The following is a 43336-nucleotide window of genomic DNA, read 5'->3' as shown; positions in this document are numbered from 1 at the left end:
CACCGCCGGACATACTTTGGCTAGGGCCCTGACAAGGAATGTCAGGGCCCTAGCGCTTTAACGAAACAGGGCTTTAACGAAACAGGGATCTCTAGTCACAGAGGCGGTTCAAGTTGCCGCGGGTAGAGTATTCCCTCATGAGCAGTATCTTCAGCCACCCACAGGATCCTTTTGAAGACGCCGGCCAGCGGGCAACCGAGCCCTTGGAACCGGTGGTGAACACCGTAGTCGTGCCAGGCCCTGTGGCCCGGGCTTTCGCCGGCTTCACCGACCACACCCACCTGTGGTGGCCCCTGGAGCAGCACGGTGTTTACGGTGCCGGCTCCTACGTGGAGTTTGAAGAGAACCTCATCCTCGAAACAGCGGATGATGGCCGCACCAGTATCTGGGGAACCCTTGATGATTGGCAGCCGCCCCTGTCCTTCCACGCCACCTGGCATCCCGGGACTACGGCGCTGTGGTCCACGGAGCTCCTGGTGGTGTTCCGCGCCGTTGATGCAGGAACTGAGGTCCGGGTCTTCCACGAAGGGTGGGAAGGCGCGGAGGATCCTGTTGCCGCGCGCCAAGAGTATGTGCAGGCTTGGCCGCTGATCCTGGACAGGTATGCGCGGTTCATGGGAGCCGTGGATGCCACGGAGGATGCTGCAGAGTAGGGCTTGTCCTAGCCCCGCCGCGCAGAAGTGTCCGGCGGTACCGCGGTGCTGTTCCGGATCACAAATTCCGTTGGGTACTCCTGGTCCCGCGCTCCATCTGCCGCCGGGCCGCCGTCGGGATTTCCGCTGGGATTATCCAACAAAGCCAACGCGGTGGCAGCCGCCAGCCGTCCCTGTCCCCGCGGATCCTGGCTGACGGTGGTCAGCCCAAACGTCTCTGCAAGCTCGTGCCCGTCTATCCCCACGACGGAAAGATCCTGCGGGACCTGAAGGCCGAAGTCCCGTGCGGCGAGCATGACGCCCACGGCCATTTCATCCGAAGCCGCGAAAACTGCGGTGGGGCGCTCAGCAGAAGTTCCCAGGAGCCCGCGGCCCGCCGCGTACGCGCCCTGGATGGTGAAGTCGGCAGTGGCCTGCCACTCTTGCCGCAGCGTCAGCCCTGCTGCCGCCATCGCCGTGGTAAAACCCTTCTGCCGCAGCTGCGGAAGCTTGAAGTCGCGGTTCAGAGCCGCATCCCCGGTGACATGGGCAATCCGGGTATGGCCCAGCCCGATCAGGTGCCGGGTGGCCAGCATGGCCAGGCGCTCATCGTCGATTCTTATGGTTGAGGCGCCGCGCAGCGCTCCGCCGATGGCCACGATGGGACGGTGCACGGCGAGCAACTGGCCGATTTCTTCCTCGCTGAGGACCAGTGCTACCGCGATGACGGCGTCCAGGCGTTTCCGTAGGAGGAAGTCGTTCAAGATGCTGCTGCGGTGCTCCGGCTGCTCGCCCACGTTGTACAGCGTCAGGTCGTAGCCGGCGTCCAGGAGCGTCTCTGATACGCCTTCCAATACCGAGGAGAAGTACCAGCGCTGAACGCTGGGCACTACCAGCCCAATGTTGTGGTTTCGTCCGGACGCCAGGCTGGACGCGTGGTAGGAGGGAACGAATCCGAGCTCCCGTGCCGCCTCCTGTGCAAGGCGGCGGCTCCTGGAGGAGACGTTGGACTTGCCGCTCAGCGCCCTCGAGACGGTGGCTACGGACAGGCCGGCACGGCTGGCAACTTCTTTGATGCCCGCCATCGTCAGTCTGCTGCTGCGATGCTGATCCAGGCTGTTTCGCCCGAAGCCAGCAGTCCTTCCGTGCCGGATGGGGTACTGCGGATAAGGACGTGGCCGGCAGGCATCTCCAACGGCTCGTGGTTCAGGTTCATAAGCACCAGCGTAGTGCCGTTCACGTAGCCCAGTGAGGACCCGGTGCACCAGTCCTCGGCCCAGGACAGGGATCCCCTGCCGAGGTCCAGGTCGCGGCGGCAAGCCAGGGCGCGTCGGTAGAGGGACAGATGCGACGACGGCGATTCCGCCTGCAGGTCCCGCGCCAGCTCAGCGAAGGAGGCGGGAATGGGCAGCCAGGGATCGCTTCCCGAACCGAAGCCCAGGTGTTGGTCTCCGGACCGCCAGGGCAGCGGCACCCGGCAGCCGTCACGGCCAAGCCGCTGCCCGCCGGTCCGGGCGAACGTGGGGTCCTGGCGCAGGTGTCCGGGGATGTCGATGCCGTCCGGCAGCCCCAGCTCCTCGCCCTGGTAGAGGTAGGCGGCACCGGGCAGCCCCAGCATGAACAGCGAAGCGGCAGCTGCGCGCTGCCGGCCAAGTTCCTCATCCGGCTGGGGATCGGCAGTCCCGATGCCGTCGCCGTCCCGTGGACCAAGGCCGTTGTAGCCAAAGCGGCTGGCATGGCGGACCACATCGTGATTGGACAGCACCCAGGTACTCGGGGCCCCCACGCCGTCAAGGACGGTCAGGGAGTCCGTGATGACCGAGCGCAGCCTATACACGTCCAGGCCCGCATGGAGGTAGGGGAAGTTAAACGCCTGGTGCATCTCGTCCGGCCTGACCCAGTGCGCCAGCCGGTGGAGGTCCACGCTTGCCTCGGCGCAGAGGATGCGGTCCGGGCCGTACCCGTCCAGGATCAGCCGCCAGTTGCGGTAGATGTCGTGGACTGCGGGTTGGCCGAACATGGGTGCCTCGTGGCCCGGGTACCCGTCGCTGCTGCCGCCATCGGCGCGGCCGCCCCAGGCGGGCAGGCCGGGCGCCTTGACCAGGGCATGGGCTACGTCCACCCGGAAACCGGAAACGCCCCGGTCCAGCCAGAAACGAAGCACGCGCTCGAACTCTGCATGGACGGCGGGGTTGTCCCAGTTGAAGTCCGGCTGCGAGGAATCGAAGAGGTGAAGGTACCACTGTCCCGGCTGGCCGTCCGTGCCTGCTACCCGCGTCCAGGCGGGTCCGCCGAAGTGGGACTGCCAGTTGTTCGGCGGTTCCTGTCCATCGGGGCCGGTTCCGTCACGGAAGATGAACATGTCCCGCTCGGGGCTTCCTGCCGGTGCTGCCAGGGCTGCCTGGAACGCGGGGTGCTGGTCCGAGCAGTGGTTAGGCACCAGGTCCACGATCACCCGCAGGCCCAGGCGGTGGGACTCTGCCATCATGACGTCGAAGTCACTGAGCGTGCCAAAGATCGGGTCAACGTCGCAGTAGTCGCTGACGTCGTATCCGGCGTCACGCTGCGGGGAGCGGTAGAAGGGTGACAGCCACACCGCATCGACGCCCAGGTCCGCCAGGTGCGGCAGTTCCTCGGTGATCCCCGCAAGGTCTCCCACGCCGTCGCCGTTCAAGTCCCGGAACGACCGCGGGTACACCTGGTAGATCACGGCCGAGCGCCACCAGCCAGGAGCGGTGTCGGCAGCATGGACGAGCGTCAGGGGACCGGCAACAGCGGGGGTGGCCTGGGTCACAGTATCGACAGACATGATAGCCAGCATAGCGGCGAGCAGCGTTTAATGAAAACGCTTCCATCCATTAACAAGGCTGGTGGTTGCCTGTTATTACGGTATGGAGAAGACAAAAATGGAAGCGATTGCAGGAAGCTCGGTCCAGGAACGCGGCGGACAGTACGCCCTAGACTGGGGAGACATGTCCGACGACGGGTGGAGGCTTTGTGGGAAGCATCGTTGACGAGCTGGAGGCCATCCTGGCACCGGGGCAAGTGGACATCAGCGAGGTCTCGCTCCGGCGGTACGCCATCGACCAGGCACCCGTCATCGATTTCCAGCTTCCCCTGGCGGTGGTGTTCCCGGAATCGGTCGCCGATGTACGGGCAGTGGTGAAGTCCTGTGCCGGCAGTGGGGTGGCGGTCGTCCCGCGGGGTGCGGGCACTGGTGTATCCGGCGGTGCCCACGCCACCAGGAACTGCATCATCCTCTCGCTGGAGCGGATGAACCGGATCCTCGCCCTGAATCCGGATGACGAAACAGCCCTCGTGGAGCCGGGGGTGGTCAACGCTGTCCTCAACGAAGCCGCAGCAGCGCATGGCCTCATGTACGCCCCGGATCCGGCCAGTTTCCGAAGCTCCACCATCGGCGGCAACGTTGCCACCAATGCGGGCGGCCTGCGCTGCGCCAAGTATGGGGTCACCAGGGATTCGGTCCTGGCGCTGGATGTCGTCCTGGCCGACGGGTCACTCATCCACACGGGCCACCAAACCTTCAAAGGCGTGGCCGGCTACGACCTCACGGGCCTGTTCGTGGGATCTGAAGGAACCCTGGGCATCGTCGTCGGAATCACCGTTCGGCTGAAGTACCTGCCCCGGGAAGTCCACACCGTGGCCGCCTTCTACCCGGACTTCAGGATGGCCGCTGCCGGGGTCCTGGCGGTGGGCAGGGCGCGCGTCCAGCCCGCCATCATGGAACTGCTCGACGGCGGTACCCTCGCCCAGCTGGACGACATCCACGGCTCCGACCTCACCTCCCGCGGAAAATCACTGCTGCTGATCCAGACGGACGGGTTTGGGGCCGCCGCGGAGGCGGAGGTGGTGCGCCAGGTCCTCCGGACAGGCGGGGCAACAGTCAGCACGGAGGCAAACGCCGAGGCTGAGCGGCTGGTGGAGCTCCGCCGGCACAGCAGGGGGACGGAGGTGGACGACGAGTACCGCGTCGGTGAGGACGTGGCCGTTCCACGGTCCCGCCTGGTGGACTACGTCGCAGAGCTCGAAGCCATGGCGGCCAGGCAGCAGGTGCACCTCAAGGTGGTGGCCCACGCCGGTGACGGCAACCTGCACCCCACCTTCTGGATCGACCGGCAGGAGGCAGGTGTGGATTCCGCCGCGATGCAGCGGCTGCAGGTGGCACTGGACGAGTCCATTACGGCCGCATTGGCGATGGGCGGCACCATCACGGGTGAGCATGGCGTAGGCCAGTACAAGCTCCGGTGGCTGGGCCAGGAGCAGCCGGAGCCGGTCCGGGAACTCCAGCGCAGGATCAAGGACCTGTTCGATCCCGCGGGAATTCTCAACCCCGGTAAGGCGATCTAGGACTCAGTCGTCCGAGTCCGGATACTCGTCCACCGATTCGTCAGCACCGTAGCGGGATTCCTCGTTCTCCACCTCAAGGATCTTCAGCAGCTCGGTATCCGGGTTCAGCATGATCGCGGCCTCGTCCCGCCGGTGCCGGAGGATCGAGTCGATGTAGGACTGGACAGCCTCCGCCAGGGGGATGTGGCGCTCCTGCTTCTCGGACATGTACCACCGGTGCTCCAGGACCTCATGGACCACCTCGGCGTGCTCCAGCTTGCCGGACAGGTCCCGGGGGATGGCGCGCACGATCGGTTCGAAAATCTGGCTGACCCAAAGGTGGGCGCTGTATTCCTCATCCATATCCGGGTTGTTGTCCGCCCGGAAGGAGTCCATGTCATTCAGGAGGCGGCGGGCCTGGTTCTCCTGGGCGTCCAGGCCGGTGAGCCGCAGCAGCCGCCGCTGGTGGTGTCCCGCATCCACCACCTTGGGCTGCAGCTGGATGGTGGAACCGTTCTGCGTGGTCTTGATGGCGTATTCCTCGACGTCGAAGCCGAGTTCGTTCAGGCGCCGGATACGTGCACTCACCCGCCAGCGTTCGCCGAGTTCAAAGGATTCCTTCTCGGTCAGTTCGGCCCACAGCCGCCGGTAGCTGTCCATGATCAGCTCGCTGGTGGCCACCGGGTCCACCTTTTCCTCAATGAGCCCGCCGTCCAGGAGGTCCATCAGCTCACCCGCAATGTTCACGCGGGCAATTTCCAGGTCGTATTCGCGCTGGCCCGTGGAGAGGTCCGGATAGAGCTCACCCGTTTCGGCGTCCACCAGGTAGGCGGCGAACGCGCCGGCGTCGCGGCGGAACAGGGTGTTGGAAAGGGAGACGTCGCCCCAGTAGAAACCGATCAGGTGCAGCCGCACCATCAGCAGCGCCTGCGCGTCGATGAGCCGGGTGAGGGTGTCCTTGCGCAGCATCTGCGAAAAGAGTGCACGGTACGGCATGGAAAACTTCAGGTGCCGGGTCACGAGGACGGGGTTCAGCGGGCGTCCATCCGGGGTGGTGCGGCCCGTGATCACGGCCACTGGCTCCACGCAGGGGACGTCGAGCCGGGCAAGCTTGCGGAGCATGTGGTACTCGTGGCGGGCCACGTGCTCGGAGGTTTCCTTGATGGCAATCACCGAGCCGCCAAGGTGGGCGAAGCGCACGATGTGGCGTGAGATGCCCCGGGGGAGCGCCGCCAGGTATTGGGCCGGCCACTCCTCGAGTGCAATGTGCCAGGGCAGGTCCAGCAGCTCCGGATCCGCCGCCGCGGCCGTGATGCTGAGCGAGGAGGCTACCGAGGCTGCCTTGTTGTCATCGGCACTGGCGGCCACGAACCGCGGCAGCTTACCAACCTGGGCATAGTCTGTGGGTTCGTCATGCCACTGGGCGCTGTGTTCCTCGGTCATGGACTCAATTCTTCCGTAGATGGGCGCGGCCAGCTAATTCTTCTGCCGGCACGGTTAAACGCCGACGGCGGCCCGCACCATTGCGAAAAGGTGCGGGCCGCCGTCGGTTAGCCGGTGCTAGTCGCCCAGGCGAAGGCCGGTCTTGGTGTCGAACAGGTGCACGTGGCCGGACTGCGGACGAACGTAGATGACCTCGCCCTTCATCGGGGGACGGCGGCCGTCGACGCGTGCCACGATGTCGTGGTCCTTGCCGTCCAGGGTGGTGTGGCCGTAGACGTAGGCGTCGGCGCCGAGTTCTTCGACAACGTCCACCTCCACCTTCAGGCCTTCACCGTGCGGAGCGGTTTCCAGGTCTTCGGGACGGCTGCCCAGCGTAACCGTGGAGCCGTGCGCCTCTTCGAGGACATCGCGCGGCACCGGGTAGACGGTGCCGCCGAACTGAACGCCGCCGTCGACGACGGGAAGTTCCAGCAGGTTCATGGCCGGGGAGCCGATGAAGCCGGCAACGAACACGTTCTTGGGGCGGTCGTAGAGGTTTCGCGGGGTGTCGACCTGCTGCAGCAGGCCGTCCTTCAGCACCGCGACGCGGTCACCCATGGTCATGGCCTCAACCTGGTCGTGCGTCACGTAAACGGTGGTGACGCCCAGGCGGCGGGTCAGGGATGCGATCTGGGTGCGGGTCTGGACGCGGAGCTTGGCATCCAGGTTGGACAGCGGCTCATCCATGAGGAAGACCTGCGGGTTACGGACGATTGCGCGGCCCATGGCAACACGCTGGCGCTGGCCGCCCGAGAGCGCCTTCGGCTTGCGGTCCAGGTACTGCTCGAGGTCAAGGAGCTTCGCGGCTTCACGGACGCGCTCGGCGCGCTCTTCCTTGGAGACGCCGGCGATCTTCAGGGCGAAGCCCATGTTGTCGGCCACAGTCATGTGCGGGTACAACGCGTAGTTCTGGAAAACCATCGCGATGTCGCGGTCCTTCGGCGGAACATCGGTGACGTCACGGTCGCCGATCAGGATCCGGCCTGCGTTGACGTCCTCAAGGCCTGCGAGCATGCGCAGGGAGGTGGACTTGCCGCAACCGGAGGGTCCCACGAGGACCAGGAATTCGCCATCGGCGATGTCGATGTTGAGCTTATCGACGGCGGGCTTATCTGTGCCCGGGTACAGACGCGTAGCGTTATCAAAAGTAACTGTAGCCACAGTTATCAATCCCTTCACCGGCAGGTACGTGCCGGACGATCCGTTGTGAATGGTTCATGTTTATTCAGTTGTGTTCCCACAAAATGCTCCGCGGCTTAGCACGGAGCACCACGTGACGCCGCACGGTTGCTGTGCGCCACATCACACCCCAGAGTATGCCAGATGTTGCTTCTTTTATCGCAAATGTTACGGAAGTCACATGTGCCGACGGCCACTGCCTACCCGGAAGCTGCCTCGGGATCTTCCTCGGCCACGGCCATGCTGCGCTCCTGGAGCAGGGCCTCCAGGAGTTCTGCGATATGCACAGGCGCCTCCACCCGGTACTGGGCCTGCGTGAAATCGAGGCCAACCTTGACCCCGACATCGCCTGGTTCAAGCCGGCCGAAGGCGTCCTCGTCCGTGACGTCATCTCCGGCGAACAGCACGGCGGTGGCCCCGGTGGCCTGACGCAGGAAGGCGACCCCTTCGCCCTTGGAAGCATTGACCACGGAGGTCTCCAGGACGCGCTTGCCCTCCTTCAGGAAGACGCCCCTACGGTCCTGGAGCACCGACCGGGCCGCTGACACTGCGTCCTCGGCCACGTCATCTTCAGCCTGCCGGGTGTGCAGGACGACGCCCGCGGGCTTGTATTCCAGGGAGGTGCCGGGAGCCTCTGCAACAATGCCCGCCAACTCGGCCCGCACCTCTTCAAGGAGCGCTTTCTGGTCCTCATCGAGCGCCAGTTCCGTGGAGCCCGGCCCCAGCCAGGCTTCGGCGCCGTGGCTGCCAATCAACAGGGTGTCCACCGGCGGGGAAGCCACCTCCCGCAGGCTGGCGAGGGCACGGCCCGAGATAAGTGCCGTCGTCGTGCGGGGGAGCACAGCCAGTCCCGCGAACGCCGCGGCTGACCGTGGAAGCGGCCGCGCATCCTGGGCGCGGCCCACGATAGGTGCCATGGTCCCGTCAAAGTCCATGGCGACGAGCAGGTGCTCCGTCCGGGCGATCCGGTGCAGCGCTTCGCGGAGTTCCGGGGTGAGCGCCAGTGCTGCCTTGGTGCGGCCGTCAGGAGTCATCGCGGACCACTTTCTCGTTGAGGGCGCGCAGGAAGTCCGCGGACCAGTGGTCCACGTCGTGGTCCAGGATCTGCCGGCGCATGGACCGCATGCGCCGGGCGGCCTCCCGCGGGCTCAGCTCGACGGCGGTCATGATGGCGTTCTTCAGGCCTGCGATGTCGTGCGGGTTGATCAGCAGCGCCTGCTTGAGCTGGTCCGCCGCGCCGGCGAATTCGCTCAGGACCAGGGCGCCGTCGTTGTTGTTGCGCGCGGTGACATATTCCTTGGCCACCAGGTTCATCCCGTCCCGCAGGGCCGTGACCAGCATGACGTCAGCGGCCAGGTAGAGCGCCACCATCTCCTCCACCGGGTAGCTGTGGTGCAGATAGCGGACGGCAGTGTTTTCCAGGGTGTCGTAGGTGCCGTTGATGTGGCCCACCGTGCCCTCCACCTCCTCGCGCAGGAGCCGGTATTGTTCTACGCGCTCGCGGCTGGGTGAGGCCACCTGGATGAGGGTTGCATCGCCCACGGTGAGGCGGCCGTCCGCCAGCAGTTCTTCGAAGGCCTTCAGCCTGTGGCGGATGCCCTTGGTGTAGTCCAGCCGGTCCACGCCCAGCAGGACGGTCTTGGGGTTGCCGAGGTCCTGCCGGATCTGCCGGGCGCGTTCGATGATGTCGGGCCTGGCCGCAAGCTCGCTGATCTGTTTGACATCGATCGAGATCGGGAACGCCTGCGCGCGGGCGATGTGCGTGATCCGGCCGTCATTGCCCTTGACATGCACCTGCTGCTGCTTGACGCTGGCGCCCAGGAACCGGCGCGCGGAGCGCATGAAGTTACCCGCATCGCTGGGCCGCTGGAAGCCCACCAGGTCCGCGCCGAGCAGGCCGTCGATGATGGCCTGGCGCCAGGGGAGCTGGGCAAAGATTTCCGGCGGAGGGAACGGGATGTGGTTGAAGAACCCGATCCGGAGGTCGGGCCGTGCTTCGCGCAGCATCCGGGGAACCAGCTGCAGCTGATAGTCCTGGACCCAGACCGTGGCGCCCTGGTCCGCGTGATGCGCGACGGCGTCGGCGAACCTGCGGTTGACCTTGCGGTAGGCGTCCCACCAGGTCCGGTGGAATTCCGGCGGAGCAATGACGTCGTGGTACAGCGGCCAGAGCGTGGCGTTGGAGAAGCCCTCGTAGTACAGCTCAACATCGTCGGTGCTGAGCTGGACCGGAACAAGATCCATTCCGCCGTGGCTGAACGGCTTCACGGTCTCGTCCGGCGCCCCGTGCCAACCAACCCACGCGCCGTCCGTCTTGGTCATCATCGGGGCCAGGGCGGTCACAAGGCCGCCGGGGGACCGGCGCCAGCCGGAGCCGTCCTCACTGTTGTCGCCCGGCGCCACGCGGTCGACAGGCAGCCTGTTCGAGACCACCATGAAGTCGTACTTCGTATGGCCGGCGTGGCTGGAACCGGAACTGCCGGCCGTTGCTTTTCCGGCGGGTTTTTCCTGGACGGGTGTTTGCATTGCTGCCCCCTGGGGTTGCTTGTGCCTCTAAGCCACCCTAGCCGGACGGAATCATCGGGGCTATTCGTCCGTTGGTCAACCCGAAGGAATAGTTGAAACCGCAAGCTCTCAGCTTTCTCCTCTAAAATGTTGGAGGTGCCACGAAGTGGTCCCCCTACGTCGACCGACCCAAGGAACTCATGAGCCCCGCAAACGAAGTACGTAAGTCCAAGGCTGAGCGAACCGCGGAGGCGCGGGAAAAGGCGCGCCTGATCCGCGAAGCACAGCTAAAGAAGGACAAGCGCAACAAGCTGCTGATTGGCTGGGGCATCGTCGCGGCAGTCGTGGCCATCCTGGTAGTGGTGGCGCTGGTGGTTACGAGCAACCTCAAGCAGAACGCCCCGATTGCGGACCAAGGGCCCACGCCGGCCAACGCCAACGTGCACGGCGGCGTCACCCTGCTGGCCAACACGGACGTAGCCAAGTCGGAGCCGGCCACGGTCGACGCAGCCTCCCTGGGGGACGCTCCGAAGACGCCGCCCGCCCAGGTAGCGGCGCCCGGTGCCGAAGCCGAGGCCGGGAAGCCGGTCAAGGTAGTCCTTTACATCGACTTCATCTGCCCCATCTGCAAGAACTTCGAGACCCAGTACAACGACCAGCTCACGTCGCTGCGCAACGAAGGCAAGATCACCGTGGAATACCGGGCGCTCGGCTTCCTGGACAGCCGGTCCACCACCAACTACTCATCCCGGGCCGCCAACGCAGCAGCCTGCGTAGCCAACGGATCCCCGGAGAAGTACTCCGATTTCGTCAACGCACTGTTCGCCAAGCAGCCGGCGGAGGGCAGCGCCGGACTTTCCGACAACGACTTGAAGAAGACGGCGTCCGACATGGGCGTCAACATCGACTCCTGCGTGGATGACAAGACCTACCGCCCGTTCGTGAAGTTCACCACGAAGGAGGCGTCGGCCATCGGGGTCACCGGAACGCCAACCGTGTTCGTGGACGGCAAACAGTGGGGCAAGGGGGACAGCGCCCAGACGCCGTTCCCGGATTTCCTGCAGGCAGCCATCGCCGCCAAGGGCTAAGGATCATCAGCCAGGGCAGGGGCCCGTTCCGGAACGTTTCCGGGGCGGGCCCCTGCCGCGTCCACAGCCGGCGCCGCGGCGTTTTTACGCCCGGCGGGAGTTGGGCTAACCTTATCTAGCGCCTTCACGGTGCATGCCCCCAGGGGCGCGCCTCCTTAGCTCAGTTGGCCAGAGCACCGCTCTTGTAAAGCGGGGGTCGTCGGTTCGAATCCGACAGGGGGCTCCATACAACCTCCGGGTTTAAGCTGGATCCATCCACATAATCAGCGTGCTGACTAAAGGAGGATGGGTGCCATGCCCAAGACCGGCAAGAATGATCATGCCCGCAAGGAAGAACTTCCTTCCACCCTGCAGCGTTCTGAACAAAAGGCGCAGGACACCTTCGCCAAGACCTATGACTCCGCCCTTGAGTCCTACGACCAGGACGAGCAACGGGCGGCCCGCGCGGCCTACGCATCCCTGAAGCACAGCTACGAGAAGGTGGGCGACCACTGGGAGCCCAAGGAAAAACGCGGCCCGTCGGACAAGCGCGCAGAACAGGGAATCCGCTCCTCCGAACCCACCGCCGGCGGCGTCGATGCCAATGCCTCCAAGGACCACCTGTACAAACTGGCCAGGGAACTGGACGTTAAGGGCCGCTCAAAGATGGACAAGGATGAGCTGGTGAAGGCCATCCAGAAGGCCAACGACGCCGCCACCCGCAAAGCCCGCAGCAAATAGCCTGCGCTCTTGCCGTCCTGCCGTCCAAGGTGTCGAATCAGAGGACACGTCCGGTCGGGTCGGCGATGATGCCAGGAGGTTCCAATGTCGGTGAAGAGCACCAAGGAGTCAGCGCGGGCGGCAGGCGGCAGGAACGGGCCTGATCCAAAGCGGGCCGACCAAGCCACCGGCATTGCGGCCCAGGATCCGGCGCGGATCCGCAACGTGGCCCTGGTGGGACACTCCGGTGCCGGGAAAACAATGCTGATCGAGGCCCTGCTGGCGGCAAACGGCATGATCACCCGCAAAGGCTCCATCGCCGACGGATCCACTGTCAGCGACTCGGACCCCGCCGCGGTGCACCAGCAGCGGTCCGTCACGCTGTCCCTGGTGCCCCTGATGGTGGACGACATCAAGGTAAACCTCCTGGATACGCCCGGTTACCCCGACTTCATTGGTGAGCTCCGGGCGGGCCTCCGCGCCTCCGATGCCGCGCTCTTCGTCGTCTCGGCAGTGGACGGGATCGACGCGACCACCACCGCTCTGTGGGGTGAGTGCGGCCACATGCAGCTGCCACGCGCCGTCGTGATCACGCGGGTGGACCACCCGCGGGCAGATTACGACGCCGCCCTGGCCGCCTGCCGCAAAGCGTTCGGCGACGGTGTGTTGCCGCTGTGCGTCCCCGTGCGGACAGAGGGTGGGACAGCCGGTCCACTGTCCCTCCTGCGCCTGCTGTCACAGGAGGTGGCGGACTACTCCTCCGGAGAGGCAACACCTGAAGTCCGGCCGGCAGCACCGGAGGAAGGTGCGGCCGCGGGGTCTGCCCGGGGCGCCCTCATCGAGGGCATCATCGCCGAAAGCGAAGACGAGACGCTGATGGACCGCTACCTGGAAGGCGAAGACATCGACACCGCAGTGCTGGCAGCCGACCTGGAAACCGCCGTCGCACGAGGCTCCTTCTTTCCCGTGCTGCCCACCTCCGCCGTGACCGGGCTGGGCACTGCCGAGCTGCTGGACCTGCTGGTCCGCGCCTTCCCGCCGCCAGGTGAATGCAGACTGCCGGACACCACCGATCTTGCGGGGCAACCCGCCGGAAGCCTGTCCTGCGACCCGTCCGGTCCGCTCGCCGCCGAGGTGGTGCGCACCTCCAACGATCCCTTCCTGGGCCGCATCTGCCTGGTGCGGGTTTTCTCCGGGACACTCCGCGAAGACACGCCGGTCCATGTGGGCGGCCACGGCCTCGCCGACCGGGGCCACCAGGACCACGACACCGATGAACGGGTGACCCATATCTACTCACCGCTGGGTGCCGCCCTTCGCCCCGTTCCCTTCTGCGTGGCGGGGGACATGTGCGCCCTGGCAAAGCTCGGCAGCGCCGAAACAGGGGACACCATTTCCGCCCGGGAAAACCCGCTGCTGCTCGCCACCTGGGAGATGCCTGAACCACTGCTGCCGGTAGCCGTGGAAGCCGATTCCCGCAGCGACGAGGACGCACTTGCCCGCAGCCTGGGCCGGATCGCGGCGGGGGATCCCACCCTGCGGGTGGACAGGAACGCCGAAACACACCAGCTGGTCCTGTGGTGCATGGGCGAAGCGCACGCCGAAGTCGTCCTGGACAGGCTGCGCGAACAGGGCGTGAAACTGCACAGCGTGGACGTGGTGACGCCGCTGCGGGAAACCTTTGCAGCCGCCGCCTCCGGCCACGGCCGCCATGTCAAACAGTCCGGCGGCCACGGCCAGTATGCCGTGTGCGACATCGAGGTGGAACCGCTGGAACGCGGCGCCGGGTTCGAGTTCATGGACAAGACGGTGGGCGGCGTGATCCCGGGGACGTTCATCCCGTCCATCGAGAAGGGGGTCCGGGGCCAAATGGAGAAAGGCGTCGCTGCGGGCTTTCCCGTGGTTGACCTGCGGGTGACCCTCACAGGCGGCAAAGCCCACAGCGTGGATTCATCCGATGCGGCATTCCAGGCCGCCGGGGCCCTGGCCCTCCGTGAGGCTGCGGCGGCCGGGAAGATCCAGCTGCTGGAACCGGTGTCGTCCGTTTCCATCACCGTGGCTGACGAACACGTGGGGACGGTGATGAGTGACTTGTCCGGCCGGCGCGGACGCCTCACCGGCACCACCTCCTCAGGCGAGGGACTCACGGAGATCAGCGCCGAAGTCCCGGACCAGGAACTCCTGCGGTATGCGGTGGAACTGCGGGCGCTGACAGCCGGCACCGGGCGCTTCCGCCGCCAGTACCTGCGCCATGACCCTGTCCCGCCGAACTACAGCCCGTCCTGAGCCGGCCATGGCAGGAACAGAGATCAAGAGCGCCGCCCGCCCGTGAACGCCGCAGCACGAAAGATCCAGACCGTATACCTGACGCTGACGTTGGGTAACACCCTTGCGGCATCGTTCATTTGGGGAATCAATACGCTGTTCCTGCTCGATGCCGGGCTGACCAACCTGGAGGCCTTCGCCGCGAACGCCTTCTTCACGGCAGGGATGGTGCTTTTCGAGGTGCCCACCGGGGTGGTCGCGGACAGCTGGGGACGGCGCGCATCCTTCCTGTTGGGGACCGTGACCCTGGCAGCATCCACGTACCTCTACTACCTCCTGTGGCAGTTGTCCGCGCCCTTCTGGTGGTGGGCAGCGGTGTCCGCGCTGCTGGGACTTGGTTTCACCTTCTTCTCGGGGGCGGTGGAAGCCTGGCTGGTGGACGCCCTGCACTTTTCCGGTTACGACGGGGGACTGGAAGCGGTGCTGGGCCGCGGCCAGATGGTTTCCGGCATCGCCATGCTGGCCGGTTCAGTGGCCGGTGGCGTGATCGCGCAGGCTACAAACCTGGGCGTACCGTTCCTGCTGCGCGTCGCGGTGCTGGTGGCCATGTTCGCGGTGGCCTTCCTGCTCATGCACGACGTCGGCTTCACACCGGAGCGATCGGCCCACCCCGTGCAGGCTACCCGGGAGGTCCTCAAGGCATCGCTGGACGGCGGCCTTCGGAACCCGCCGGTGAGGTACATGATGCTGGCGGCCCCGTTCACCGAAGGCGTGGGGTTCTATGTCTTCTATGCCCTCCAGCCCTACCTGCTGCAGCTGTTCGGCGATCCCAGGGCCTACGCCATTGCAGGCCTGGCAGCCGCCATCGTTGCTGGCGCGGAAATCGTAGGCGGATGGCTGGCCCCGCTGGTCCGCAAACTGGTTCGCCGCCGGACCACGGTGCTGATCGCTTCCACCGTTACCAGCTCCGTGGTCCTGGTGGTGCTCCTCGCCACCAGCATCTTCTGGCTGGCACTGGTGCTCCTGGCACTCTGGGCCGTGGTGGGGTCCGCCGGCACCCCGGTGCGCCAGGCCTATCTGAACGACATGATCGGCTCGAAGCAGCGGGCAACCGTCCTGAGTTTCGCCTCACTGATGGGATCCAGCGGGGGAGTGGTGGTGCAGCCGCTGCTCGGCAGGTCCGCCGACGTCTTCGGGTATCCCGCGTCACTGGCACTGGGTGGCGCGGTGCAGCTGCTGGCGGCACCCTTCATCCTCCTCAGCCGGCGCCGGCGCTCGCCGGCAGACGTTGCCACGGGACTCGCGGCAGCGCCCTAAAGAGCGCCGAACGCACGGGAAGGCCCTTACGCCCCGAAATGAATCAGGGCCTAAGGGCCTTCAAGGTGCAGTCCTACTTAACGCCTGCCTCCACCGTTTCGCTGGCCGCCGGCGTCGGCTTTTCGACCGCGGGCGGTGGAGTGGTCTTCAGCTTGAACCGCTTGCCCAGGTCGCCACCGCCGCCGCTGCGGTTCTTGTTGAAGATGTCGAAACCGACGGCGACAAGGAGTACCAGGCCCTTGATGAGCTGCTGGTAATCCGTGCCCAGGCCCAGAATCGACATGCCGTTGTTGAGCACGCCCATGATCAGGCCGCCGATCATGGCCCCCGCGACTGTCCCGATGCCGCCGGTGACGGCGGCGCCGCCGATGAAGGCCGCGGCGATGGAGTCCAGTTCGAAGCCTGTACCGCCGGCGGGCTGCGCTGAATTGAGCCGGGCAGTGAAGACAAGGCCTGCCAGTGCGGAGAGGACGCCCATGTTCACGAAGAGCCGGAACGTAACGGCCTTGGTCTTGATGCCCGACAGTTCAGCTGCGTGGAGGTTGCCGCCGATGGCGTACGTGTGCCGGCCGAAGACGCTGTTGCTCATCAAGGCGGTGTAGGCGATCACCAGCGCGGCAAGGACCACCAGCACGATCGGTGTGCCCCGGTAGGAGGCCAGCAGGAACGTGATGATGAGCATGAGCAGCGCCGTGAACGTGGTCTTGATGATGAACCAGACCAGGGGTTCGCTTTCGAGGTCGAACTTCCTGCGGATCCTGCGCTCCTTGAAAGCCTGGATCAGCAGGGCCGCCGTAGCGCCCACGCCCAGGATGACCGTGAGCCACTCCAGGACGGACGTGCCGCCGGAGATGTCCGGAAGGAAACCGCCGCCCAGGGCCCGCAGTTCGGCGGGGAAGGGGGTGATCTGCTGGTTCTTGAGGGTGATGAGCGTGAGTCCGCGGAAGATCAGCATGCCCGCCAGCGTGACGATGAAGGCCGGGATCCCCACATAGGCGATCCAGTAGCCCTGCCAGGCGCCGACAAGGGCACCGACCAGCAGGCAGGCAGGGATCGCAGCCCACCAGGGCCAGCCCCAGTGCACAATCATGACGCCGGCCACGGCGCCGATGAACCCGGCAACGGACCCGACGGAAAGGTCGATGTGCCCGGCGATGATCACCATCACCATGCCGATGGCCAGGATGAGGATGTAGCTGTTCTGGACCACCAGGTTGGTGACGTTCTGCGGTTCCAGCAGGATCCCGCCGGTCAGCCCCTGGAACAACAGGACGATCAGGATCAGGGCAACGAAGATGCCAACCTGGCGGAGGCGGCTTGTGAGGAATCCGAGCGATTCTCGTAAGGCGGACATTTCGCTATTCCTTCTCTTTGGTCATGTAGTGCATCAGGGTTTCCTGGGTGGCCTCGGCGATGGGGACCTCACCGGTGATATGGCCGGCGGCGAGGGTGTAGATGCGGTCGCAGATACCCAGGAGTTCGGGAAGTTCCGAGGAAATGACGATCACGGCTTTTCCTTCGGCCGCGAGCTTGGCGATGATCGTGTAGATCTCGAATTTGGCGCCAACGTCGATCCCGCGGGTGGGTTCATCGAGGATGAGCACATCCGGGTCGGAGAACATCCATTTACTCAGCACCACCTTCTGCTGGTTTCCGCCGGAGAGCTTCCCGGTGATGGCGGCCACCGAAGGCGCCTTGATGTTCATGCTCTTCCGGTAGCCGTTGGCCACCACGGTCTCCTGGTTCTTGTCCACAAACCCGCGTTTGGCGAGCTTGCGCAGCGATGCCAGGGAGATGTTGCGCTTGATGTCCTCGATGAGGTTCAGGCCATAGTGCTTGCGGTCTTCCGTGGCGTAGGCAATGCCGTGCCTGATGGCGTCGGAGACGGTGGCCGTGTTGATCTCCTCGCCGTACTTATAGACCCTGCCGGACGTGGCGGTGCCGTACGTCCGGCCGAAGACGCTCATGGCGAGTTCCGTGCGCCCGGCGCCCATCAGTCCGGCCAGTCCAACTACTTCGCCCTTCCTGACATGCAGGTTGGCGTTCCTGACCACCATGCGGCTGTGGTCCTGGGGATGCCGGACGGACCAGTCCTCGATCCGGAGGACTTCCTCGCCGATGTTCGGCTCGCGGTCCGGGTACAGGCTCTCCAGGTCACGGCCCACCATGCCGCGGATGATCCGTTCCTGGGTGATCTGGCCTTCATCTAGCCGGAGGGTCTCGATGGTCTTGCCGTCCCGGATGATGGTGACGGCATCGGCCACCTTGCGGATCTCATTGAGTTTGTGGCTGATGATGATGCTGGTGACCCCCTGGCCCTTCAAATGGAGGATCAGGTCCAGCAGGTGGCCGGAATCCTCGTCATTGAGGGCGGCCGTGGGCTCGTCCAGGATGAGCAGCTTCACTTCCTTGGACAGCGCCTTGGCGATTTCCACGAGCTGCTGCTTGCCTACGCTGATGTGCTGCACCGGGGTGACGGGGTTTTCGTCGAGGCCCACGCGGGCCAGCAGCTTTGCTGCTTCCAGGTTGGTCTTGCGCCAGTCCACCCAGCCGTTGGTGGCTTGTTCATTGCCAAGGTAGATGTTCTCCGCGATGGACAGGTACGGGCTCAGCGCCAGTTCCTGGTGGATGATCACGATGCCCCGCTTCTCGCTGTCCGAGATGCTGGAGAAATTGCAGGGTTCATTTTCGAAGAGGATTTCCCCGTCGAAGGTGTTGTGTGGATAGACGCCGGACAACACTTTCATGAGCGTTGATTTGCCGGCTCCGTTCTCACCGCAGATGGCGTGGACCTCTCCACGGTTCACATCGAGGGTGACGTCCTGCAGCGCTTTCACGCCGGGGAACGTCTTGGTGATTCCTCGCATTTGAAGAATGGGTGTGTTCATCGTCAATTCCCACTGACTGGTCGAAGCTTGGCCTTCCTGCTGCTGCAGGAGGTTGCGGGCGGGGCTGTGGCCGGATGGAGGTCCGGCCACAGCCCCCGGACGCTGACTACTTGACGTCGGAGTCCTTGTAGTAACCCGAGTCGATCAGTTCCTTCTTGTAGTTGTCCTTGGTGATGATCACGGACTTCAGCAGGAAGGCCGGGACAACCTTGACCTTGTTGTTGTAGGTCTTGGTGTCGTTGGTTTCGGCTTCCTGGCCCTTGAGGACGGCGTCGACCATCTTGACGGCCTGGGCGCCGAGCTGGCGGGTGTCCTTGAAGATGGTGGAGTACTGCTCACCGGCGATGATGGACTTCACGGAGCCCTTTTCGGCGTCCTGGCCGGTGACCACCGGCAGGCTGCCCTTGGCGTAGCCGCCGGTGCTGGTGAGGGCGGAAATGATGCCGATGGACAGGCCGTCGTACGGGGACAGGACCCCGTTGAGCTTGGTGCCCGAGCTGTAGGCGGAGGTGATGATGTCCTCCATGCGCTTCTGCGCCACGGGCGCCTGCCAGCGGAGGATCGCCGCCTGCTCAAACTTGGTCTGGCCGCTGGGCACCTTCAGGGTGCCGGCATCCATGTACGGCTTGAGGGTGTCCATGGCGCCGGTCCAGAAGAAGTTGGCGTTGTTGTCGTCCGGGCTGCCGGCGAAAAGTTCGATGTTGAAGGGGCCCTTGCCGTCCACCTTCTTGCCGCTCGCGTCGATCAGGCCCAGGCCGGTCAGCAGCGAGGTGGCCTGCTGGACGCCCACGGTGTAGTTGTCGAAAGTGGTGTAGTAGTCCACGTTCGGGGTGCCGTTGATGAGGCGGTCATAGGCGATGACCTTGACGTTCTGCTCCTTGGCCTTGGCCAGGACATCGGTCAGTGTGGTGCCGTCAATGGCAGCGACGATCAGGGCCTTGGCGCCCTTGGTCAGCATGTTTTCGATCTGCGAGACCTGGGTTGGAATGTCGTCGTTGGCGAACTGGAGGTCCGTCTTGTAGCCGAGGTCTTTCAGGGATTTCTCAACGTTGGCGCCGTCGGCAATCCACCGTTCGGATGTCTGGGTGGGCATCGAGATGCCAACCAGCGAGTCGCTGGGCTTCGCCGCGCCGCTGGATTCGCTGGTTCCGCCACGGGAGCCGCAACCGGTGGCCCCCACGGTCAGGGCGAGGACAAGGGCCACCGCGCCCATGAGTTTTTTGATTCTCACCATTATCTCCTTCCGCGGCAGCATTGCCGCGAAGTGTTGTTGGACTGGGAACCAACGACGCTCCCTGTCCTGGCCACATTGTTGATGTGTCGGTTCAATATAGACTGATTTGTGAACGCTAACAAGAGGCTCCTCCCAGAAACTTCGAAACAGTTTCGACTTCATTGACTTCTGCTTTGTTAGCGTTCACACTTGCTGCAGCACTTAGCTTGACCCTGACCCTACAAAACCCGGTAATGAGGCCCCTGCCTCCCGGATGGAGGCAACCCCATGCCAGATGCGTTGTTCACTTCCAGCTCCGAGCCCCGCCTGGACCACTGTGTGATCGGGGTGGACTATGGAACCCTTTCAGGCCGTGCCGTGGTGGTACGGGTCCGCGACGGCAAGGAGCTCGGCAGCGCCGTCCATGAATATCCCCAGGCAGTGGTGACTGATTCCCTGCCCAAAGACGTGGCGGGCGACGACGGGGCACGGCTTCCCGGGGAATGGGCGCTTCAGGTGCCCAACGACTACCGGGACGTCCTGCGCATAGCTGTCCCCGCCGCGGTGGCTGACGCAGGGATCGACCCGGCCGCCGTCGTCGGCATCGCCACTGACTTCACCGCCTGCACCATGGTGCCCGTCAAAGCCGATGGCACCCCCTTGAACGAACTGCCGGGCTATGCCAACCGGCCGCATGCCTATGTAAAGCTCTGGCGCCACCACGCCGCCCAGGGACAGGCGGACCGGATCAACCGGCTCGCGGCCGAACGGGGCGAAGACTGGCTTCCGCGCTATGGGGGCCTGATCTCGTCCGAGTGGGAGTTCGCCAAGGGCCTGCAGCTGCTCGAAGAGGACCCTGAGGCCTACGCCGAAATGGACCACTGGGTGGAGGCGGCCGACTGGATCGTCTGGCAGCTCAGCGGCCGCTACGTCCGCAACGCCTGCACTGCCGGGTACAAGGGGATCTACCAGGACGGGCGATACCCCTCAGAGGATTTCCTGGCCGCCCTGAACCCGGAGTTCAAGGACTTTGTCAGCAGCAAGCTGGAGCACACCATCGGACGGCTGGGCGACGCCGCCGGCACCCTGACCGCGGAGGCGGCAGCCTGGACCGGGCTGCCGGAGGGCATCGCCGTGGCTGTGGGAAACGTTGACGCCCATGTCACGGCACCGGCTGCCAAGGCGGTGGACTCCGGCCAGCTGGTGGCCATCATGGGCACCTCCACCTGCCACGTCATGAACGGCACCGAACTGCGTGAAGTCCCGGGAATGTGCGGGGCGGTTGACGGCGGCATCGTGCCGGGACTCTGGGGTTACGAAGCCGGCCAGTCCGGGGTGGGCGACATCTTCGGCTGGTTCACCAAATATGGCGTGCCGCCGGAATACCACCAGGCTGCCCGGGACGCGGGACTGGGAATCCATGAGTACCTCACCGACCTGGCGTCGCGGCAGGCCATCGGCGAACACGGGCTCATCGCTTTGGACTGGCACTCGGGCAACCGCTCAGTCCTGGTCGACCACGAGCTTTCGGGCATCGTGGTGGGCCAGACCCTCGCCACCAGGCCCGAGGACACGTACCGTGCCCTGCTGGAAGCCACCGCCTTCGGGACCCGCACCATCGTGGACGCCTTCCGTGAGGCCGGGGTTCCGGTCAAGGAATTCATCGTGGCCGGCGGACTGCTGAAGAACCGGCTCCTGATGCAGATCTACGCGGATGCCACAGGCCTGCAGCTGTCCACCATCGGCTCGGAACAGGGCCCCGCCCTTGGATCGGCCATCCACGCCGCCGTCGCCGCCGGCGAATACGCGGACATCCGCGAAGCCGCTGCCGCCATGGGCGCAGAACCCGGCGAGGTCTACTCGCCGATCCCCGAAAACGTTGCCGCGTACGAGGAGCTGTTCCAGGAGTACAAGGCACTGCACGATTACTTTGGCCGCGGCGGCAATGACGTGATGCACCGGCTTAAGGCCATCCAGCGCAAAGCCCGGTCAGTCCTTTCCCACACCGGCTCCGCAGCCGAAACGGCCGTGGAGGTCTCAGCATGAGTATCGAAACGGGAATCCTGGAAACCATCGCCCGGGTCCGGGAGGAAGTGTGTGCGCTGCATGCCGAGCTGACCCGCTACGAACTGGTGGTGTGGACCGCGGGCAACGTCTCCGCCCGGGTGCCGGGCACCGACCTGATGGTCATCAAGCCCTCGGGCGTGTCCTACCAGGACCTGACCCCGGAGCAGATGATCGTGACCGACCTGCACGGCACGCCCGTCAGGGGCACCAACGTCGGTGGCGGCGGCACTGTCGATTGGGGCAATCCGCCGCTGTCGCCGTCGTCGGACACCGCCGCCCATGCTTACGTGTACCGGCACATGCCTGAGGTGGGCGGGGTGGTGCACACGCACTCGACCTATGCCACCGCCTGGGCTGCCCGGGGCGAGGAGATCCCGTGCGTGCTGACCATGATGGGCGACGAGTTCGGCGGCTCCATCCCGGTGGGCCCATTCGCGCTGATCGGGGACGACTCGATCGGCCAGGGCATCGTGGAGACACTGAAGAACTCCAATTCACCCGCGGTCCTGATGCAGAACCACGGCCCCTTCACCATCGGCAAGGACGCCCGGTCCGCTGTGAAGGCAGCCGTGATGTGCGAGGAAGTGGCCCGCACCGTCCACATCTCGCGGCAGCTGGGTGAACCCCTGTCCATCGACCAGGGCTCCATCGACTCCCTCTACGCCCGCTACCAGAACGTCTACGGCCAGTAACGCCGTCACCCTCAACTTTCCCAGGAGAATCCATGAGCACCGCAGCAAACACATCCCTCGACGGTTACGAGGTCTGGTTCCTCACCGGCAGCCAGCACCTGTACGGGGAGGAAGTCCTCAAACAGGTTGCCGCCCAGTCACAGGAAATCGCCAACCAGCTCAACGCCAGTTCCGCCGTCCCGGTAAAGATCGTCTGGAAGCCGGTCCTCACTGATTCGGATGCAATCCGCCGTACCGCCCTGGAGGCGAACTCGGATGATTCCGTGATTGGCGTGACCGCCTGGATGCACACGTTCAGCCCGGCCAAGATGTGGATCCAGGGCCTGGACCTGCTGCGGAAGCCCCTGCTGCACCTGCACACGCAGGCCAACCGGGACCTGCCATGGGCGGACATCGATTTCGACTTCATGAACCTGAACCAGGCCGCGCACGGCGACCGCGAGTTCGGGTACATCCAGTCCCGCCTGGGCATTGCCCGGAAGACCGTCGTCGGGCACGTCTCAAATCCCGAGGTGGCACGCCAGGTGGGTTCCTGGCAGCGCGCCGCCGCCGGCTGGGCCGCAGTCCGTACTCTGAAGCTGACCCGTTTTGGTGACAACATGCGCAACGTCGCCGTCACCGAAGGCGACAAGACCGAGGCCGAGCTGCGCTTCGGCGTCGCAGTTAACACGTGGTCCGTGAACGAGCTCGCGGACGCCGTGCACGGCGCGGCGGAGGCCGACGTCGACGCCCTGGTGGCCGAATATGAGGACCTTTACGACGTGGTGCCGGAACTCCGCGCAGGCGCGGCCCGGCATGAATCGCTGCGGTACGGCGCCCGGATCGAACTGGGCCTGCGCAGCTTCCTGGAGGGCAACGGCTCCGCCGCGTTCACCACCTCCTTCGAGGACCTGGGTGGGCTGCGCCAGCTTCCCGGCCTGGCAGTGCAGCGGCTCATGGCCGCCGGCTACGGGTTTGGCGCCGAAGGCGACTGGAAGACCGCCATCCTGGTGCGCGCAGCGAAGGTGATGGGCGAGGGCCTGCCCGGCGGCGCCTCGCTCATGGAGGACTACACCTACCATCTGGAGCCCGGCTCGGAGAAGATCCTGGGCGCCCACATGCTGGAGGTCTGCCCCTCCCTCACGGCATCGAAGCCCCGGCTGGAGATCCACCCGCTGGGCATTGGCGGCAAGGAGGACCCGGTCCGCCTGGTGTTCGACGCCGATGCCTCCCCAGGTGTCGTCGTCGCCCTGTCCGACATGCGGGACCGTTTCCGCCTGGTGGCCAACGCCGTCGACGTCGTTCCACTGGACCAGCCGCTGCCCAACCTTCCCGTGGCCCGCGCCCTGTGGGAGCCCAAGCCGGACTTCGCCACCTCCGCCGCAGCCTGGCTCACCGCCGGCGCCGCCCACCACACCGTGCTCTCCACCCAGGTGGGCATGGACGTGTTCGAGGACTTTGCCGAAATCGCCAGGACTGAACTGCTCACCATTGACGAAGGCACCACCATCCGGCAGTTCAAGAAGGACCTGAACTGGAACGCCGCGTACTACAAACTCGCCGGCGGGATCTGAGCCCGTGGCGCGGCTGAGGTCCTGGCCCCCGCCATGGACACGATCCTCGTGACGCACGGGAAGCCACGCCGGCTGCCGAGGCTTGAGGACGTGGCGGAGTTGGCCGGGGTCTCACACCAGACCGTGTCACGGGTGGTCAACAACCACCCCAACGTGAGCACGGGAACCCGGGAAAAGGTGGAAGCGGCAATCGCCCAGCTGGGCTACCGCCGCAACACCGCTGCCAGGAGCCTGGTCACCCGGCGCTCGCAGACCATCGGGGTCCTGGGCAGCGAGCTCTCACAGTACGGCCCCGCCAATACGATGCTGGGAGTGGAACGCGCTGCGCGGGACGCAGGGTATTTCGTCAGCGTCGCTGCGTTGCGGGAGGTCAGCCGGGACGCCATCCTGGACGCCGTCAGGCACTTCCTGGACCAGTCGGTGGACGGCATCGTGGTGATCGTTCCGCACCTTCAGACGCTGGCCGCCCTGGCGGAACTCCCCATCGGCGTGCCGGTGGTGGCCGTGGGACCGGACGGGAATGAAGCAGTTGGCGGCGTCAGGGTGGACCAGCGCCGCGGGGCCGAACTGGCCGTGCGGCACTTGATAGGGCAGGGGCACGTCCGGATCGGACACGTCGCGGGGCCGCAGGACTGGATTGATGCCGTGGCCCGTGCCGACGGCTGGCGGGCCACCCTGGCCTCTGCCGGGCTCGCCGCGGATCTGGTCATCGAGGGTGACTGGAGTGCCGGCAGCGGCTATGAGATCGGCCGGCGGATTGCGGCCACCCGCCGGGCCACTGCCCTCTTTGTGGGCAATGACCAGATGGCCCTGGGGGTCCTGCGCGCCCTGAACGAGGCGGGTATCAGGGTCCCGCAGGACGTGTCCGTCGTGGGCTTCGATGACCAGCCGGAGGCCGGCTATTTCAGTCCGCCATTGACAGTGGTCCGGCAGGACTTTGAAGAGCTGGGCCGGCGGTGCATGCAGATGATGCTCACGGCGTTCGACGGTGCAGAAGGACCGCGGACGCTCGTGGTGCAGCCGGAACTGGTCCTGCGCAGCAGCACGGCGCCGCCCGCCTGAAGAGTCCGCTTGAAAAATCCGCCGGCGATCCGGCCGGCAGCAGATTTAATCCGGGGGAGACCGCGGCGAAACGTGGCCACAACAATAGCTGCGTAGGTTTCAGGGCATGACGGTTACCCTGCTCGTCCGGCTCCGCGACTGGCTGCTGGACACCTTTACCTACGATTCCGGGTCCAGTGCCGCCGGCGCCATGGCTGATGCCACCCGGTGGGGCTGGCTGCCGGCATTGAGCGGAGTGTCCGTCGGAGCGGACCAGGCCCGTGCGGAGCATGAAAAAACACTCCCCGGAAACCGTGGAATGTCTGCTTAGCCACACTATTGCGCCGGTAGCGGGATAATGCCCTAAACTGCTGCACTGAGGTGCCTGCAATGGCGCTGTGCAGCAACGAAAGTGAACATGCTATGGCTACCGATTACGATGCTCCACGCAAGCAGGAAGAAGAGTCGCCCGCTGACTCTCTCGAGGCCCTCCAGGCGTCACGGAGCGGCAGTGCGCAGACCGCAGTTATCGACGTCGACGAGAACGACACCGCTGAAGGCATCGACCTGCCCGGTGCCGACCTCTCCAATGAGGAACTGACCGTCATTGTGGTTCCGGAGCAGTCCGATGAGTTCACCTGCTCGTCGTGCTTCCTGGTCCGCCACCGGTCACAGGTTGCCCGTGAAAAGGACGGCCTGAAGTATTGCCGCGACTGCGAAGGCTGAGCTTCTTCCTGAATCCTTGCCGGCGCCGGCCACCTTGCCCAAGGTGGCCGGCGCTTCTTCGTCCCCGGACGCCGTCGTTATGAGGGGTAACGGGCAGGTGCAGGAACGGGGCCGAAAGCGTAAAGATCGCCCCGGGATCAACCAGCGTTTTACACAGTCTTAATGCCTGCAGGGGCACGCTAACGGTTGCGCCCCGAAGTGGCCACAAACCTCGTCCCGCCATCCTTGCGGTCCTACGCTGGAGTTATCCAATCGCTCCTTCTATGGGTGGCACCATAATGAAAAAACTTTCCATCTGGCTCGCGGCCATCCTTATGGCTGTCGGGCTGGGATTAGTGGTCCCGGGGCCGGCCTCGGCAACCACGTCGTATTGCGGGCTCACATGGGGTTCGCTGATGAAAACGGACGGTGCCCTGAGCACCGCGCCCGTCACCAACATCCGGACGGGGCAGCACTACTGCTTCGACCGCCTGGTGGTTGACCTGGGTTCCGGGCCTGCTCCCGGCTACAGCGTCCGCTACGTCGGGCAGGTTATCGAGGACGGCTCGGGGAAAGTCGTGCCGACACGGGGTGGCGCCCGCCTGCAGGTCGTAGTCAAAGCGCCAGCTTATGACGGTAACGGTCAGCCCACATACACTCCCGCCGACAAGGCTGAGCTCTCCAACGTTTCCGGTTACCAGACCTTCCGCCAGGTGGTCTGGGCTGGGAGCTTCGAGGGCCAGACCAGCCTCGGCTTGGGTGTCCGTGCCCGTCTTCCGTTCCGCGTGTTCACCCTGGACGGAACGGCTTCCGGTCACCGCCTGGTGGTGGACGTGGCGCACTTCTGGTGACAGGCCGCCGTCGTAATGCAAAAAGGTGCCGTGCCCCTGATGGGGGTACGGCACCTTTCTGTGGTGGGGGCCTACTCCGGGACCACCAGCGCGGGGGTATCCCGCTTCAGGGTTTGGCCGCGGAAGAAGCCGGGGTGGGTGCGGGACATCACCAGCATGACGACGGCGCCCAGGGCCAGGATGCCGACGCCCAGGATGAACACCAGGCCCACGCCGAAGACCTCGGAACCGCTGCCGAACTCCGGTGCCAGGCTGTCCACGGCGGTCTGGACGAACACCACGAACAGTCCTACGCCGCCCACCACCGGGCATACCAGCCGCAGGATGAAGTGGCGCACGCTGGTGAACAGGCTGTGGCGGAAGTACCAGGTGCAGGCCAGCGCGGTGAGGCCGTAGTAGAAGCAGATCATCAGGCCCAGGGCCAGGATGGTGTCATTCAGGACGTTTTCGCTGACCACGTGCATCACTGCGTAGAACCCCGCGGACATGACGCCGGCGGCGACCGTGGCGAAGCCCGGCGTGGCGAACTTCCTGCTGATGCGGCTGAACGGTTCCGGCAGGGCGCCGTAGTGCGCCATGGCCAGCAGGCTGCGGGACGGCGACATGAACGTGGACTGGAGCGAAGCCGCAGAGCTGGAGAGTACGGCGAGGGACATCAGGATGGCGAAGGGTCCCATGATGGGGGAGGCCAGGGCCGTGAAGATGTTTTCGTGGTTTTCGGCGTTGTTCAGGCCGTTGCCGGTATCCCCGACGCCGGCGAACATCATGGTGGCGATGCTGACCAGCAGGTAGATGGCCAGGACGATGACGGCGGTCAGGGTGCCGGCCACGCCGGCGGTCTTCTTGCCGTTGGCCGTTTCCTCGTTGACGGTGAGGCAGACGTCCCAGCCCCAGTACACGAAGATCGACAGGGAGATGCCGGCCGCAATCTGGCCGATCGTCTCGATTTTGGTGACGTCGAACCAGTCCCAGCTGAACGGGATTGCAGTTTCTGAGGTGGACCAGTTGGCGAAGGCCATGGCGACGAACAGTCCCAGGACCAGCAGCTGGAAGCCCACCAGGCTGTACTGCACCACCTTGGTGGTGTGCAGGCCGCGGTAACTGACCCAAACGGCCAGTGCCACGAACACGAAGCAGGTGAGGACGTTCAACGCCTTGTTGTCAGCCAGGTCCGCCAGTTCCGGGGAACCCGTGAGCTGGGACAGGAAGAGGTAGAAGAAGTCGACGGCGACGCCGGCAAGGTTGGACAGCACGATGATGTTGGCGGCCAGCAGGCCCCAGCCACCCATCCAGCCGATCCAGGGGCCGAAGGCTTTGGTCACCCAGGTGAAGGTTGTGCCGCTGTCCGGGGAGTCGGCGTTGAGCTCCCGGTAGGCGAGCGAGACCAGGATCATGGGAATGAACCCGATCAGGAAGATGACCGGCAGCTGGAGCCCGGCTTCGTTGACGGTGGGTCCGAGTGCGCTGGTGAGGGTGTAGGCGGGGGCGATCGTTGAAATGCCCAGGACGACGACGGCAAGGAGCCCGAGCTGCCCGCCCTTGAGTCCCTTGGCGCTGACGCCGTCAGCGGACGGCGCGTGGGCGTGCGGACCGGGTTTAGCGGTGCTGGTGCGGGTTGTCTCTGTCATGGCACTACTTTCTGGAAAGGCTGTGAGACGGAGGTCACTATATGAATGGCGTTCATTTAGTATGGGGGTGCAGGCGCTGTGATGCAAGACGCAATATGAATCACATTCGTTTATGACCTTCCCGACGAAATTAGTAAGCTCACTGAGAAATTGCCGCCAACCCTGCCGCCGTGCCGTGCGTGGCTGGTAGCGTCGGCCGTATTGGACCATTTGAGGAGGATGCATGAAAGCTTCACCGACACTGACCAACAACCTGCAGGCTGTCCTGGCGGACCTGATCGAACTCCACGTTCAGGGCAAGCAGGCGCACTGGAACATCGTGGGCACCAACTTCCGCGACCTTCACCTGCAGCTTGATGAAATCGTCGACGCTGCACGTCAGTTCGCCGACGACACTGCCGAGCGCATGCGCGCCCTGCATGCGCTCCCGGACGGCCGCAGCTCCACGGTTGCCGAAACCACCAGCCTGGCCCAGTTCCCGGACGGGCTGATCAGCACTGCGGATGCCATTGAGCGGATTGTTGCCGCCATGGAAGCCGCCGTGGGCACCATGCGCAAAGTCCATGACGAGGTGGATGAGGAGGATCCCACCTCCGCGGACCTCCTCCACGAGTTCATTGCCCGGCTGGAGCAGTTCGCCTGGATGGTGCAGGCGGAAAACATGAAACCCACCGCCAAGGTAACCGCCGCCGACTCCAAGTAGCGGCAGCCACCTTCCATTGGCCTGGCGCCCTTTGCAGGGGATCCCCTCTGTAAAGGGCGCCTTTTTTGCTGCCCTAGCCGTTAGGCCGCTTTCGGCACTTTCCGCAGCACGACGGCGGCGAGGACTGCCGCCGTCGCCATCAGTACCAGCCCTATCGCCGCAGTGATGTGCACTCCGGAATCAAACGCTGCGGCCGCAGCTTCGCGGACGACCTCCGACAGGGAGGAAGGCAGGAGGTTTGCTGCTTCCACTGCGCCTGCAAGCGTTTCCCTGGCACTGTGCAGGGAGGATGCGGGCAGCATGCCGTCCAGTCCCGCGGGCAGCCGCAGGTTCTGCTGGTAGGACGCTGTCAGGATGGAGCCCAGTACCGCGGTGCCCAGCAGCGAGCCAACCTCGTAGCCCGTTTCGGAGATCGCAGCGGCGGCGCCCGACTTCTCGGGCGGGGCGGAGCCGAGGATGAGGTCGTTGGAGATGGTTTCGGCTGTGCCCACGCCCAGCGCCAGGACCAGGAGGGCCGCCAGCAGCAGTGAGGGCCCGCCGTCGTGGTTCCCGAAGGCCACCATGGTGTAACCCGCAGCGCTGAAGGCCAGCCCCGCCGCCACCACATATCCGGGGCGGACCTTGCGGACCAGCGGCACCACCACCAGGCCGGCCACCACCGTGGCGGCCAGTGCCGGGATCATGGCAACGCCGGCAGCGGACGGGGTCAGGCCCTCGAGGAGCTGGAGGTGCTGGGCGAGGAACAGGATGAACCCGTTGAAGGAGAACAGGGCAAGGATGTTGGCGCTGATGGCCATGCTGAAGACCCTGTTCCGGAAGAGGGACATGTCCAGCAGGGGGTGCTTCAGCCGCTGCTGCCGCTGCACGAACACCACTCCCATCGCCAGGCCAAAGGCGATGGTGCCCAGGCCGGCAGCCCCAGGACCTTCGGTGGCAACCGCCTTGATCCCGTAGACAACGGGCACCATGACCAGCATGGAGAGCAGGATGCTGGGGATGTCCACCTTGCCGGGCGCCGGATCCTTCGATTCCGGAATGAAGGCCGGTCCAAACACCAACAGGGGGAGCATGAGCGGGACTGCCACCAGGAATATGGCGCCCCACCAGAAGTGCTGCACCAGCCATCCGCCGAAGATCGGCCCCAGCGCCGCGCCGCCGGAGAATCCGGCAGCCCAGATGGCGACGGCCAGCCTCCGGCGGTTGGGCTCCGGGAAGATGTTGCGGATCAGTGACAGCGTGGAAGGCATCAGCATGGCACCGAAGAATCCCAGGGCGGCACGGCCGGCGATGAGCCACTCCGGTGCGGGGGCAAAGGCGGTGGCAACGGAGAGCCCGGCAAAGCCGATGCTGCCAAGGATCAGCAGCCTCCGCCGCCCAATCCGGTCGCCAAGGCTTCCCATTGATACCAGCAGCCCGGCCAGCACCAGGGGATAGGTGTCAACGATCCACAGAAGCTGCACGCCGCTGGGCTGCAGGGCCCGGGCGATGGCCGGCAGCGCGAACGTCAGTGCGGTGTTATCCACCGCCACCAGCAGGACGGGAAACATCAGCAGCCCCAACGCCAGCCAGTCACGCCACTGTGAGCGTGTGGTGGTGCTGTCCGCCGGCGCGGGCGCGGAACTTTTGAAGGAAATTGCCATGCGATAACTATACCGTCCAGACGGTATAGTTTGAAAACCTTCGTGTTTCCGTTTTTCAGCCTTATGGAGGGCATGATGGAAGGCATGCCCCGAAAGCCTGTTGCCCGTGATGCGGTCCTAGACGCCTTCGAGTCCCTGCTGATCGAAGTCGGGGAGCGGGCCGCCACCCTCGACGCCGTGGCCCGCAAGGCCGGGGTGTCCAAAGGCGGCCTCCTGTACCACTTTCCCAACAAGGAAGCGCTCATAGCCGTGCTGCTTGACCGGTTGGAGGGCCTGGCCCGTGAAGACGCTGACGCGATGGCCGCGGCGGCTGAAGGCGCTGCAGCGTACTTCATCCGTTCCTCCGTGTGGGCGGATACGCCGCTGGACCGTGCCATCGTGGCCGCCACAAGGCTTGCGGAGGTGGCCCATGAAGAGACACGGCGACGGTTTGCTGCCATCCAGCAGCGCTGGCTGGATGAGATTGCTGCCGATGTTGGACCCGGGCTGGCCAAGGCGGTCCTCTACATGGGGGACGGGCTGTACTTCAATGCCATGTTGTCCGTTGCCCCCGCACCGGCAGGGGGAGCGGCCGCTGATGTGGAGGAACTCCTGGCGGCCTTGGAACGGCTCCGGAGGTAGCCCCGGCTATTTGCCGGGAGGGGTTGCCGCGTAGGACAATAGAAAGTTGTCAGGGCTGTCACCGGCCTTCACGATCCAACAAATGAATAGCCTTTGATCTGCGGCGGGAGAGTTCTGCCGAAGTACAGGCAGGCGCCGTAGGAGCAAATCCTCCCCAGGAATCTCGCAGGCCCCTGTACCGCCGCGGCGAGGCGCCTCTGGAAAGCAGCAGGCAGTCCACCTTCCTTTGGGGCGGTAAGGACTGTTGTGTTCACCGACGGTGCAAGCGGGTCCTGCCCAGGCAGGCAACGCGGAAACTCTCAGGTCCAATACAGAGCGGGGAGGAACCCTAATAGCTGTGGCGTACCCTGCGCCGCCTGAGTAAATGGAGTTCCTTCGTGTCGGTTACCCCAGCCTCCACCACCTTCGTCGACCGCCATATCGGCGCCCGCCGCCAGGCCGACGTCGACGTCATGCTCAAAGCCGTAGGCTACGACTCGGTCGATTCCCTGGTTGACACCGCGGTTCCCAAGGTCATCCGCCAGGAAACCGCCCTTCGCCTGCAGGACGCCCTCAGTGAGGTTGAAGTCCTCACCGAACTGCGGAAGCTTGCCGCGAAGAACAAGACGGCAGTGCAGCTCATCGGCCAGGGCTACTCCGACACCGTGACTCCGCCGGTGATCCGACGAAACATCCTTGAGTCGCCGGCCTGGTACACCGCCTACACCCCTTACCAGCCGGAAATTTCGCAGGGCCGGCTCGAGGCGCTGCTGAACTTCCAGACCATGGTGCAGGACCTCGTGGGGCTGCCCATTGCCAACGCGTCGCTGCTCGATGAAGCAACCGCCGTGGCTGAGGCCGTGTTGCTGATGCGCCGCGCCAACAAGACCAAGCCGGCGGCCGACGGCAAGACCGTGCTGGACATCGACGTGCTCCCGCAGACCATCGCCATTGTCAAGGGTCGCGCGGAGGCGCTCGGCTTCGAGGTGGAGGTCGCCGACCTGTCCAAGGGCCTTCCGGAGGGCGATATCAACGGTGTCGTGCTGCAGCAGCCCGGCGTTTCCGGGCGGGTCTGGGACCAGTCCGCCGTGATCGCCGCGGCGAAGGAGCGCGGTGCCCTGGTCACGGTGGCCGCGGACCTGCTGGCCCTGACCCTCATCACTCCGCCGGGTGAGCAAGGTGCGGACATCGCCGTCGGCTCCGCCCAGCGGTTCGGTGTTCCGCTGTTCTTCGGCGGCCCGCACGCCGCCTACATGGCTGTGCGCAAGGGCCTGGAGCGTTCGCTTCCCGGCCGCCTGGTGGGCGTGTCGAAAGACGACGCCGGCGTTCCCGCCTACCGTCTGGCGCTGCAGACCCGCGAGCAGCACATCCGCCGCGAGAAGGCCACCTCCAACATCTGCACCGCCCAGGCCCTGCTGGCCATCGTTGCCTCCATGTACGCGGTGTACCACGGCCCGGACGGGCTGAAGGCGATCGCCGAAACGGCCCATGGCCACGCCCGTACCCTGGCGGCCTCCCTTGCCGCCGCCGGCGTTGAGGTCCTGCACAAGAGCTTCTTCGACACCCTGACCGTCCGGGTCCCCGGACGGGCTGCCGGCTTCATCGCCGACGCCGAGGCGCGGGGCATCAACCTGCGCAGCGTCGACGCCGACACCGTCGGCATCGCCCTCGATGAAACCACGACGCCGGCCATCGTCGCCGAAGTTGCCGACGTCTTTGGCGCCCCGGTTGCCGAAGGCCGAAGCGAGGACCAGGGCTTTGGGCTGGAGGCCGCCGTCGGGCGTTCCTCCGACTACCTGCAGCACCCGGTCTTCAACACCCACCGCTCCGAAACCCAGCTGCTGCGCTACATCCGTAAACTGTCAGACCGGGACCTGGCGCTGGACCGCACCATGATCCCGCTGGGCTCCTGCACCATGAAACTGAACGCCACGGCAGAGATGGAAGCCATCTCCTGGCCCGGGTTCGCCTCCATCCACCCCTTCGCCCCGGACTCCCAGACCGAAGGCTGGCGGGAGCTGATTTCCGGGCTGGAGGCGGATCTTGCCGAGATCACCGGCTACGACCAGGTGTCCATCCAGCCCAACGCCGGTTCCCAGGGCGAGCTCGCCGGGCTGCTGGCGATCCGCGGCTACCACCACTCGCGCGGCGAGGCCCAGCGCAACGTCTGCCTGATCCCGGCCTCGGCGCACGGCACCAATGCCGCCTCGGCCGTGCTCGCTGGCATGAAGGTCGTCGTCGTCGCCACCGCGTCTGACGGCACCATTGACCACGACGACCTGACGGCCAAGATCGAAGCCCACAAGGACGTCCTGTCCTGCATCATGATCACCTACCCCTCCACCCACGGGGTTTACGACGGCGACGTCCGCGACGTCTGCGACGCCATTCATGCTGCCGGCGGCCAGGTCTACATCGACGGCGCCAACCTGAACGCCCTCGTGGGCCTGGCCCAGCCGGGCAACTTCGGCGGCGACGTGTCCCACCTGAACCTGCACAAGACCTTCTGCATCCCGCACGGCGGCGGCGGACCCGGCGTCGGACCCGTTGCCGCCAAGGCCCACCTGGCCCCCTTCATGCCGGGCGATGCGAATAAAGCTGCGCATGAGGCTGGGCACGGTGTTGCGATTTCCGCATCCCGGTTTGGCTCCGCCGGAGTGCTGCCGATTTCCTGGGCGTATGTGAAGCTGATGGGCGGCGAGGGCCTGACCGAGGCCACCAAGTCCGCGCTGCTGGCAGCGAACTACGTCGCGTCCCGGCTGAACGAGTATTTCCCGGTCCTCTACACGGGTGAGGGCGGGCTGGTGGCGCACGAGTGCATCCTGGACCTGCGGGAACTGACGGCCAAGACCGGGGTTACCGCCGAGGACGTGGCGAAGCGGCTGATCGACTTCGGCTTCCACGCCCCCACCCTGTCGTTCCCGGTTGCGGGCACGTTGATGGTGGAGCCCACCGAGTCCGAGGACCTGGCCGAGATCGACCGCTTCATCGAGGCCATGATCAGCATCCGAAAGGAAATTGACCAGGTGGCCAACGGCGACTTTGCCGTGGCGGACTCGCCGCTGCGCCGCGCACCCCACACGGCGGCAGCCGTCGTCAGCTCTGACTGGGACCGCGCCTACCCCCGCGAGCAGGCGGCGTTCCCTGCCCACCACAAGCAGGACAAGTACTTCCCGCCCGTGGGCCGGATCGACGGCGCCGCCGGCGACCGGAACCTGATCTGCTCCTGCCCGCCGCTGGAAGACTTCGAAAACTAAGGACCGGCACCATGACCGAGAAATACACGGCGCTTTACGACGAGCACAAAAAGCTCGGCGCTTCCTTCACGGACTTCGGCGGCTGGCAGATGCCGCTCAAGTACAGCTCTGAACTTGCCGAACACCATGCTGTGCGCAACGCGGCCGGCCTGTTCGACCTCTCCCACATGGGCGAAGTCTGGGTCACCGGCCCCGACGCCGCCGCCTTCCTGGACTACGCCCTGGTAGGAAAGATCTCCGCGATGGCCGTGGGCAAGGCCAAGTACTCGCTGATCTGCAATGAGGACGGCGGCATCATCGACGACCTCATCACCTACCGCCGCCCCGCTGCGCAGGATGGTACCGACGTCTTCCTGGTGGTCCCCAACGCGGGCAACGCCACCGTGGTCGCCGCAGCCCTGCAGGAGCGGGCGTCGGGGTTCGATGTTGAGGTGGAGGACGCCTCAGCCCGCACTTCGCTGATCGCTGTCCAGGGTCCCAAGGCCCAGGAACTCCTGCTGCGCCTGGTCCCGGCCGCGCAGCATACCCTGGTGACGGAGCTGAAGTACTACGCGGCCGTCAGCGTTCCGCTCCTGGTGGGTGGCGCCGGCAAGGAACTGCTGCTTGCGCGTACCGGGTATACCGGTGAGGACGGGTTTGAGATCTTCGTGGACAACGACGATGCGCCCGCCCTCTGGCAGGCTGTGATCGCCATCGCCGACGACGGGGAACTGACACCGGCAGGTCTCGCCTCCCGCGACTCCCTCCGCCTCGAAGCGGGGATGCCCTTGTACGGCAACGAACTGTCGCTGCAGGGCGACCCGTTCGCCGCAGGCCTGGGCGCCGTCGTCGCACTCTCCAAGGAAGGCGACTTCGTCGGCAAAGCCGCCCTGGCGGCCAGGAAGGAAGCCGGCGCCGGCAGCACCTCCGGCCGCCGCCTCGTGGGGCTCAAAGGCCAGGGCCGCCGCGCCGGCCGCGCGCACTACCCTGTCCTTAAGGACGGCACCACCGTCGGTGAAGTCACCTCCGGCCAGCCGTCACCCACCCTGGGCTACCCCATCGCCATGGCCTACGTCGACGTCGAATACTCCGCACCCGGCACGGCCCTCGACATCGACCTCCGCGGCAAGGCCGAACCGTTCGAAGTCGTCGAGCTGCCGTTCTACAAGCGCGTCAAGTAGGGTGCGTCTCCGTGGTCACCTTTCGCCCGGAGGGACAGTGGCCACCTTCGGGGCCGGCGGACCGGACATTTTCACGCGTGCTGCTCCTTCGTCGCTTTGACGCACGCTTTCGAAAAGTCCGGCTCCGCCGGCCCCTCCTGCGCGATCGTTGTCGGCCTGTTCGTTTGGGCACATAGGTGACCCGCCTCCGGAGTGGGGGGGCATCCGGCAGCGTGCGTCTAAAGGAGCGTCACGTCCGCGCAGCGGGCGTCTTCGCGACCGAGCACGCAGAGGATGTCCTGCCCGCTCCACCCCAACCACCCGTATTAGTTAGGACTACCCGTTATGGCTGTTGGAGTCTTTGACCTGTTTTCGATCGGTATTGGGCCTTCGTCGTCGCATACTGTGGGGCCGATGCGGGCTGCTGCCGTTTTTGCGGAGGAGCTCAAGGCTTCCGGGGTGCTGGCTGGGGTGGCGTCGTTGCGGGTGGACCTGTACGGGTCGTTGGCCGCGACGGGGCATGGGCATGGGACGATGACCGCGGTCCTGCTCGGGTTGGAAGGGTTTCACCCGGAGTTGATCCTGCCCGACGAGGTGGAGGAGCGGCTGGCTTCGATCGCTGAGACCGGGACCTTGAACCTCGCTGGTGCGGTGCCGTTGCCGTACGGGGTGAAGGACATGGTGCTGCGGCCGCTGACCGTCCTGCCGCGGCACACGAACGGGATGACGTTCACGGTGTCCGACGCCGGCGGCCAGGTTTTGCATACGGCGACGTTCTTCTCGGTGGGTGGCGGGTTCATCGTCCGCGAGGGCGAGGAAGACGCCGCGCAGCAGGAACTGGACGCGTCCAAGGAGGAACTGCCGCTGCCCTTCCGCACCGCGGCGGAACTGCTGGAGCACTGCCGGAGCACCGGTCTGGGCATCAGTGACGTGATGCTCGTCAACGAGAAGGCGTCCCGTACGGAGGAGCAGATCCGGGAGGGTTTGCTGCATATCTGGTCGGTGATGGAGGACTGCGTGGCCACGTCCCTGAAGCGTGACGGGGTGCTGCCCGGGGGACTGAAGGTCCGCCGCCGCGCCCCTGACTGGTATGACCGGTTGAAGAAGGAAAGTTCACGGCCGGACGGTGAGGGCCAGGACGAGGACTTCTATGACCCGAAGTATTGGCAGGAGTGGGTTAACTTGGTCGCGCTGGCGGTCAATGAGGAGAACGCCTCCGGCGGCCGGGTGGTCACTGCACCCACCAACGGAGCGGCGGGGATCATCCCGGCGGTGCTGTTCTACGCCCTGCACTTCGCCCCCGGCATGGACCAGGCCAGCCAGGAGGACCGGGACGGTGTGGTGGTCAGGTTCCTGCTCGCCGCCGGCGCCGTCGGGGTGCTCTACAAGGAGCAAGCCTCCATCTCCGGGGCCGAGGTGGGCTGCCAGGGCGAGGTGGGTTCCGCGTCGTCGATGGCCGCGGCGGGCCTGGCCGAGGTGATGGGCGGGACCCCGGCGCAGGTGGAGAACGCCGCCGAAATCGCGATGGAACACAACCTGGGCCTGACCTGCGACCCGATCGGCGGGCTGGTCCAGGTCCCCTGCATCGAACGGAACGCCATCGCCGCCGCGAAAGCGATCAACGCCGCGAAAATGGCCCTCTGGGGCGACGGCACCCACCGCGTCTCCCTCGACGAAGTCATCATCACCATGCGCGAAACCGGCAAGGACATGAGCTCCAAATACAAGGAAACGGCCAGGGGCGGCCTCGCCGTCAACGTCGTCGAATGCTGACCGGCAGCAAACCTGTCCCGCATGCCGGCATTGCCCGCGTAGTACCCGGCACCTAATTGTGCGCTGCGGCCCACCAGTTAAGGCTGGCCGCGAACACCAGCCATGACACGTACGGGAGCAGGAGCAGCCCGGCCGTGCGGCTGACAGGACCGAAATACAGCACCGTCACCGCCACGGCGGCGATCAGGGCCAGGATGAAAACCAGCCCCAGCCACAGGGCTGGCGTGCCGAGGGCGGGGTAGAGGGCAAAGAACGTTGGGGTCCAGGCAAGATTCAGGACCAACTGGATGCCGTAAGCGGCCATCGCCCGCTGTGTCCCGGTGGTGCGCTTGCGCCATACCAGCCACGCGGCGACGGCCATTGCCGTATAGAGGACGGTCCAGACGGGACCAAATACGCCGTTGGGCGGGGACCAGGGGGCCTTGTCTGCGGTGGCGTACCAGCCGCTGACATTGGCTGCCGAAGCCAGGCCCCCCAGTGCCGCCACCAGCAGGGACGCCACCAGGAATCCGATGAGCGCGGCCACCTGGATCCGGGGGCTGTAGGGCTGCCTGCCGCTTCCCGTGCGGGCTGTGGTCGCTTCCCCGTCCGGCCTCATGTGCTCAACCCTTGTTCAACGCCAACAGCGGCGTCAAGCCGGCACTCAGCACGGCGGATGGCAAGCTGTCCAACCGTGCGGGGAAAAGCCGGAAGCACATCAGGCTTTAGACTTGAGGCTGCATGTCCGCACGCATCCAGAAGTACAGAAACCGCGCACAGACCCGATTGGACAAGGCCCCCTTGCGACAATTCACCGCACGTTTTGCCACCGCCGAGGAAATTGAAAACTGGGACAAGCACGTCACGGCCAACCCGAACGGCGGCAACATGCTGCAGTCAGCGGCCTATGCATCGGTCAAGAACGGAAGCGGCTGGAAGGTCCGGTTCCTGGTGCTGGAAAGCGACGGAAGCGCCAGCTACAACCTGGTGCTGGAGAGAAGCTTCCCCGTCCTGGGACGGTTGTGGTACCTGATCAAGGGCCCCGACCTGGCGGCTGCAGCGGACCTTGGAAGCGCCCTTGAAGCCTGTGCGTCCTTTGTCCGCAGCCGGAAGCTGAACGTCTTCACCATCAAAGTGGAACCGGACATCATCGATTCCGACGAAGCGCAAAAGGAATTGCGCGCGGCCAACCTGGTCAAGGCGCCCAACATCCAGTCCAACGACTCCACCGCCCTGCTGGACATCTCGGGCTCCGAGGAGGAAGTGTTCAAAGCCATCTCCTCGCGCGCCCGCAACGCCATCCGGCGCGCCGAGCGCGAGGGCTGCCAGGTGATCCGCAAGGAACAGGGACCTGAAACCTACCGCGCCCTTTACGACCTGATGGCCAACACGGTCAACGCCAAGGGATCCATGCCCCTGCGCAGCTACGACTACTACGCACGGTTCTGGGACGAGTTCTGCAACCGCGGGCAGGGCAATTTCTTCTTCACCTATGAGGACGGAAAGCCCAGCGTGGGCGCGTTCGTCATCAACTACGGTGCCAAGGCAACCTACAAAGACGGCGGTTCCACGCAGAACCGCAAGCAGTACGGGGATTCGCACCTGGTGCAGTGGGCCGCCATCCGGAGGATGCAGGAACTCGGCTGCACGGAGTACGACTTCTGCGGAACCCCGCCGGCTGCGAGGATTAAGGACAAGACCCACAACCTCTTCGGAATGGGCATGTTCAAGACCAGCTTCACCAAGACAGTCACCGACTTCGTGGGCTGCCACGACTACGTCCTGTCCCCGCTGCGGCACCGGTTCTGGGTCAACGGCGGCGAAAAGGTCTTCCGCCGCATCGAAACCGCACGGACCGGCCAGCAGTTCTACTGACCTGCCGCCGAGACACCCGAAAGCCGCCGCGACCCCGCCGGCCCCGTACGCATCCGTGCGGCCCGCCCCCGAACACCGTCCGTCCAGCGCGCGCCCACCAGGCCGCGAAGAGTCCAGAAGAAGGTCATCCCTTGAATCCAGTTTCCGCCGCTACCGGGCTTGAGTACGCCAACCTCAGTGACGCCGAATTTGAGGCCTTCGCCCTTAAGCACCCGCAGAACAGCTTCCTGCAGTCCATCGACTTTGCCCGTTTCCAGCGCTCCCGCGGGCAGCAGGTGGAACTCTTCGGGGTCCGGCGCGACGGGGAACTCGTGGCGGCAGGAAAGCTCAACTACACCACAACCCGCCTGGGCTACACAGTCTGCGAATGCGCCAAGGGCCCCCTCATGGACTACACGGACCGTGAATTGATGAGTGCCGTCGTCGAACTTCTCCGCAAACACGCGGCAGGCCGCAAGGCCGCTGAACTGCGCATCTCGCCGAACGTCAGGTACATCGCACGCGACGCTGACGGCGCCGAGCACCCCGACGTCGAGGACAACCGGCCGCTGGTGGCCGACCTGGAACGGCTGGGGTTCCGGCACCAGGGCCTGGACATGAACTTTGTCAACGTCAACTGGATGTTCATCAAGAACCTCGTGGGCATCCAGGACGCCGAGGAACTGATCATGAGCACCAGCTACCGGACCCGCAAAGCCATCCGCAAAGCGGAAAAGAACGGCGTCTTCCTGGAACAGGCCACCCTGGAAACCCTGGACGATTTCTATGGCGCCTTGAGCCGGGCCGGTGACGAAAAAGGATTCGTCTACCGCGAACGCGAATACTACGAACACCTGCTCCGCATCACCTCGGCGGAATTCACCAAGCTGATGATGGCCAAGATCGACATCCCGGCCTACCGGAAATCCATCACCGAGCGCCTGGCAACAGAGTCCGCCACCGCAGCCGATCTCCGCCGTGAGGTTGAAGAAACCGGCAGCAAGAAGAAAGCCAACCGGCTCAAAGTGGTCCAGGACCTGGTGGACAGCTACGAGCGGAGCCTGAAGGACATCGAAAGGTTCCCCGACTCCGTAGGGACCGCCACCGTGGCAGCCATCCACTTCGTCTGCTACGGCGATGAGGTGGTGTGCGTTATCGGCGGCACCGTCCAGGATTACATCTACTTCAACGGCGCCACGTCCCTGTACTGGGGGATGATGCTGCACGCCCTCGATAAGGGATACCCGAGGTACAACTTCTACGGAACCTTCGGCATCTCCGGCCAGGACGAGGAAGGCCACGGCGGCTACGAATTCAAGAAGGGATTCGGCGGGGAGGTGGTCCAGCTGGTAGGTGACTTCGTCCTGCCGGTACGGCCCGCCGTCTTCCATGCCAACCGGCTCGCCAGGTCTTCGGCGGCGGCCGCCCGCACGCTGCTGGGCAAGCTGCCGCTGAAGCGTGCAGCCTGACCGTCCGTAAACCGCGTACAGGGAGGAAACGGGCATGACCGACCGGCCCGCACGGCCAGGGCACAGGCCGAAGACAGACGGCCTGCCCAAGACTGAACCGCTGACCTCTGCCCAGCTTCGGCAGGATGCTGCCGCGAAGAGGATGCTGCGCCGCCTGGTGCAGGGCGAGAACCCGCCAACGGCGCCCCTGAGCATCGTGGACCGGCTGGCGGGCAGCCCGTACGCCAACCCCACCATCCAGGTGGGCGGCGTGGACACCTCGGCCCGGAAGACCCTGGACTTCGCCCTGCACCTGGCCGAGACCATGTTCCGGTATGGTGCGGGCGCCCTGGAGGTGGAGACCAGCATCATCGCCGTCACCGCGGCCCTGGGGCTGAAGAACATCGAAGTGGACATCACCAACCAGTCCGTGGGCATCAACTACGCGCCCAAGGACCAGACGCCTATCGCCTTGCTGCGCGTGGTGCGGTCCTGGACCAACAACTATGCCGGTCTGGCAAAGGTACACCAGCTGGTCACGGACATCGTGGCCGGCGGCGTGGGCCGTGACGAAGCGATCCGCCGGCTCAACGAGGCCATCACCAGCCCCAAACCGTACCCGCGCTGGATGGTCACGGCGGCGTTCGGCATCTTCGCCGCCGTGTTCGTCGGCGTGCTGGGTGGGGGCCCCGTGTCCTCGGCAGTTGCGTTCGTTGCCAATATCGGCATCAGCCTGCTGGCCCGGCAGCTGGGACGCTGGCGGGTGCCGGACTTCTTCATCACCGCCAGCTGCTCCTTCGTGGTCACCATGCTGGCGCTGCTGCTCTGGCAGTTCGGGCTCACCGCCTCGCCGTCCATCGTGGTGGTAGGCGGCATCCTGCTGCTCCTGCCCACCGGCCGCCTGGTGTCCTCCGTGCAGGACGCCATCAACGGCTTCCCGGTGACGGCGGCCGGACGGTTCCTGTCCACGCTGCTAACGTTCGGAGCCATCGTGGCAGGGATCGCTGTAGCCTTCGTGGTGGGGGAGCTGACCGGGCTTCAGCGCATCGACGTCACGCAGACCTTCCCGCCCGCCTACGATCTGTGGGTCCTCATCATCTTCGTGGCCGCCGCCGTGATGGCCATCGGCATCACGGAACAAACCACCTGGAAGCTCCTGCTGCCCACGGCAGCCGTCGGCGTGGCAGGCTACCTGGTGCTGCTCGGCTGCGGCCTGCTGGGAATCGGAGACCGTTTCGCCCCCGCCATCGCCGCCGTCGTCATTGGCCTGCTGGCAAGGGTGGTGGCGCTGCGGATGGGTGCGCCGCAGCTCGTGGTCGCAGTCCCCGCAGCCCTGATCCTGCTGCCGGGCCTCACCATATTCCGGTCCATGTATGTCCTCACCGTTGAGGAGTCCGAAATCCTTGCCGGTGCCGGCGGAATGCTCAGCGCCGGGGCAATCGTGCTGGGAACCGCCGGCGGGATCGTCCTGGGCGACGTGCTGGCCCGTCCGCTGACCCGCAGCCTGGCAAGCAACGAGCGGCGCCGGGCCCGGCGCCGCTGAACCGCGCCCCTGAACCGACCTGGAACCGGGCCCTGGCGCACCTGTTCCCAAGTGCCTTAGATCTGTCCGACGGGGAGCTTCTTCTCGGCCTGGAACACATCCTCCACCCGCCCCTGCGCCCAATATCCGGAGAGGGATACCTGCCGGCGCTCCACGCCGCGCTGCTTGAAGAAGACTTCGCGGAGGGCCTTCATGTAGCCGCGTTCGCCGTGCGCAAAGACGTCCACCGTGCCGCCAGGCCACTCGGCCTCCGTCACTGCCGTGACCAGCAGGTCGCTGGAACCCGCCGGGGTGCCGTTGCGGGCCAGCCAGGTGATGTTCAAACCGGCGGGCGCGGAAATGGGCTGGATGTCCGCCTCGGAATCCACCTCCAGGAAGGCAAGCCCGGTTGCGTCCGCGGGCAGCGCCTCGATGCATGCGGCGATGGCCGGCAGCGCCGCTTCATCTCCGGCAAACAGGTACCAGTCCGCCTCGGGGTTGGGGTTGTAGGCGCCGCCGGGACCGGTGAACGTGAGGGTCTCGCCCGGCTGGGCCCCGGCCGCCCAGGGACCCGCCAGGCCCTCGTCGCCGTGGACCACAAAGTCGATCGCCAGCTCCCGCGCCTCCGGGTCCACCCAGCGCAGCGTATAGGTGCGGGTGAACGGCCACTGGTCGCGCGGCATGGTTTCCCGGACAGCCCACAGGTCCAGCGGGGAGGGATAGTCCACGCCGGGCTGCGGGAAGACGATTTTCACGTAGCGGTCCACGAAGCCGCTGTTGGTGAAGTCGCTGAAGCCCTCGCCGCCGGCCACGATCCGGACCATATGCGGGGACAGCTGCTCCTTGCGCAGCACGGTCAGGTTGACCTGGGGACGGCTCTTCTTCGTGGCGCTGGTGGCGGCAGGGACGGTGCTCATAAGGCAAGCCTAAGCTAGGCCGACGGCGGGAGTTCCCAGGTTACGGCCGGCGCACCTTGTTCGCGCAGCAGTTGGTTGACGCGGCTGAACGGCCTGGAGCCAAAGAACCCGCGGGAAGCGGACAGCGGGCTGGGGTGCGCACTGGAGACGGCGGGGGCACCGGCCAGGAGCGGCCGGACCCCCTCAGCCTCCTTGCCCCACAACACCGCCACCAGGGGCATCCTGGACCCATCCGCGGCCCGGCGGCCGGCCAGCGCGGTGACTGCCGCCGTCGTAATCTCCTCCCAGCCCTTGCCCCGGTGGGACCCTGCGGACCCTGCCCTGACCGTGAGCACGCGGTTCAGGAGCAGCA

35 protein-coding genes, 1 tRNA gene and 1 riboswitch (1 of these 37 cut by a window edge) are annotated in these 43336 nt (G+C 65.5%); of the genes, 22 read left to right on the top strand and 14 right to left on the bottom strand.

Annotation, left to right across the window (positions count from 1 at the left end):
- Positions 1 to 137 precede the first annotated feature (137 nt).
- The gene (locus Q9R31_RS16465; protein WP_311263780.1) at positions 138 to 653 is read left to right on the top strand and encodes a hypothetical protein; all 516 of its coding nucleotides are present in this window, start codon (positions 138 to 140) and stop codon (positions 651 to 653) included.
- Between the two features lie 8 nt (positions 654 to 661).
- Here Q9R31_RS16465 and Q9R31_RS16460 read toward each other — a convergent pair whose 3' ends face one another.
- Positions 662 to 1717: a LacI family DNA-binding transcriptional regulator gene (locus tag Q9R31_RS16460; RefSeq protein ID WP_311263779.1), complete on the bottom strand. Its 1056-nt coding sequence runs from the start codon at positions 1715 to 1717 to the stop codon at positions 662 to 664.
- A gap of 2 nt (positions 1718 to 1719) precedes the next feature.
- Entirely contained in the window at positions 1720 to 3441 is a 1722-nt protein-coding gene (locus Q9R31_RS16455; RefSeq protein ID WP_311263778.1) for a glycoside hydrolase family 13 protein, read from the bottom strand.
- Between the two features lie 188 nt (positions 3442 to 3629).
- Between Q9R31_RS16455 and Q9R31_RS16450 the strand changes: the two genes are divergently transcribed.
- Positions 3630 to 5000 (top strand): FAD-linked oxidase C-terminal domain-containing protein, encoded by a 1371-nt coding sequence (locus tag Q9R31_RS16450; RefSeq protein ID WP_311263777.1) that lies wholly within the window; start codon positions 3630 to 3632, stop codon positions 4998 to 5000.
- A 3-nt stretch (positions 5001 to 5003) separates the two neighbouring features.
- Here the strand turns inward: Q9R31_RS16450 and Q9R31_RS16445 are convergent, their stop codons facing one another.
- From Q9R31_RS16445 to Q9R31_RS16430, 4 genes are all read right to left on the bottom strand, one after another.
- Positions 5004 to 6422 carry a DUF4032 domain-containing protein gene (locus Q9R31_RS16445; protein ID WP_311263776.1) on the bottom strand — a complete coding sequence of 473 codons (1419 nt, stop codon included), beginning with the start codon at positions 6420 to 6422 and terminating at the stop codon, positions 5004 to 5006.
- A 117-nt stretch (positions 6423 to 6539) separates the two neighbouring features.
- Complete coding sequence (locus Q9R31_RS16440) at positions 6540 to 7622, bottom strand: ABC transporter ATP-binding protein (protein ID WP_018772048.1); 1083 nt, start codon at positions 7620 to 7622, stop codon at positions 6540 to 6542.
- A 218-nt stretch (positions 7623 to 7840) separates the two neighbouring features.
- A complete protein-coding gene (gene otsB, locus Q9R31_RS16435; RefSeq protein ID WP_311263775.1) occupies positions 7841 to 8674 on the bottom strand; it encodes a trehalose-phosphatase in 834 nt (277 codons plus the stop codon).
- A complete protein-coding gene (locus Q9R31_RS16430; RefSeq protein WP_311263774.1) occupies positions 8664 to 10166 on the bottom strand; it encodes a trehalose-6-phosphate synthase in 1503 nt (500 codons plus the stop codon). Before Q9R31_RS16430 ends, otsB begins: the two co-directional genes overlap by 11 nt.
- A 179-nt stretch (positions 10167 to 10345) precedes the next feature.
- Between Q9R31_RS16430 and Q9R31_RS16425 the strand changes: the two genes are divergently transcribed.
- From Q9R31_RS16425 to Q9R31_RS16405, 5 genes are all read left to right on the top strand, one after another.
- Positions 10346 to 11233, top strand: coding sequence for a thioredoxin domain-containing protein (locus Q9R31_RS16425; protein WP_311263773.1), 888 nt, complete (start codon positions 10346 to 10348; stop codon positions 11231 to 11233).
- A gap of 149 nt (positions 11234 to 11382) precedes the next feature.
- A tRNA-Thr gene (locus Q9R31_RS16420) sits at positions 11383 to 11459 on the top strand.
- A gap of 68 nt (positions 11460 to 11527) precedes the next feature.
- Positions 11528 to 11953: a ChaB family protein gene (locus tag Q9R31_RS16415; RefSeq protein WP_311263772.1), complete on the top strand. Its 426-nt coding sequence runs from the start codon at positions 11528 to 11530 to the stop codon at positions 11951 to 11953.
- An 84-nt stretch (positions 11954 to 12037) separates the two neighbouring features.
- Positions 12038 to 14218: an elongation factor G-like protein EF-G2 gene (locus Q9R31_RS16410; RefSeq protein WP_311263771.1), complete on the top strand. Its 2181-nt coding sequence runs from the start codon at positions 12038 to 12040 to the stop codon at positions 14216 to 14218.
- A 42-nt stretch (positions 14219 to 14260) separates the two neighbouring features.
- Positions 14261 to 15514, top strand: coding sequence for an MFS transporter (locus Q9R31_RS16405; RefSeq protein WP_311263770.1), 1254 nt, complete (start codon positions 14261 to 14263; stop codon positions 15512 to 15514).
- Positions 15515 to 15587: 73 nt separating this feature from the next.
- Here Q9R31_RS16405 and mmsB read toward each other — a convergent pair whose 3' ends face one another.
- The 3 genes from mmsB to chvE form a co-directional block, all read right to left on the bottom strand.
- The gene (gene mmsB / locus Q9R31_RS16400; protein WP_311263769.1) at positions 15588 to 16868 is read right to left on the bottom strand and encodes a multiple monosaccharide ABC transporter permease; all 1281 of its coding nucleotides are present in this window, start codon (positions 16866 to 16868) and stop codon (positions 15588 to 15590) included.
- A gap of 4 nt (positions 16869 to 16872) precedes the next feature.
- A complete protein-coding gene (gene mmsA, locus Q9R31_RS16395) occupies positions 16873 to 18402 on the bottom strand; it encodes a multiple monosaccharide ABC transporter ATP-binding protein (protein ID WP_311263768.1) in 1530 nt (509 codons plus the stop codon).
- A 106-nt stretch (positions 18403 to 18508) separates the two neighbouring features.
- On the bottom strand, positions 18509 to 19636 hold the full coding sequence (gene chvE, locus Q9R31_RS16390) for a multiple monosaccharide ABC transporter substrate-binding protein (protein ID WP_397428261.1): 1128 nt from the start codon (positions 19634 to 19636) through the stop codon (positions 18509 to 18511).
- Positions 19637 to 19903: 267 nt separating this feature from the next.
- Between chvE and araB the strand changes: the two genes are divergently transcribed.
- The 7 genes from araB to Q9R31_RS16355 all read left to right on the top strand — a co-directional run bounded on the left by araB (position 19904) and on the right by Q9R31_RS16355 (position 26524).
- On the top strand, positions 19904 to 21661 hold the full coding sequence (gene araB, locus Q9R31_RS16385; RefSeq protein ID WP_311263766.1) for a ribulokinase: 1758 nt from the start codon (positions 19904 to 19906) through the stop codon (positions 21659 to 21661).
- Positions 21658 to 22374, top strand: a complete 717-nt coding sequence (locus tag Q9R31_RS16380; protein ID WP_311263765.1) for an L-ribulose-5-phosphate 4-epimerase — start codon at positions 21658 to 21660, stop codon at positions 22372 to 22374. Before araB ends, Q9R31_RS16380 begins: the two co-directional genes overlap by 4 nt.
- A gap of 32 nt (positions 22375 to 22406) precedes the next feature.
- Positions 22407 to 23927 carry an L-arabinose isomerase gene (gene araA, locus Q9R31_RS16375; RefSeq protein WP_311263764.1) on the top strand — a complete coding sequence of 507 codons (1521 nt, stop codon included), beginning with the start codon at positions 22407 to 22409 and terminating at the stop codon, positions 23925 to 23927.
- 33 nt (positions 23928 to 23960) lie between these two features.
- Positions 23961 to 24989, top strand: a complete 1029-nt coding sequence (locus tag Q9R31_RS16370) for a LacI family DNA-binding transcriptional regulator (RefSeq protein WP_311263763.1) — start codon at positions 23961 to 23963, stop codon at positions 24987 to 24989.
- 106 nt (positions 24990 to 25095) lie between these two features.
- Complete coding sequence (locus tag Q9R31_RS16365) at positions 25096 to 25299, top strand: hypothetical protein (protein WP_311263762.1); 204 nt, start codon at positions 25096 to 25098, stop codon at positions 25297 to 25299.
- Positions 25300 to 25391: 92 nt separating this feature from the next.
- Positions 25392 to 25694, top strand: coding sequence for a DUF4193 domain-containing protein (locus tag Q9R31_RS16360; protein WP_311263761.1), 303 nt, complete (start codon positions 25392 to 25394; stop codon positions 25692 to 25694).
- A 278-nt stretch (positions 25695 to 25972) separates the two neighbouring features.
- Positions 25973 to 26524, top strand: coding sequence for a hypothetical protein (locus Q9R31_RS16355; RefSeq protein ID WP_311263760.1), 552 nt, complete (start codon positions 25973 to 25975; stop codon positions 26522 to 26524).
- Positions 26525 to 26595: 71 nt separating this feature from the next.
- Here Q9R31_RS16355 and Q9R31_RS16350 read toward each other — a convergent pair whose 3' ends face one another.
- Positions 26596 to 28152 (bottom strand): APC family permease, encoded by a 1557-nt coding sequence (locus Q9R31_RS16350; protein WP_311263759.1) that lies wholly within the window; start codon positions 28150 to 28152, stop codon positions 26596 to 26598.
- Between the two features lie 223 nt (positions 28153 to 28375).
- Between Q9R31_RS16350 and Q9R31_RS16345 the strand changes: the two genes are divergently transcribed.
- Positions 28376 to 28855 (top strand): Dps family protein, encoded by a 480-nt coding sequence (locus tag Q9R31_RS16345; RefSeq protein ID WP_306632365.1) that lies wholly within the window; start codon positions 28376 to 28378, stop codon positions 28853 to 28855.
- Positions 28856 to 28935: 80 nt separating this feature from the next.
- Here the strand turns inward: Q9R31_RS16345 and Q9R31_RS16340 are convergent, their stop codons facing one another.
- A complete protein-coding gene (locus tag Q9R31_RS16340) occupies positions 28936 to 30495 on the bottom strand; it encodes an MFS transporter (RefSeq protein WP_311263758.1) in 1560 nt (519 codons plus the stop codon).
- Positions 30496 to 30579: 84 nt separating this feature from the next.
- On the opposite strand from Q9R31_RS16340, the gene Q9R31_RS16335 reads away from it, so the two are divergent.
- The 4 genes from Q9R31_RS16335 to Q9R31_RS16320 all read left to right on the top strand — a co-directional run bounded on the left by Q9R31_RS16335 (position 30580) and on the right by Q9R31_RS16320 (position 37264).
- The gene (locus Q9R31_RS16335; RefSeq protein WP_056332186.1) at positions 30580 to 31116 is read left to right on the top strand and encodes a TetR/AcrR family transcriptional regulator; all 537 of its coding nucleotides are present in this window, start codon (positions 30580 to 30582) and stop codon (positions 31114 to 31116) included.
- Positions 31117 to 31210: 94 nt separating this feature from the next.
- Positions 31211 to 31307: riboswitch (glycine riboswitch) on the top strand.
- 186 nt (positions 31308 to 31493) lie between these two features.
- Positions 31494 to 34352 (top strand): aminomethyl-transferring glycine dehydrogenase, encoded by a 2859-nt coding sequence (gene gcvP / locus Q9R31_RS16330; RefSeq protein WP_311263757.1) that lies wholly within the window; start codon positions 31494 to 31496, stop codon positions 34350 to 34352.
- An 11-nt stretch (positions 34353 to 34363) separates the two neighbouring features.
- Positions 34364 to 35512 (top strand): glycine cleavage system aminomethyltransferase GcvT, encoded by a 1149-nt coding sequence (gene gcvT / locus Q9R31_RS16325; protein WP_311263756.1) that lies wholly within the window; start codon positions 34364 to 34366, stop codon positions 35510 to 35512.
- A 324-nt stretch (positions 35513 to 35836) separates the two neighbouring features.
- On the top strand, positions 35837 to 37264 hold the full coding sequence (locus tag Q9R31_RS16320; RefSeq protein WP_311263755.1) for an L-serine ammonia-lyase: 1428 nt from the start codon (positions 35837 to 35839) through the stop codon (positions 37262 to 37264).
- Between the two features lie 52 nt (positions 37265 to 37316).
- Here the strand turns inward: Q9R31_RS16320 and Q9R31_RS16315 are convergent, their stop codons facing one another.
- On the bottom strand, positions 37317 to 37862 hold the full coding sequence (locus tag Q9R31_RS16315; protein WP_311263754.1) for a TspO/MBR family protein: 546 nt from the start codon (positions 37860 to 37862) through the stop codon (positions 37317 to 37319).
- A 122-nt stretch (positions 37863 to 37984) separates the two neighbouring features.
- Here Q9R31_RS16315 and Q9R31_RS16310 point away from each other — a divergent pair, with 122 nt between their 5' ends.
- The 3 genes from Q9R31_RS16310 to Q9R31_RS16300 all read left to right on the top strand — a co-directional run bounded on the left by Q9R31_RS16310 (position 37985) and on the right by Q9R31_RS16300 (position 42088).
- A complete protein-coding gene (locus Q9R31_RS16310) occupies positions 37985 to 39118 on the top strand; it encodes a peptidoglycan bridge formation glycyltransferase FemA/FemB family protein (RefSeq protein WP_311263753.1) in 1134 nt (377 codons plus the stop codon).
- A gap of 131 nt (positions 39119 to 39249) precedes the next feature.
- The gene (locus Q9R31_RS16305) at positions 39250 to 40566 is read left to right on the top strand and encodes a peptidoglycan bridge formation glycyltransferase FemA/FemB family protein (protein ID WP_311263752.1); all 1317 of its coding nucleotides are present in this window, start codon (positions 39250 to 39252) and stop codon (positions 40564 to 40566) included.
- Between the two features lie 34 nt (positions 40567 to 40600).
- Positions 40601 to 42088 (top strand): threonine/serine exporter family protein, encoded by a 1488-nt coding sequence (locus Q9R31_RS16300; protein WP_311263751.1) that lies wholly within the window; start codon positions 40601 to 40603, stop codon positions 42086 to 42088.
- Between the two features lie 56 nt (positions 42089 to 42144).
- On the opposite strand, the gene Q9R31_RS16295 is transcribed toward Q9R31_RS16300, so the two are convergent.
- Positions 42145 to 42984 carry a siderophore-interacting protein gene (locus Q9R31_RS16295; RefSeq protein WP_311263750.1) on the bottom strand — a complete coding sequence of 280 codons (840 nt, stop codon included), beginning with the start codon at positions 42982 to 42984 and terminating at the stop codon, positions 42145 to 42147.
- A 14-nt stretch (positions 42985 to 42998) separates the two neighbouring features.
- On the bottom strand, positions 42999 to 43336 hold the final stretch of the coding sequence (locus Q9R31_RS16290; RefSeq protein WP_311263749.1) for a uracil-DNA glycosylase. Its footprint extends 433 nt past the window's final position; the window shows 338 of its 771 coding nt (coding positions 434-771); its start codon lies beyond the right edge, outside the window; it ends in the stop codon at positions 42999 to 43001.

It is taken from the genome of Pseudarthrobacter sp. BRE9 (assembly GCF_031844305.1).
In the GTDB taxonomy this organism is placed as follows: domain Bacteria; phylum Actinomycetota; class Actinomycetes; order Actinomycetales; family Micrococcaceae; genus Arthrobacter.
Note: the sequence above shows the minus strand (reverse complement) of the source record. Positions and strands in the feature narration are given on the sequence as shown.

Coding starts and splice junctions, on each gene's coding strand:
- Q9R31_RS16465 (WP_311263780.1), top strand. CDS start 138: ATGAGCAGTATCTTCAGCCACCCACAGGATCCTTTTGAAGACGCCGGC.
- Q9R31_RS16460 (WP_311263779.1), bottom strand. CDS start 1,717: ATGGCGGGCATCAAAGAAGTTGCCAGCCGTGCCGGCCTGTCCGTAGCC.
- Q9R31_RS16455 (WP_311263778.1), bottom strand. CDS start 3,441: ATGTCTGTCGATACTGTGACCCAGGCCACCCCCGCTGTTGCCGGTCCC.
- Q9R31_RS16445 (WP_311263776.1), bottom strand. CDS start 6,422: ATGACCGAGGAACACAGCGCCCAGTGGCATGACGAACCCACAGACTAT.
- otsB (WP_311263775.1), bottom strand. CDS start 8,674: ATGACTCCTGACGGCCGCACCAAGGCAGCACTGGCGCTCACCCCGGAA.
- Q9R31_RS16430 (WP_311263774.1), bottom strand. CDS start 10,166: ATGCAAACACCCGTCCAGGAAAAACCCGCCGGAAAAGCAACGGCCGGC.
- Q9R31_RS16425 (WP_311263773.1), top strand. CDS start 10,346: ATGAGCCCCGCAAACGAAGTACGTAAGTCCAAGGCTGAGCGAACCGCG.
- Q9R31_RS16415 (WP_311263772.1), top strand. CDS start 11,528: ATGCCCAAGACCGGCAAGAATGATCATGCCCGCAAGGAAGAACTTCCT.
- Q9R31_RS16410 (WP_311263771.1), top strand. CDS start 12,038: ATGTCGGTGAAGAGCACCAAGGAGTCAGCGCGGGCGGCAGGCGGCAGG.
- mmsB (WP_311263769.1), bottom strand. CDS start 16,868: ATGTCCGCCTTACGAGAATCGCTCGGATTCCTCACAAGCCGCCTCCGC.
- mmsA (WP_311263768.1), bottom strand. CDS start 18,402: ATGAACACACCCATTCTTCAAATGCGAGGAATCACCAAGACGTTCCCC.
- chvE (WP_397428261.1), bottom strand. CDS start 19,636: ATGGTGAGAATCAAAAAACTCATGGGCGCGGTGGCCCTTGTCCTCGCC.
- araB (WP_311263766.1), top strand. CDS start 19,904: ATGCCAGATGCGTTGTTCACTTCCAGCTCCGAGCCCCGCCTGGACCAC.
- Q9R31_RS16380 (WP_311263765.1), top strand. CDS start 21,658: ATGAGTATCGAAACGGGAATCCTGGAAACCATCGCCCGGGTCCGGGAG.
- araA (WP_311263764.1), top strand. CDS start 22,407: ATGAGCACCGCAGCAAACACATCCCTCGACGGTTACGAGGTCTGGTTC.
- Q9R31_RS16370 (WP_311263763.1), top strand. CDS start 23,961: ATGGACACGATCCTCGTGACGCACGGGAAGCCACGCCGGCTGCCGAGG.
- Q9R31_RS16365 (WP_311263762.1), top strand. CDS start 25,096: ATGACGGTTACCCTGCTCGTCCGGCTCCGCGACTGGCTGCTGGACACC.
- Q9R31_RS16360 (WP_311263761.1), top strand. CDS start 25,392: ATGGCTACCGATTACGATGCTCCACGCAAGCAGGAAGAAGAGTCGCCC.
- Q9R31_RS16355 (WP_311263760.1), top strand. CDS start 25,973: ATGAAAAAACTTTCCATCTGGCTCGCGGCCATCCTTATGGCTGTCGGG.
- Q9R31_RS16350 (WP_311263759.1), bottom strand. CDS start 28,152: ATGACAGAGACAACCCGCACCAGCACCGCTAAACCCGGTCCGCACGCC.
- Q9R31_RS16345 (WP_306632365.1), top strand. CDS start 28,376: ATGAAAGCTTCACCGACACTGACCAACAACCTGCAGGCTGTCCTGGCG.
- Q9R31_RS16340 (WP_311263758.1), bottom strand. CDS start 30,495: ATGGCAATTTCCTTCAAAAGTTCCGCGCCCGCGCCGGCGGACAGCACC.
- Q9R31_RS16335 (WP_056332186.1), top strand. CDS start 30,580: ATGCCCCGAAAGCCTGTTGCCCGTGATGCGGTCCTAGACGCCTTCGAG.
- gcvT (WP_311263756.1), top strand. CDS start 34,364: ATGACCGAGAAATACACGGCGCTTTACGACGAGCACAAAAAGCTCGGC.
- Q9R31_RS16320 (WP_311263755.1), top strand. CDS start 35,837: ATGGCTGTTGGAGTCTTTGACCTGTTTTCGATCGGTATTGGGCCTTCG.
- Q9R31_RS16315 (WP_311263754.1), bottom strand. CDS start 37,862: ATGAGGCCGGACGGGGAAGCGACCACAGCCCGCACGGGAAGCGGCAGG.
- Q9R31_RS16310 (WP_311263753.1), top strand. CDS start 37,985: ATGTCCGCACGCATCCAGAAGTACAGAAACCGCGCACAGACCCGATTG.
- Q9R31_RS16300 (WP_311263751.1), top strand. CDS start 40,601: ATGACCGACCGGCCCGCACGGCCAGGGCACAGGCCGAAGACAGACGGC.
- Q9R31_RS16295 (WP_311263750.1), bottom strand. CDS start 42,984: ATGAGCACCGTCCCTGCCGCCACCAGCGCCACGAAGAAGAGCCGTCCC.